The 56,745-nt window shown below is 70.7% G+C and carries 51 protein-coding genes and 1 pseudogene; 30 read left to right on the top strand and 22 right to left on the bottom strand.

Translation table 11 applies throughout. The annotated features are described in order from the left end of the window. The 6 genes and pseudogenes from LSF15_RS05250 to LSF15_RS05275 form a co-directional block, all read left to right on the top strand. Positions 1–1,012, top strand: a 1,012-nt coding sequence (locus LSF15_RS05250; protein WP_232497482.1) for an HNH endonuclease signature motif containing protein, incomplete at its 5' end; no start/stop codon positions are given. Positions 1,013–1,160: 148 nt separating this feature from the next. Continuing rightward, the gene (gene cofD / locus LSF15_RS05255; protein WP_232497483.1) at positions 1,161–2,177 is read left to right on the top strand and encodes a 2-phospho-L-lactate transferase; all 1,017 of its coding nucleotides are present in this window, start codon (positions 1,161–1,163) and stop codon (positions 2,175–2,177) included. Positions 2,178–2,349: 172 nt separating this feature from the next. Further along, positions 2,350–3,435 carry a putative F420-0 ABC transporter substrate-binding protein gene (locus tag LSF15_RS05260; protein ID WP_232497484.1) on the top strand — a complete coding sequence of 362 codons (1,086 nt, stop codon included), beginning with the start codon at positions 2,350–2,352 and terminating at the stop codon, positions 3,433–3,435. Continuing rightward, positions 3,435–4,595, top strand: a complete 1,161-nt coding sequence (locus LSF15_RS05265) for a putative F420-0 ABC transporter permease subunit (protein ID WP_232497485.1) — start codon at positions 3,435–3,437, stop codon at positions 4,593–4,595. The genes LSF15_RS05260 and LSF15_RS05265 overlap by 1 nt, the downstream gene beginning before the upstream one ends. Then, positions 4,592–5,218 (top strand): annotated as a pseudogene (locus LSF15_RS05270) (ABC transporter ATP-binding protein); the annotation flags it as partial. The gene LSF15_RS05265 and the pseudogene LSF15_RS05270, both read left to right, overlap by 4 nt. 243 nt (positions 5,219–5,461) lie before the next feature. Next, entirely contained in the window at positions 5,462–5,956 is a 495-nt protein-coding gene (locus tag LSF15_RS05275) for a nucleoside/nucleotide kinase family protein (protein WP_232497487.1), read from the top strand. 3 nt (positions 5,957–5,959) lie between these two features. Here the strand turns inward: LSF15_RS05275 and LSF15_RS05280 are convergent, their stop codons facing one another. The 3 genes from LSF15_RS05280 to LSF15_RS05290 all read right to left on the bottom strand — a co-directional run bounded on the left by LSF15_RS05280 (position 5,960) and on the right by LSF15_RS05290 (position 9,199). Continuing rightward, positions 5,960–6,778 carry an ABC transporter permease gene (locus tag LSF15_RS05280; RefSeq protein WP_232497915.1) on the bottom strand — a complete coding sequence of 273 codons (819 nt, stop codon included), beginning with the start codon at positions 6,776–6,778 and terminating at the stop codon, positions 5,960–5,962. 106 nt (positions 6,779–6,884) lie between these two features. Continuing rightward, complete coding sequence (locus tag LSF15_RS05285; protein WP_232497916.1) at positions 6,885–7,877, bottom strand: ABC transporter ATP-binding protein; 993 nt, start codon at positions 7,875–7,877, stop codon at positions 6,885–6,887. Positions 7,878–7,903: 26 nt separating this feature from the next. Further along, the gene (locus tag LSF15_RS05290) at positions 7,904–9,199 is read right to left on the bottom strand and encodes a LolA family protein (RefSeq protein ID WP_232497488.1); all 1,296 of its coding nucleotides are present in this window, start codon (positions 9,197–9,199) and stop codon (positions 7,904–7,906) included. A gap of 158 nt (positions 9,200–9,357) precedes the next feature. Between LSF15_RS05290 and ggt the strand changes: the two genes are divergently transcribed. Next, positions 9,358–11,166, top strand: a complete 1,809-nt coding sequence (gene ggt, locus LSF15_RS05295; protein WP_232497489.1) for a gamma-glutamyltransferase — start codon at positions 9,358–9,360, stop codon at positions 11,164–11,166. Positions 11,167–11,282: 116 nt separating this feature from the next. Here ggt and fgd read toward each other — a convergent pair whose 3' ends face one another. From fgd to cofE, 4 genes are all read right to left on the bottom strand, one after another. After that, positions 11,283–12,305: a glucose-6-phosphate dehydrogenase (coenzyme-F420) gene (gene fgd / locus LSF15_RS05300; protein WP_232497490.1), complete on the bottom strand. Its 1,023-nt coding sequence runs from the start codon at positions 12,303–12,305 to the stop codon at positions 11,283–11,285. Next, a complete protein-coding gene (locus LSF15_RS05305) occupies positions 12,305–13,138 on the bottom strand; it encodes a CofC family guanylyltransferase (RefSeq protein WP_232497491.1) in 834 nt (277 codons plus the stop codon). The genes fgd and LSF15_RS05305 overlap by 1 nt, the downstream gene beginning before the upstream one ends. Then, entirely contained in the window at positions 13,135–14,133 is a 999-nt protein-coding gene (locus LSF15_RS05310) for a TIGR03557 family F420-dependent LLM class oxidoreductase (RefSeq protein ID WP_308188429.1), read from the bottom strand. The genes LSF15_RS05305 and LSF15_RS05310 overlap by 4 nt, the downstream gene beginning before the upstream one ends. Before the next feature lie 114 nt (positions 14,134–14,247). Then, positions 14,248–15,021 (bottom strand): coenzyme F420-0:L-glutamate ligase, encoded by a 774-nt coding sequence (gene cofE, locus LSF15_RS05315; RefSeq protein WP_232497492.1) that lies wholly within the window; start codon positions 15,019–15,021, stop codon positions 14,248–14,250. 119 nt (positions 15,022–15,140) lie between these two features. On the opposite strand from cofE, the gene LSF15_RS05320 reads away from it, so the two are divergent. The 6 genes from LSF15_RS05320 (at position 15,141) to LSF15_RS05345 (ending at position 20,494) form a co-directional block, all read left to right on the top strand. Next, positions 15,141–15,536 carry a DUF6264 family protein gene (locus tag LSF15_RS05320; protein WP_232497493.1) on the top strand — a complete coding sequence of 132 codons (396 nt, stop codon included), beginning with the start codon at positions 15,141–15,143 and terminating at the stop codon, positions 15,534–15,536. Continuing rightward, complete coding sequence (locus LSF15_RS05325; RefSeq protein WP_232497494.1) at positions 15,533–16,069, top strand: DUF6328 family protein; 537 nt, start codon at positions 15,533–15,535, stop codon at positions 16,067–16,069. The genes LSF15_RS05320 and LSF15_RS05325 overlap by 4 nt, the downstream gene beginning before the upstream one ends. 153 nt (positions 16,070–16,222) lie before the next feature. Beyond that, positions 16,223–17,731, top strand: a complete 1,509-nt coding sequence (locus LSF15_RS05330; RefSeq protein WP_232497495.1) for a cell wall-binding repeat-containing protein — start codon at positions 16,223–16,225, stop codon at positions 17,729–17,731. A 93-nt stretch (positions 17,732–17,824) separates the two neighbouring features. Continuing rightward, on the top strand, positions 17,825–18,667 hold the full coding sequence (locus LSF15_RS05335) for an exodeoxyribonuclease III (RefSeq protein ID WP_232497496.1): 843 nt from the start codon (positions 17,825–17,827) through the stop codon (positions 18,665–18,667). A gap of 67 nt (positions 18,668–18,734) precedes the next feature. Then, a complete protein-coding gene (locus LSF15_RS05340) occupies positions 18,735–20,057 on the top strand; it encodes a serine/threonine-protein kinase (protein ID WP_232497497.1) in 1,323 nt (440 codons plus the stop codon). After that, the gene (locus LSF15_RS05345) at positions 20,054–20,494 is read left to right on the top strand and encodes a hypothetical protein (RefSeq protein WP_232497498.1); all 441 of its coding nucleotides are present in this window, start codon (positions 20,054–20,056) and stop codon (positions 20,492–20,494) included. Before LSF15_RS05340 ends, LSF15_RS05345 begins: the two co-directional genes overlap by 4 nt. 24 nt (positions 20,495–20,518) lie before the next feature. On the opposite strand, the gene LSF15_RS05350 is transcribed toward LSF15_RS05345, so the two are convergent. Then, entirely contained in the window at positions 20,519–21,358 is an 840-nt protein-coding gene (locus LSF15_RS05350) for an SDR family oxidoreductase (protein ID WP_232497499.1), read from the bottom strand. Positions 21,359–21,405: 47 nt separating this feature from the next. Here LSF15_RS05350 and LSF15_RS05355 point away from each other — a divergent pair, with 47 nt between their 5' ends. From LSF15_RS05355 to acs, 5 genes are all read left to right on the top strand, one after another. Then, positions 21,406–21,900 carry a GNAT family N-acetyltransferase gene (locus LSF15_RS05355; RefSeq protein WP_232497500.1) on the top strand — a complete coding sequence of 165 codons (495 nt, stop codon included), beginning with the start codon at positions 21,406–21,408 and terminating at the stop codon, positions 21,898–21,900. 194 nt (positions 21,901–22,094) lie between these two features. Next, a complete protein-coding gene (locus tag LSF15_RS05360) occupies positions 22,095–22,940 on the top strand; it encodes an ABC transporter ATP-binding protein (protein WP_372459942.1) in 846 nt (281 codons plus the stop codon). A gap of 48 nt (positions 22,941–22,988) precedes the next feature. Then, positions 22,989–24,023 carry an aliphatic sulfonate ABC transporter substrate-binding protein gene (locus LSF15_RS05365; RefSeq protein ID WP_232497501.1) on the top strand — a complete coding sequence of 345 codons (1,035 nt, stop codon included), beginning with the start codon at positions 22,989–22,991 and terminating at the stop codon, positions 24,021–24,023. Positions 24,024–24,129: 106 nt separating this feature from the next. Further along, positions 24,130–25,128 carry an ABC transporter permease gene (locus LSF15_RS05370; RefSeq protein ID WP_232497502.1) on the top strand — a complete coding sequence of 333 codons (999 nt, stop codon included), beginning with the start codon at positions 24,130–24,132 and terminating at the stop codon, positions 25,126–25,128. Next, positions 25,119–27,152 carry an acetate--CoA ligase gene (gene acs / locus LSF15_RS05375; protein ID WP_232497503.1) on the top strand — a complete coding sequence of 678 codons (2,034 nt, stop codon included), beginning with the start codon at positions 25,119–25,121 and terminating at the stop codon, positions 27,150–27,152. Before LSF15_RS05370 ends, acs begins: the two co-directional genes overlap by 10 nt. Before the next feature lie 16 nt (positions 27,153–27,168). Here acs and LSF15_RS05380 read toward each other — a convergent pair whose 3' ends face one another. After that, a complete protein-coding gene (locus tag LSF15_RS05380; protein ID WP_232497504.1) occupies positions 27,169–27,516 on the bottom strand; it encodes a GntR family transcriptional regulator in 348 nt (115 codons plus the stop codon). Positions 27,517–27,799: 283 nt separating this feature from the next. On the opposite strand from LSF15_RS05380, the gene LSF15_RS05385 reads away from it, so the two are divergent. Then, positions 27,800–28,762: a hypothetical protein gene (locus tag LSF15_RS05385; protein WP_232497505.1), complete on the top strand. Its 963-nt coding sequence runs from the start codon at positions 27,800–27,802 to the stop codon at positions 28,760–28,762. Positions 28,763–28,820: 58 nt separating this feature from the next. Further along, positions 28,821–28,964, top strand: a complete 144-nt coding sequence (locus LSF15_RS05390) for a hypothetical protein (RefSeq protein ID WP_232497506.1) — start codon at positions 28,821–28,823, stop codon at positions 28,962–28,964. 10 nt (positions 28,965–28,974) lie between these two features. Here the strand turns inward: LSF15_RS05390 and LSF15_RS05395 are convergent, their stop codons facing one another. From LSF15_RS05395 to LSF15_RS05410, 4 genes are all read right to left on the bottom strand, one after another. Next, on the bottom strand, positions 28,975–30,666 hold the full coding sequence (locus LSF15_RS05395; RefSeq protein ID WP_232497507.1) for a DUF5671 domain-containing protein: 1,692 nt from the start codon (positions 30,664–30,666) through the stop codon (positions 28,975–28,977). After that, a complete protein-coding gene (locus LSF15_RS05400) occupies positions 30,666–31,130 on the bottom strand; it encodes an LpqB family beta-propeller domain-containing protein (protein WP_232497508.1) in 465 nt (154 codons plus the stop codon). Before LSF15_RS05400 ends, LSF15_RS05395 begins: the two co-directional genes overlap by 1 nt. A 23-nt stretch (positions 31,131–31,153) precedes the next feature. Next, positions 31,154–32,752: a polysaccharide deacetylase family protein gene (locus tag LSF15_RS05405; RefSeq protein ID WP_232497509.1), complete on the bottom strand. Its 1,599-nt coding sequence runs from the start codon at positions 32,750–32,752 to the stop codon at positions 31,154–31,156. Between the two features lie 106 nt (positions 32,753–32,858). Next, a complete protein-coding gene (locus tag LSF15_RS05410) occupies positions 32,859–33,470 on the bottom strand; it encodes a TetR/AcrR family transcriptional regulator (protein WP_232497510.1) in 612 nt (203 codons plus the stop codon). A gap of 66 nt (positions 33,471–33,536) precedes the next feature. On the opposite strand from LSF15_RS05410, the gene LSF15_RS05415 reads away from it, so the two are divergent. Further along, positions 33,537–35,069 carry a DHA2 family efflux MFS transporter permease subunit gene (locus LSF15_RS05415; protein ID WP_232497511.1) on the top strand — a complete coding sequence of 511 codons (1,533 nt, stop codon included), beginning with the start codon at positions 33,537–33,539 and terminating at the stop codon, positions 35,067–35,069. A gap of 3 nt (positions 35,070–35,072) precedes the next feature. Here the strand turns inward: LSF15_RS05415 and LSF15_RS05420 are convergent, their stop codons facing one another. Together LSF15_RS05420 and LSF15_RS05425 are read right to left on the bottom strand one after the other, a co-directional pair. Further along, positions 35,073–35,837: a DNA alkylation repair protein gene (locus LSF15_RS05420; protein WP_232497512.1), complete on the bottom strand. Its 765-nt coding sequence runs from the start codon at positions 35,835–35,837 to the stop codon at positions 35,073–35,075. Between the two features lie 108 nt (positions 35,838–35,945). Beyond that, positions 35,946–36,410 (bottom strand): hypothetical protein, encoded by a 465-nt coding sequence (locus LSF15_RS05425; RefSeq protein ID WP_232497513.1) that lies wholly within the window; start codon positions 36,408–36,410, stop codon positions 35,946–35,948. 353 nt (positions 36,411–36,763) lie between these two features. On the opposite strand from LSF15_RS05425, the gene LSF15_RS05430 reads away from it, so the two are divergent. Both LSF15_RS05430 and LSF15_RS05435 read left to right on the top strand, forming a co-directional pair. Then, on the top strand, positions 36,764–38,230 hold the full coding sequence (locus LSF15_RS05430) for a DUF6421 family protein (RefSeq protein ID WP_232497514.1): 1,467 nt from the start codon (positions 36,764–36,766) through the stop codon (positions 38,228–38,230). Next, positions 38,223–38,921 (top strand): SDR family NAD(P)-dependent oxidoreductase, encoded by a 699-nt coding sequence (locus LSF15_RS05435; protein ID WP_232497515.1) that lies wholly within the window; start codon positions 38,223–38,225, stop codon positions 38,919–38,921. Before LSF15_RS05430 ends, LSF15_RS05435 begins: the two co-directional genes overlap by 8 nt. Positions 38,922–39,048: 127 nt before the next feature. Here LSF15_RS05435 and LSF15_RS05440 read toward each other — a convergent pair whose 3' ends face one another. Beyond that, a complete protein-coding gene (locus tag LSF15_RS05440) occupies positions 39,049–39,756 on the bottom strand; it encodes a hypothetical protein (RefSeq protein ID WP_232497516.1) in 708 nt (235 codons plus the stop codon). A gap of 50 nt (positions 39,757–39,806) precedes the next feature. Further along, positions 39,807–41,123, bottom strand: coding sequence for an MFS transporter (locus tag LSF15_RS05445; RefSeq protein WP_372459923.1), 1,317 nt, complete (start codon positions 41,121–41,123; stop codon positions 39,807–39,809). A 243-nt stretch (positions 41,124–41,366) separates the two neighbouring features. On the opposite strand from LSF15_RS05445, the gene LSF15_RS05450 reads away from it, so the two are divergent. The 3 genes from LSF15_RS05450 to LSF15_RS05460 all read left to right on the top strand — a co-directional run bounded on the left by LSF15_RS05450 (position 41,367) and on the right by LSF15_RS05460 (position 44,486). Next, a complete protein-coding gene (locus LSF15_RS05450; protein WP_232497517.1) occupies positions 41,367–42,827 on the top strand; it encodes a Gfo/Idh/MocA family protein in 1,461 nt (486 codons plus the stop codon). 19 nt (positions 42,828–42,846) lie between these two features. Next, a complete protein-coding gene (locus LSF15_RS05455) occupies positions 42,847–43,896 on the top strand; it encodes a beta-sandwich domain-containing protein (protein WP_232497518.1) in 1,050 nt (349 codons plus the stop codon). A gap of 197 nt (positions 43,897–44,093) precedes the next feature. Then, complete coding sequence (locus LSF15_RS05460; protein WP_232497519.1) at positions 44,094–44,486, top strand: phage holin family protein; 393 nt, start codon at positions 44,094–44,096, stop codon at positions 44,484–44,486. A 14-nt stretch (positions 44,487–44,500) separates the two neighbouring features. Here LSF15_RS05460 and LSF15_RS05465 read toward each other — a convergent pair whose 3' ends face one another. The 4 genes from LSF15_RS05465 to LSF15_RS05480 form a co-directional block, all read right to left on the bottom strand. Continuing rightward, on the bottom strand, positions 44,501–45,367 hold the full coding sequence (locus tag LSF15_RS05465; RefSeq protein WP_232497520.1) for a hypothetical protein: 867 nt from the start codon (positions 45,365–45,367) through the stop codon (positions 44,501–44,503). Further along, positions 45,364–45,765 carry a hypothetical protein gene (locus LSF15_RS05470; RefSeq protein WP_232497521.1) on the bottom strand — a complete coding sequence of 134 codons (402 nt, stop codon included), beginning with the start codon at positions 45,763–45,765 and terminating at the stop codon, positions 45,364–45,366. The genes LSF15_RS05465 and LSF15_RS05470 overlap by 4 nt, the downstream gene beginning before the upstream one ends. Before the next feature lie 367 nt (positions 45,766–46,132). Then, complete coding sequence (locus tag LSF15_RS05475; protein WP_232497522.1) at positions 46,133–46,489, bottom strand: PadR family transcriptional regulator; 357 nt, start codon at positions 46,487–46,489, stop codon at positions 46,133–46,135. Between the two features lie 58 nt (positions 46,490–46,547). Beyond that, positions 46,548–48,233: a SulP family inorganic anion transporter gene (locus tag LSF15_RS05480; protein ID WP_232497523.1), complete on the bottom strand. Its 1,686-nt coding sequence runs from the start codon at positions 48,231–48,233 to the stop codon at positions 46,548–46,550. A gap of 125 nt (positions 48,234–48,358) precedes the next feature. Here LSF15_RS05480 and LSF15_RS05485 point away from each other — a divergent pair, with 125 nt between their 5' ends. From LSF15_RS05485 to LSF15_RS05495, 3 genes are all read left to right on the top strand, one after another. After that, positions 48,359–49,747 (top strand): sensor histidine kinase, encoded by a 1,389-nt coding sequence (locus tag LSF15_RS05485; RefSeq protein WP_232497524.1) that lies wholly within the window; start codon positions 48,359–48,361, stop codon positions 49,745–49,747. Continuing rightward, positions 49,744–50,493: a response regulator gene (locus tag LSF15_RS05490; RefSeq protein WP_232497525.1), complete on the top strand. Its 750-nt coding sequence runs from the start codon at positions 49,744–49,746 to the stop codon at positions 50,491–50,493. The genes LSF15_RS05485 and LSF15_RS05490 overlap by 4 nt, the downstream gene beginning before the upstream one ends. 185 nt (positions 50,494–50,678) lie before the next feature. Continuing rightward, positions 50,679–51,923: an HNH endonuclease signature motif containing protein gene (locus LSF15_RS05495; RefSeq protein ID WP_232497526.1), complete on the top strand. Its 1,245-nt coding sequence runs from the start codon at positions 50,679–50,681 to the stop codon at positions 51,921–51,923. A gap of 223 nt (positions 51,924–52,146) precedes the next feature. Here LSF15_RS05495 and LSF15_RS05500 read toward each other — a convergent pair whose 3' ends face one another. Beyond that, positions 52,147–54,888, bottom strand: coding sequence for an alpha-N-acetylglucosaminidase TIM-barrel domain-containing protein (locus LSF15_RS05500; RefSeq protein ID WP_232497527.1), 2,742 nt, complete (start codon positions 54,886–54,888; stop codon positions 52,147–52,149). 147 nt (positions 54,889–55,035) lie between these two features. Between LSF15_RS05500 and LSF15_RS05505 the strand changes: the two genes are divergently transcribed. Then, positions 55,036–56,229 (top strand): ROK family transcriptional regulator, encoded by a 1,194-nt coding sequence (locus LSF15_RS05505; protein WP_232497528.1) that lies wholly within the window; start codon positions 55,036–55,038, stop codon positions 56,227–56,229. The last annotated feature ends 516 nt before the right edge of the window (positions 56,230–56,745 follow it).

The raw sequence follows: 56,745 nt of genomic DNA on the forward strand, positions 1-56,745 counted from the left end.
GCACGTCGCCGACGCCCTCGAACACGCAACGATCAGCGTCGACGCCGCCGCCGCGATCACGACGATGCTCGACCGGGTCGTGCTGCGCGCCGACCCAGAACTCGCCCGTGTGACCGAGGCCGCGCTGGTCGGTCTGGCCGCTCAGGTGCCCCTCGAGACCCTGCAGCGCGGGGTGCGTGAAGCCGAAGCCAGACTCGACGCCGACGGCGTAGAACCCCGCGACGAACTGCTCCGCCAAGAACGCTCCCTCACCATCCGCGAACAGGGCAACGGCATGGTGCACCTGCACGCCCGACTCGACCCCGAAAGCGCCGCCCCCATCAAGGCCGCGATCGAAGCCCTCGTCACCGATGTGCTGCGCCGCCGCGACCCCGCGGGCGAACGCGATGCTCGTGATCCGGGTGCCGCGCCCGTGGTCGAAGATCTGCGCACCATCCCGCAGATCCAGGCCGACGCGCTCGCGATGCTCGCCCAGCACACCCTCGGCTGCCGCACCACCCTGCCACCCCTGGCCAAGACCACCGTGGTCGTGCGCATCAACCTCGACACCCTGCTCGACGGGCTCGGGCACGCGAGCATCGACGGGCTCGACCAACCCATCCCAGCGAGCACGGCACGCCGCATGGCCGCCGACGCCGACCTCATCCCAGCCGTCCTCGGCGGCGACAGCCTCCCGCTCGACCTCGGCCGCGCCGCACGCTACTTCACCAAAGCGCAACGCCTCGCCCTCACCGAACGCGACGGCGGCTGCGCCTCCTGCAACCAGAACATCGGCTACGTCGACGCCCACCACATCCACTGGTGGCATCGCGACACGGGCCCCACCGACCTCAGCAACGGCGTCATGCTCTGCTCGTTCTGCCACCACCGAATACACCGCGAAGGCTGGCACATCCGCGCCACCGCGATAGAGGTCTGGTTCATCCCGCCTCCGCACATCGATCCCAGCCGAACCCCACGACTCGGCGGCAAGGCCCGATTCACGCTGCCCGAGACTGCCACCGCCGCGTGAATGCGCGAGCTACTCGCACTGTTCCGACGTGCGTGGGCAGGCGAGCGAGGCGACGTGCGACGGGGACTCAACGGCGACGGCGACGGCGACGGCGACCGAAGGTGACGCATGGCGACGTGCGGCAACACCGCGCCGGTAGCGTGGCAGGGTGAAGATCACGGTGCTCGCGGGCGGTGTCGGGGGCGCGCGCTTCGTGCGCGGCGTACGCGAGGAGGTGCGACGGCGCTGGCCCGACGGGAATGGCGGGAGTGCGGCATCCGTCACCGTCGTCGTGAATACCGGCGACGACCTCTGGCTCGCGGGTGTACGCCTGATGCCCGATTTCGACTCGCTGCTCTACTCGCTCGCGGGTGTGAACGACACCGAGCGCGGCTGGGGCAGGGCCGGCGAGACCGAGCGTGTCGCCGCGGAACTTCGCGAGTGGGGCGTCGGCTGGCCGTGGTTCACGCTCGGCGATCTCGACCTCGGCACCCACCTCGCCCGAACGTCGTGGCTGCGCGACGGCGCGACCCCCTCGCAGGTCGCCGAACGGCTGCAGCGTCGCTGGCCGCTCGGCGTGCGACTGATCCCCGCCACCGACACCGAGGTCGACACGCACGTGCTCGTCGCCGACCCCGATGCGCCCGGCGGCGAGCGCGAGCTGCACTTCCAGGAGTGGTGGACCCGGTATCGGGCGACGCTCCCCGCACTCGCATTCCGGCAGCAGCACATCGATGCGGCCCGCCCGGCACCCGGCGTCGTCGAGGCGATCGCCACCGCCGACGTCGTGCTCTTCGCACCGTCGAACCCGGTCGTCTCGATCGGCACGATCCTTGCGATCCCGGGCATCCGCGACGCCCTCGTCGAGACCCGTGCCCCGGTCGTCGGCGTCTCACCCATCATCAGCGGCAAGGTCGTCCGCGGCATGGCCGACGCATGCCTTCCCGTGATCGGCGTCGAGACGACAGCTGAGGCGGTCGGCCGCCACTACGGCTCTCGCGCGGCGGGCGGCCTTCTCGACGGCTGGCTCGTCGACGAGACGGATGCCCCGGGAGTCGCGTCACTCGAAGCGGCCGGCCTCGTCGCGACATCCGTGCCGCTCTGGATGCGCGATCTCGACACGTCGGCCGCGCTCGCGGGCGCCGCCATCGATCTCGGCGCGACGCTCGGGCCCCTCGGTTCGTAGGCGACGGCGTGTGAGCAGGGCGGCGTGAACCGGGGCCGGCACGCAACCTGCGCGACGGGTCTACGATGGAGACGACCGCCGGTCTGGATCTGACCGGTGTGAGTGGCCCGGGATTGGGCCGCGAGTCGCCGACACCGTCGGAATGTCACTTGCACACCGTCCCGGAGGCCACATGCCCGCTCGTTCGCTCCGTTCCTCGAACACCGCCCGTTCCTCGAACACCGCCCGTTCCTCGAACGCCGCCCGCTCATCGACCCGCGCCACCCGGCTTCGCGCGTTCGCCGCGACGTCGATTCCGCTCGCCGCCCTGCTCCTCGCGGGATGCGCGGGCAACTCCACCGCGTCGACCGAGAACGCGCCGACCAGCACCGACACCGGGTCATCCGGTTACCCGCTCACGATCGACAACTGCGGCACCGAGGTGACGTTCGAGTCGGCACCCGAGCGCGTCGTCACCGTGAAGTCGTCGACGCTCGAGCTCATGCTCGCGCTCGGCCTCGAAGACCGCATCGTCGGCAGCGCGTTCAGCGACGGCCCGGTTCCCGAGGAACTCGCCGACGCGGCATCCGGCGTCGAGGTGCTCTCCGACAACGTGCCATCGCAGGAGGCGACGCTCGCCACCGAACCCGACCTCGTCTTCGTCGGCTGGGAGTCGAACCTGTCGGCCGAGGGTGCCGGCGACCGCGACACGCTCGCGAAGCTCGGCGTCGCGAGCTACGTGGCTCCCGCCGCGTGCAAGGGCGAGGGCTACATGCCGAACCCGCTCACCTTCGACGAAGTCTTCCGCGAGTTCGATGAGGCCGGTGCGATCTTCGGCGTTCCGGATGCCGCGACCGAGCTCGTCGCCCAGCAGCGAGCAGAGCTCGACGCGATCGACCCGAACGCCGACGGCCTCACGGCGCTCTGGTACAGCTCGGGCGACGACACGCCGTATGTGGGCGCCGGCATCGGGGCGCCGCAGATGATCATGCAGGCCGCCGGACTCGAGAACGTCGCCGCCGACGTCGAGGACACCTGGACGGCAATGGGGTGGGAGGCGATCGTTGCGGCGAACCCCGACGTGATCGTGCTGGTCGACGCCGCGTGGAACACCGCGCGACAGAAGATCGAACACCTCGAGGCGAACGCCGCGACGGCGGCGCTGCCCGCCGTGCAGCAGCAGCGGTATCTGGTCGTCGACTTCCCGGCCACCGAGGCCGGCGTGCGCAACGTCGGCGCGGTGGCGTCGCTCGTCGACCAGTTGGAGGCGCTCGGCTGATGACTCACCCACCGCGGGTTGAGGAGCGCCCGACGAAGGAGGACGCGTCTCGAAACCGCCGCGAGCGCCCGCGGTTCCGCGACGGCGCCGGCGCGCCTCCTCAACTCGCTCATCCCGCACGTCGAGGCCTGCGCACGGGCGCGTGGGCCGTGGGTCTCGTGGCCCTGCTCGGGGCATCCGTCATCGTCGCGGTCGCGATCGGACCCGCCGGACTCGCCCCCGCAGACGTGTTCGCCAGCATCGCCGCGCATCTCGGCATCGGCGAGCCGACGCTCAGCCCCCTGCGCGACGGCATCGTGTGGGAGCTGCGCATGCCTCGCGTGCTCACCGCGGCGGCGGTCGGCGCAGGCCTCGCGCTGTGCGGCGCGGTGATGCAGGCGCTCACGCGCAATCCCCTCGCCGACCCGTACCTGCTCGGCCTCTCGTCGGGCGCATCGGTCGGCGCGGTCATCGTGATCGTGCTCGGTGTCGGCCTGCTGCTGCCGTTCGCGGCGTTCGTCGGCGCGCTCGTCGCACTCGCGGCGACGCTCGCCCTGGCAGCCGGCGCCGGCGGGGCCGGTGGCCGGGGCGGCACGGGGGGTTCGCTCACCCCCACGCGAACGGTGCTCGCGGGCCTCGCCGTCGCGTCCGTCTTCGGCGCCGTGACCAGCCTCATCATCTTCTGGAGCGCGACCGGCGACAGCTACCGCGAGATCCTCAACTGGCTGCTCGGCTCGCTCTCGGGCGCCGACTGGACGTCGGTCGCGATCGCGGGCGGAGCCGTCATCGTCATCGGCATGCCGCTGCTCACGAGCGCGAAGACCCTCGACGCCTTCGCCTTCGGCGACACGGCCGCCGCGGCCCTCGGGGTGCACGTCGGCCGCAGTCGGGCGCTGCTGCTCACCGCGACCGCGTTGCTCACCGGCGCGCTCGTCGCCGTCAGCGGGTCGATCGGGTTCGTGGGCCTCATCCTGCCGCACGGCGTGCGACTCATCGTCGGCTCGCGACACCGTGCCCTGCTGCCGCTGTCGGCGCTGGCCGGCGCGATCTTCCTGGTGTGGGTCGACACCGGCGCGCGCACCCTCTTCGACCCGCGCGAGCTGCCCGTCGGCATCCTGACCGCACTCATCGGCGGGCCGGTGTTCGCCCTGCTCCTGTTGCGGAACCGGGGGCTGCGATGACGGAACCTCGCAGCGTCGACGGCCGCAGCGCCGACGGCCTTTGGGTCGACCGGGTGCACTTCACACGGGGCAACCGGCTCATCATCGACGACCTCGACTGCACCGTGCCGGCCGGCGCGGTCGGCGCGCTGCTCGGCCCGAACGGCGCGGGCAAGAGCACGCTGCTGCACCTCATCGCCGGAATCGAACGGGCCGATGCCGGTGCCGCGCGCTTCGGCGAGCGCGACCTGGCCACGATGCGCCGCCGTGAGCGGGCGCGCCTGGTCGCGCTCGCCGAGCAGGAAGTCGCGGATGCCCCGGGCCTCACGGTCGCCGAAGTCGTCGCCCTCGGGCGCACGCCGCATCTCGGCGCCTTCGCCGGGCCGAGCGAGCGCGACCGGGCGATCGTCGCCCGCGGGCTCGAGGACGCCGGGCTGCTCGACCTCGCCGATCGCGACTACGGCTCGCTGTCGGGCGGCGAACGCCAGCGGGTCAACCTCGCGCGGGCACTCGCGCAGGAGCCCGAGCTGCTGCTGCTCGACGAGCCGACGAACCATCTCGACATCCGCGCGCAGCTCACGATGCTCGGGCTCGTGCGCGAGCTCGCCCGGGGCGGGCTCACCGTGCTCGCCGCGCTGCACGACCTCTCGCTCGCGGCCGCGCATGCCGACCACGTCGTCGTGCTCGCCGAGGGACGGGTGGTCGCCGCAGGCGACCCGCATGCGGTGCTGACACCCGAGCTCATTCGCGACGTGTGGGGCGTCGAGGCATCCGTCATCGGACACCCGGCGACTGGGCGACCGCTCATCGCGTACGCCGGCATCGCGGACTCACCGGTCGCGAGCCTGCCCGTCATGGGCCCGCGCGTGCAGGCGTAACCTGAAGGCATGCCCCGCCCGCTCACCATCCTGAACCGCACCGAGATGCTCGACGGCATCGTCGCCGAGTTCCTGCACAACTCACCGCGCGGCAGACGCCTGATCGCCGTCGACGGAGCCGATGACACCCGTGCCGCCCGATTCGCCGACGGTCTCGCCGAACGACTCGAGGTCGCGGGCCAGCAGGCACTTCGCGTGTCGGTCGGCGATGTCGACGAGGCCACCCTGCGCGCGACCACGGTCGACCCGTTCCGCGCGGGCACCCTGCCCGGTGAAGAGCACGACACGGTGCTCGTCGTCGACGGCCGCAACCTGCTCACGGTGTCGGCGCGGGGCATGTGGCACTTCTCGCTGTGGACCCTCGCGGGCGACGAACTGCCGCACTCCGGGGCATCCGTCATCGTCGACGTCACCGACGACGACGCGCCGCTGCGCTACTTCTACGACTACTGTGCGATTCCCCCGAGCGCCGGCGACCGCGCCGCCCCATCGCACACGTCGTAGTGCTTACGACAGCACGTCCTTCGTGACCATGCGGCTCACCGCGAGCGCGCCGAACACGACGAGGTAGCCCGCCTGCAGCAGTGCGTTGTCGGCGAACGAATCCCACACCGGCGGTTGGCGCAGCAGGTCGGCGAATCCGAGCCAGTATTCCGTGAAGAGCCACGGATGCAGCCACTCGAGCTGCGGCAGGGCGCCCATGATCTGCGCGACCACGGCCAAGATGGCCGTCGCGGCCATCGCCCCCACCGGCACCGTCGTGAGCGTCGAGAGGAACAGGCCGATCGCCGACATGCCGAGCATCGATACGGTGACGTAGGCGGCGATGGCGAGGAAGCGCACCAACCCCTCGCCGACGCTCACCGTCGCTCCCGACAGCAGCGTGACGGGGCCGACCGGGAACAGCGCCCAGCCGATCAGCGTGCCCACGACGACGACCGTGAGCGTCGCCGCGGCACAGAACACGGCCGTGGCCGCGTACTTCACGGCGAGCAGGCGGATGCGACCCGCCGGCGCGATGAGCAGGTAGCGCAGGGTGCCGTGACTCGCCTCGCCGGCGATGGTGTCACCCGCGACCACGCCGATCGTGAGCGGCAGGAACAGCGGAGTCGCCACGACCATCGCCGTGATGCCGACGAAGAGGCCGTTCTCGGTGATCTGCCCGAGGAAGGCGGGGCCGCGCCCGCTCGGGGCATCGCCCGCGATGCGGATCGCCACCGCGATCAGGATCGGGATGAGTGCGAGCGCACCGAGCAGGGCCCACGTGCGGCGACGCCGGAACAGCGTGAGCAGCTCGGAGGCGAAGAGCGAGAGGGTGCCGCCGATGACCCGGGCACGGGCGGTCGAGGCGGGTCTCGATACGCCGGCTTCGCCGTCGACTCGACCCGCGGGTGCGCCGGCTTCGCCGTCTACTCGACCCGCGGAGGTCACGTCACTGGACAACGTCGAACCCCTCACCCGTGAGTTCGACGAACCGCTGCTCGAGGCTCGCACGCTCGACTTCGAACCCGCGCACCCGCACCCCGTCGGCGACGAGCGCCGCGACGATGGCCTCGGGTGCGACATCCGTCGAGGCGAAGTGAGCGGCGACGACGGCACCGCCGCCGTCGCCGTCGACGTCGAGGCCGAACCGGGCCAGCACGTGCCGGGCCGCCGCGGCATCGGGTGTCTGCACCAGCACGCGCGCCTCGCCTGCGGCGCGGAACTCCTCGAGCGTGCCCTGCGCGACGAGGCGGCCCGCGCTCATGACACCCACGTGCGAGCACACCTGCTCGACCTCGGCGAGCAGGTGACTCGACACGAACACGGTCGTGCCATCGTCGGCGAGCGAGCGGATGAGGGCGCGAACCTCGCGAGTGCCCTGCGGGTCGAGCCCGTTCGTGGGCTCGTCGAGCACGAGCAGCTCACGACGCATGAGCAGCGCGTTGGCGATGCCCAGCCGCTGCTTCATACCGAGCGAGTAGGCGTGCACCTTCTTGCGTCCGGCGTGCGAGAGCCCGACCCGGTCGAGCGCCTCGTCGACCCGCGCCGACCGCGTGCGATGGGGCGCGTGGCGGTCGGCGGCGTCGAACCGCCGCAGGTTCGCGACGCCCGAGAGGTAGGGCGAGAAGGCCGGCCCCTCGACGAGCGCGCCCACGCGCGGCAGCACCGAGTCGACGTGGCGCGGCATGTCGGCGCCGAGCACCCGTGCGCCGCCGGCGCTCGCCGCGACGAGGCCGAGCAGCAAGCGGATGGTCGTCGTCTTGCCCGACCCGTTCGGGCCGAGGAATCCGAAGACGGCACCGCGGGGCACGGCGAGGTCGACGCCGTCGACGGCGACCTGCGAGCGGAACCGCTTGGTGAGGCCGTACGTCTCGATCGCGAGATCGGTGGCGGGCGCGGTGGAGATGGTGGTGGCGTCACCGACCGCAGCGTCGCCGGCCATACCGGTGCCCGCGGGCGACCCGTCGGTCAACGCCCGCTCGCGGCGGCATCGAGAAGTCGTTCGGCGGTGACGGCTCCGGCGAGCAGACGACCGTCGTCGGTGACGAGCACGGTCACGAGCGAGGTCTGCAGGATGCGCCCGCCATCGACCGGCTGGGTGAGCGTGCCGAGGAGGGCGGCGGCCTCGGGGTCGAGGCCTTCCGTCGCACCCGCACCTGCACCCGCCATCGGAAGCACGACCACGGTCGACCAGCCCTCGCCGATGACCTCGGGCTGCGGCATCCGATCGCTCGGCTCGCCCGTGCCGGCGGCGTGCTCGGCCTTGCGCTGCTCGAGTTCGGCGAGCGTCGGGACCGGCACCTCGTGCTCGGTCACGGCCGTGCCCTCGGGGGGAGTGAACGCGAACACCGACGCGTCGGGCGCTTCGAAGGTCACCTCGGTGAACGCGACGCTGAACGCGGGCTCGCTCGCCCCGCTCGCCGTCACCGATGCGGCGAGCGCGACGCCCGTGTCACCGTCGATCGACACCGAGATCTCGCCGACGAGGGTGTCGGCGTCGCGCGGTTCGAGCACGAGCTCGTAGACCTCGCGACCCGCGATGCGCGCGTCGGTGCCGACGCTCACCTCGGTGGACTCGTCGAGCTTCGCGAGCGCCTGGTCGAGCACCTCTTCGGGTGTCGGCAGCGGGGTGCCGAACTCGGCCTCGAGCCGGTCGCGCGCCTCATCGGCGTGGGCTTCGGCCTGAGCCGAGGCCTCGGCCTTGAGCGCGTCGAGCGCGGCCCGGTCGACCGTGACGTGCGTGGCCGCCTGCTCGCGCGAATCGTAGATCCACGCTCCCTCATCGGTGAGGTAGACGTTGCGTTCGGCGAGGTCGTCGAGCACCTGCAGACGCGCGTTCGTGCCGTCGAGGTAGACGCGAGCCGTGTGCGTGCCGGTCGCGAGCGAGATGAGGTCGTCGAGATCGGTGGCGGATGCCGCGTCTCGGGCGGTGCCGTCACCGCTCGAGTCGCCCTGGCCGCTGCCCGAGCCGAACCCGCCGCTGCTCGCGTCGCCGCCGGCACCGCCGCCCATCGTGCCGGTGAGGCCCGAGAGGTCGGGGAGCCCGAGTTCGGAGGTCTGCTCGATCGTGCCCGACAGGGCGTCGACCTCGCTCGCCGACGCGAACTCGAGCAACTCGGCGGGCGTGAGATCGGGCAGGTCGACGGCCGCGCTCGCCTGCATCGGCACGACCACGACGGCCACCCCGATCGCGATCGGCGCGGCAATGGCGGGGATCCAGCGGCTCAGCCGTCGGGACGCCCCGGAGCCATGTTGGGCGCGCATGCGTTCAGGCTACGCCGCGCCGCGACATCCGTCATCGATCAGCGGTGAACACTCAGGATCCCGGGCGGTCTCGACGCGGCGACCATTGCCACTTGGGCGGCCCTCGGGCTACGGTGAGGGGCATCGTCGCCGTTGTACCCAGTTCGGGGGGGTTCTTCATGGTCCACGTCATTCATCACTCCGCGTTCCGCGGCCTGAGCCTCGTGCTGGGCGCCACGCTGGCCGTCGGGGCCGTCGCCGTCGGCGCACCGGCATCCGCGGCCGGGCGGCCCGCGCCGCCTGCCCCATCGACGTCGACGGGGTACGGCGGGGCCGTGTCCTCCGTCGACGCCGAAGCGAGTGCCGTCGGCCTCGAGGTGCTTCGCAAGGGCGGCAACGCCGCCGACGCCGCCGTGGCGACCGCCGCGGCGCTCGGCGTCACCGAGCCCTACAGTGCGGGCATCGGCGGCGGCGGGTACTTCGTGTACTTCGATGCCGCGACCGGCGAGGTCACGACGATCGACGGACGCGAGACGGCGCCGGCCGCCATGCCGACTGACGCGTTCATCGACCCGGCCACCGGAACGCCCTATCCGTTCGCCGCCGCCGTGTCGTCGGGCCTGTCGGTCGGCGTCCCGGGCACGGTCGCGACGTGGGAGGCGGCGCTCGACCACTTCGGCACCGAGTCGCTGAAAGAGATGCTGAAGCCGTCGATCCTGCTCGCCACCCGCGGATTCCGGGTCGACGAGACCTTCGCGCAGCAGACGGCCGCCAACCAGGCGCGGTTCGCCGCATTCCCCGCCACGGCCGAGCTGTTCCTCCCGAACGACGCCCCGCCGGTGGTCGGCACGACGTTCACGAACCCCGACCTCGCCACGACGCTCCGCGAGATCGCGTTGCGCGGCACCGACGCGTTCTACGAGGGCGCGATCGCCGACGAGATCGCCGCCATCGCGCAGGACCCGCAGGTCGATCCCGCATCGACGCTGCCCGCGTTCCCCGGCTACCTGACGGCCGACGACCTCGCCGACTACACCGTGCTCGAGCAGGATCCGACGCACATCGAGTATCGCGGGCTCGATGTCTACGGCATGGCGCCGTCGTCATCGGGCGGCACCACGGTCGGCGAGTCGCTGAACATCCTCGAGAACTACGACCTCGCAGGCGAGGCAGTGCCGAAGGCCCTGCACCTCTACCTCGAGGCCACCGCGCACGCCTTCGCCGACCGCGGCGCCTACGTGGGCGATCCGGCGTTCGTCGACGTGCCGACCGAGACCCTGCTCAGCCAGGACTTCGCCGATGCGCGCGCCTGCGTGATCGACCCCGACGCCGCATCGGTCAAGCCCGTCGCCCCCGCACCGCTCGACGCGAGCGGCTGCGATGTCGCGGCGCTCGAGGAGCAGGCCGACACCGAGAACATCTCGACCACGCACCTCTCGGTCGTCGACCAGTGGGGCAACGCGGTCGCCTACACCCTCACGATCGAGCAGACCGGCGGCTCGGGCATGACGGTGCCGGGGCGCGGATTCCTGCTGAACAACGAGCTGACGGACTTCAACTTCGCCCCCGCATTCCCGGGCGACCCGAACACCGTCGAGCCCGGCAAGCGTCCGCGGTCGTCGATGTCGCCCACGATCGTGCTCGACGACGGCGACGTGCGGTTCGTGGTCGGCTCGCCCGGCGGGTCGATGATCATCACCACCGTCACGCAGGTGCTCATGAACCGCATCGACCTCGGCATGTCCCTGCCCGAGGCGGTGGCGGCGCCCCGCGCGTCGCAGCGGAACACCGCGGCAGTCTCGGCCGAGCAGGCGTTCCGCGACGTGTTCGAGGCCCAGCTGACCCCCTATGGTCACCAATTCGCGACCGCGGCCGAGATCGGCGCTGTGGCCGCCATCGAGGTCGACGCAGACGGCCTCATGACCGCCGCCGCAGAACCCGTGCGACGGGGCGGCGGCACCGGGCTGGTCGTGCGACCGGCCCCCTGACCCGAATCCGGGCTCGCTGAGCCTGTATCCGGTTCGCTGAGCCCGGAACGTCGCTCAGCGATCAGCAGGGCGGCCGGTCGGCCGGGACACCGACCCGCCGCCCTGCAGACTCGGGATCAGAGCGCCCGCAGCCGCGGCTCGAGGTCGCGTGCGAAGAGCTCTTGGAATCGCCGCTGGTCGTGCCCGGGCGCGTGGAACACCAGGTGGTTGAAGCCCCAGTCGACGTACTGCCTGATGCCCGCGACGACCTCGTCGGGGTCGCTGCCCACGATCCAGCGCTTGGCGATCTGCTCGATCGGCAGGGCATCGGCGGCCGCCTCCATCTCGACGGGATCGGTGATCGAGTGCTTCTGCTCGGCCGAGAGCGACAGCGGCGACCAGAACCGCGTGTTCTCGAGCGCCGCCGTGGCGTCGGTGTCGTACGAGAGCTTGATCTCGATCATGCGGTCGAGCGCGTCGAACGAGCGGTCGTCGCCGCGCGCGGCGAGCCCCTCCTTCACGGCGGGGACCAACTGGTCGACGTAGAGCTCGGCACCCTTGCCCGACGTGCAGATGAACCCGTCACCGGCACGGCCGGCGTACTTCGCCACGGTCGGGCCGCCGGCGGCGATGTACACCGGCACCGGGACATCCGGCCGGTCGTAGATCGACGCGTCATGCGTCGAGTAGTAGTCGCCCTCGAAATTGACCCGGTCGTCCTTCCACAACGCGCGCATCAGGCGCACCGATTCGCGCAGCCGCGCGAACCGCTCCTTGAACTCGGGCCAGTCCTGCTCGCCCGCGCCGCGGAATCCGGTGGCGATCTCGTTGAGCGCCTCGCCCGTGCCGAAGCCCGCGATGATGCGCCCCGGATACAGCACGCCGAGCGAGGCGAACGCCTGCGCGAGCACCGCCGGGTTGTACCGGAACGTGGGCGTCATCACGCTCGTGCCGATCTTGATCGTCGACGTGCGCTCGCCCACGGCGGCCATCCACGCCAGCGAGAACGGGGCGTGGCCGCCCGCATGCCGCCACGGCTGGAAGTGATCGCTCGTGAACACCGACTCGAAGCCGTTGGCCTCAGCGGCGACCGCGATCTCGACCAGCTCGCGCGGCGCGAACTGCTCGGCCGAGGCCTTGTATCCGAGGGTGAGCGTCATCAGGTTCCCTTTCGATCGGCGAGGTGCGCGACGACTTCGGCGGTGTGGTCGCCGACTCCATGGTTCAGCACGGCTTCGAGCGCGTCGACCGTGTCGACGTCGCGAGTGAGTCCGGTGAGGTCGGATGCCGCGAGCTCGACGAACCCCGCCGCGAGGTGCCGCGCTGCGGAGTCGGGACCGAACTGCGGCTCGAACACGCTGACCGCGCCGCGCGTCGCGGTCGCGAGCGTCGTTCCGGTTCCGTCGGCGTCGCGTGCGAAGGCGAGCGGATGCCGCGACGCGGCCTCGAGCGCGGCATCGAGCTCGTCGGGGCGAAGGGCGGGCAGGTCTCCCAGCAGCACCGCGACCCCCCACCGCCGGTCGATGAGCGAAGCGTCTCGAGACTCCACCGAGGCTCGCGCACCGGCCGGGTTTCGAGACGGGCGCTGCGCGCCCTCCTCAACCGGCAGATGCCTCGCGTGCGCGATGCCGTGCGCGATGGCGCGGGTGAGGTTGCGCGGCCCGTCGACGGGCTCCGCGAGGAACTCGGCCTCGCCGGCGAGCGCAGGGTCGTCGCCGACCACGACGACGTGCCCGACCGACTCCGCCGCGAGCGCGGCCGCGATCGTGTCGAGCGCGAATGCCCGCGCGAGCATCGCCCTGGCATCGTCGGCGACGGCCGGTGCGAGACGCGACTTGGCCGCCGGAGCCCCCTTGACCGGGATCACCACGGTCCACGAGGTCGCCTCCGCTGGTCGAGGAGGCCGCGCAGCGGCCGTCTCGAGACCGTCCCGGCGACCCGGGTTTCGAGACGCGTCCTGCGGGCGCTCCTCAACCCGCGAATGTCGCGTCACGAACGCAACCCCGGCAGCACCTCGCGGCCGAACACCTCGAGGAACTCGCGCTGGTCGCGACCCGCGTTGTGCAGGTAGATGCGGTCGAAGCCGAGATCGAGGTGGCGTTGGATGGCCGCGCGGTGCACGTCGGGGTCGGCCGAGACGACCATGCGGTCGGTGAAGTCCTCGGGTCGCACGGTGCGGGCGAACTGCTCGAATTCGAAGGGCGAGCGGATGTCGCTTCTCGGGAACCGCATGCCGCCGTTCGGCCACTCGGTGAGCGCGTTGCGCATCGCCTGCTCGTCGGTCTCGGCCCACGACAGGTGCAGTTGCAGCACCTTCGGCATCGCGTCGGCGTCGCGGCCCCCTTCGCGGGCCCCATCGTGGAAGCGGGCGAGCAGTGTTGCGAGCTTCTCGATCGGAGCACCCGTCGTGATCATGCCGTCGACCGTGCGGCCGGCGCGGCGCGCGGTGATCGGGCCCGACGCGGCGACGAGGATCGGCGGGGCGACGCTCGGCATCGTCCAGAGCCGAGCCGCCTCGAGGGTGAAATGCGGGCCCGAGTGGCGAACATCGCGGCCGGCGATCGACCCCGAGAAGAGCTTCCTGATGAGGTCGACGGCCTCGAACATGCGGTTGATGCGCTCGGGCGCCTCGGGCCAGTACGCGCCGACGATGTGCTCGTTGAGCGCGTCGCCCGAACCGATGCCGAGCCAGGTTCGCCCGGGATAGAGCGCAGCCTGGGTCGCCGCCGCCTGCGCGACGACGGCCGGATGCATGCGGAACGTCGGCGTCGTCACGCCCGGGCCGAGGTCGCCTGTCGTGCGCGAACCGATCGCCGCGAGCACACTCCAGACGAACGAGGATTCGCCCTGCGACGGCACCCACGGCTGGAAGTGGTCGCTCGCCATCGTGCCCCGGAACCCGTGCGCCTCGGCGAGGGCCGCGTACTCGACCGCCTCGGCAGGTGGGAAGCGCTCGAGCATCGCGGCGTATCCGATGTGGGCTGGCACCCCTCCATCCTCTCGCGGATCAGGATGCTCGTGGGTTGAGGAGGCGCGCCAGCGCCGTCTCGAAACCCGCCCACCCGAACAACGGGGTTTCGAGACGCTGGTCGCGAGGCGGCGCTACTCGGCGAGCGGGCCCTCGGCCTGCGCCTCGTCGAAGCCGGCGCGGTAGCCCTCGTCGTAGGCCTCATCGGCACCCTGCCGGAACAGGTCGCGCTCGGGCGGCCGCTGGATCGACCGCGCTCCGGGCAGGTCGAGGTCGCCGACGTACCGGCCGAGGCCGCGCACGACCGCCACGGGCACCCCGGCGGACTTGCCCTTGACGAGTTCGGCCGCACCCGCGAGCTGGTCGGCGACGCACGGCATCGTGACGGCGAGGGCCTTGCCCGAGGCATCCGCCTGCCCGCGGAGGTCGTCGAAGACGTGCACTCCGGCGGCACCGATCGCGATGTCGGTCTGGCCCTCGCGCCACGGCCGACCGAGCGTGTCCGAGAGGATCACGCCGACGCGCGCGCCCGTGAGCGCGCGCAGGCCGGTCGCGAGCGCCCGCGCGGATGCGTCGGGGTCGACCGGCAACAGCAGCACCGTGCCCTCGGGCGAGTTCGAGGCGTCGACGCCCGCCGCCGCGCCGATGATGCCCTGGCGGTTCTCGACGATGCGCGTGACGCCGCCCTCGTGCTGGCGGGTCGCGACGACCCGCACGGTCTCGCCGGTGATCGCCTGCTCGCGGTCGGCGGCCCGCACGATGCGTCCTTCGGCCTTCGAGACGATCTTCGACGTCACGACGAGGATGTCGCCGTCGTCGAGCGTCGTCGCGCCGGCGATGACCGCGGCGAGGTCATCGCCCGGTGCGATCTCGGGAATGCCCTCGACACCCTCGATGCGGTATTCCACTGCCGACCGCCCTCCGCTCGTGCTGCCTCGATCCTTGCAGCACCTGGCACGCCGATGCCAGAATTCGGCTGGTGGGGCGTTTCTCCGCGGCCGGACGGCCCGGGGAGAGGGGAGCCGGCATGACCGAGGCAGTCCAGCCGTACGACCCGAACCCCGCCCCCCCGCCGCTGAAGCGGCCCGTCGTCGTGTGGGACCTCGTGCTCACCATCGTGCTGCTGGTGCTGATGGTCGGCGCGGCGCTCGTCGCGTCGTTCCTCTCGTTCTTCCTCGCGTTCGCGAGCGACTCGTGCGGCGCGAGTTCGGTCTGCGACTACGACCGCATCGCAACCGGAATGCTCGTCGCGATGATCGGGCCGCTCATCGTGGGGCTGTTCGCACTCGTCGCCGCCGTCATCGTGCTGGTGCTCAAGCGCATCGCGTTCTGGATCCCGATCGTCGGGATCGTGCTGATCGCCGCGGTCTTCGTCGGGGCCGTCGCCCTGACCGCGTCGGGCGTGCAACCGGTGAGCTCATGAACCCCCGTCACGCCGGCCCGATCGCACCGGAGCCGGCCCCCGAGGACGGACGTGACGAGACGCCGAACGAGCGCAGCGACCGCAACTGGAACGACATCCTCCAAGAGCTGCGGGTCGCACTCAACGGCACGCAGCTCATCGGCGGATTCCTGCTCGCGGTCGCATTCCAGCCCCGATTCGACGAGCTCGACGCCTACCAGCTCACCCTGTACCTCGTGCTGGTGACGCTGGCCGGCCTCGCGACGGTCGTCGGCCTCGCCCCGGTGACGCTGCACCGCACACTCTTCCGACGACAGGTGAAGGAACGCGTCGTGCGCATCGGCAACCGGCTCCTCATCGGGCACCTCGTCGTCGTCGCGCTCCTCGTGATCGGGGTGGCCAGCCTGATCTTCGACTGGACACTCTCGCGCACCGCCGGGATCATCGCACTGGTCGTCGGCGTGATCGTGCTCGTCGCGCTCTGGGTCGTGCTGCCGCGCCTCGAGCTCGTGACGGGCGGAGAAGACGACCGCGCGGACATCGCGGCGGAGTAGGGGTGGAGCCGATCTGCGGCGGGGTTGCCCGTGCCGCGCGTCGGTTCGGAAACGATTCCCGTTCGGGGGGTGGCGCGGGGGACTCAGGAGTCCTTACGATGCCGCCTATGTGCGTCTGAAATCGGCGCCCGAACCCCTACGAAGGACGATTCAATGACCCGAACCCCCTCCGGCGTGCGCTGGCGCGCTGCGACTGCTGCGCTCGCGCTCTGCGGTCTGCTCGCCGCCGGCACGACCCCGGCATTCGCCGCCGACGATGACGTGGCCCAGCTGCGCGTGCCGGCCGCCTCCGACGAGTCGAGCGCACCGGCCGATGCGACCGACGACCCGATGGACGTGTTCCGTGCGGATCCGCGCGAGGACAGCGCGCCCGTGCGCCTGGACACGGGTGACGGCGGCTTCGTCGCCCGATCCGCGGGGGCCACCGGCACGATCTCCGGCAAGGTCACCTACACCGACATGACGACCAAGCCCGTGTGGCCGCTCGCCACCGGTCACGTCGAGGTCATCGCCTGGAATGAAGCCGAACAGAAGTACGTCCTGGTGGCCAGCGCAGAAACCGCGAGCAACGGCACCTACACCGTGAGCGGTGTTCCGGCGGGCACCTACCTGGTGGTGTTCTGGGACAACGCGGGGTCAAACCTCATGGCCGAGTTCTGGCAGGACGCTCCGCTCACGGGCTGGGCGACCTCGGTCGTCCTCGCCGACGGCGAGGCACGCACCGGAATCGACGAGACGCTCGAGCCGATGCTCACCGGTTACATCGCAGGCAGCGACCGCTACGCCACCTCGGCGGCGATCTCCCACTCCAGCTTCGACCCCGGCGTCGCCTGCGTCTACGTCGCGTCGGGCGCGAACTTCCCCGATGCGCTGAGCGCGGGACCCGCCGCGGCCAACTGCGAGGGCCCGCTGCTGCTCGTCGCCCCGACCGCGATCCCGGCCGTCGTCGCCGCCGAACTCGACCGCCTGAACCCGGTCGAGATCGTCATCGCCGGCGGCATCGGCGCCGTCTCGAGCGCCGTGCAGACGAAGCTCAAGGCCTATTCGCCGACCGTGCGACGCGTCGCGGGCGCCGACCGTTACGACACCTCGCGCAAGATCGTGGCCGACGCCTTCGGCACCTCGACCCAGGTGTGGGTGGCCACGGGCGCGAACTATCCCGACGCCCTCGCCGCGAGCGCGGCCGGCGCTGTCGAACGCATCCCCGTGCTGATCGTGCCCGGCAAGGCATCGGGCCTCGATGCCGCGTCGAAGGCGGCACTCAACGCCCTCGGCCCGCAGCAGGTAGCCATCGCGGGCGGCACCGGCGTCGTCACGAACGGAGTGCGGGCGTCGATCGCCGCGCTCCCCTCGGTGGAGGCGACCGGCCGCTTCGGAGGAGCCGATCGCTACCAGACCGCCTATGCGATCAACTCGTTCGTGTGGGATCCCACGCGGTGGTCTTCGGTGTACGCCTTCCTCGTGAACGGCACGAAGTTCCCCGACGCGCTCGCCGGCGCACCGCTCGCCGGCCTCGTGGGCGGCCCGGTGCATGTCGTGCCCCCGACCTGCACGCCGGCCAACGTCGCACAGCACATCACCGACCTCGGCGTGTACGAGACGTACCTGCTCGGGTACTTCGGGCAGCTTTCGTTCAACGGCAAGCCGTTCAAGATCTGCTGATCGAGCACTCCGGCTGACCGAATACGGGCGCCGCACGACCGGGAGGTCGGGCGGCGCCCGTTGCCGTCGGAGGGCTGCCATACGCTTGAGTCCATGCGCATCGCCACCTGGAACGTCAACTCGATCCGCACCCGAGTCGACCGCGTCGTCGACTGGATGGTGCGCGAAGACGTCGACGTGCTGGCCATGCAAGAGATCAAGTGCAAGCCCGAGCAGTTCCCCGCCGAGGCGTTCGAAGCGGCAGGCTACGAGCTCGCCATCCACGGGCTCAACCAGTGGAACGGCGTGGCCATCGCGAGCCGGGCACCCATCGCCGACGTCGAGACGACGTTCCCGGGCATGCCGGGGTTCCTGAAGGGGCACGAGGGCCCCGAACTGCCCAAAGAGGCGCGCGCGATGGGCGCGACCGTCAACGGCGTTCGGCTGTGGAGCCTCTACGTGCCCAACGGGCGCTCACTCGGCGATCCGCACTACACCTACAAGCTCGACTGGCTCGCCGCGCTCACCGAGTACACGCGAGCCGAGACATCCGCCCGACCCGACCTGCCGTTCACGCTCATGGGCGATTTCAACATCGCGCCGTTCGACGTCGACAACGGCGACCCGACCGTGATCGTCGGGCAGACGACCCACGTCTCGCCCGCCGAACGCGAGGCGTTCTTCGCACTCGAGCAGGCCGGGGTCACCGACGTCGCGCGCGCCCGGGTGCCCGAGGGCCTGTTCACCTACTGGGACTACAAGCAGCTGCGGTTCCCGCGCAACGAGGGCATGCGCATCGACTTCATCCTCGGATCCGCGGCGTTCGCCGACGCAGTGACCGACGCGTCGATCCACCGCAACGAGCGCAAAGGCAACGCTCCGAGCGATCACGTACCCGTGCTCGTCGACCTCGCACTCGGCGACGACGAGGCCGACCTGCCGATGATCTTCGGCTGATTCGGCGATCTTCGGCTGATTCGGCTGATTCGGCGGACGTTCATCGAGTCCGGTTACCCTCGAAAGGGTGACGACCACTCCAGAGCCCACGACCGTCGACGCCTTCACGGGCGTCGTGTTCGGTGGACGCTACCGCATCGACGGGCTCATCGGCCGCGGCGGCATGGCATCGGTGTACCGCGGCACCGACACCGCGCTCGGGCGTGCGGTCGCCGTGAAGGTGTTCGCCGAGGCGGCCGAGGGCATCGACGACGCCGCGCGCCGCCGTTCGGAGGTGGCGCTGCTCGCGAGCGTCGAGCACCGTGCGCTCGTGCGGCTCTACGATGCCGCCCACGACGACCCGACCGGCCGCGAGTACCTCGTCATGGAACTCGTCGACGGGCACGACCTGCGCGAGACCCTGCGATCGGGGCCGGTGGGCGACGCCGATGCCGCGGGGCTCGCGGCCGACGTCGGCGAGGCGCTGCACGTGATCCACTCGCGCGGCATCGTGCACCGCGACGTGAAGCCGGCGAACGTGCTGCTCGAACCGGCGCACCTTCCCACGCGCTCGTGGAATGCGAAGCTCGCCGACTTCGGCATCGCGCGACTCATCGACGACGCGCGCATCACTCGCACGGGCCTGCTCATCGGAACGCCCGGTTTCCTCAGCCCCGAGCAGGTGAGCGGCGAGGACGCGGGCAGCGCGACCGACGTCTACGCCCTCGGGCTGCTGCTGCTCGAAGCCCGTACCGGCCGCCCGGCGTTCCCGGGGTCTGCCGGTGAGGCGGCGAGCGCGCGACTGGTGCGCGACCCCGACGTCCCCGACGCGCTCGGGCGCCGGTGGGTCGACCTGCTGCGCGCGATGACCGCGCGTGACCCCGGTGCCCGGCCGACGGCGCTCGAGGTCGCGGTCGCGGCCGCAGAGCTCGGCCACGGGTCATCCGCACCTGCCGCGATCGCCGACAGCGGCTCGCGCGGCGGCGTCGGCGCCGTTCCCGACGATCCCGCGATCGCCGACGCCGCGACGGTCGCCGTCGGCGCTCCAGACGATGGAACGGCGACGACCCGGCTGCTTGCGACGCCCACCTCGGCCCCCGCGACACCAGCGGTCGACGCCGACCCGATTCCGACCGCGCAGACCCGGGTCATGACCGCCCGCGACGTCTCACCCCCGAAGCAACCCGAGTCGGATCGGCCCAGGCGCCGGCGTCAGCGGCGCCGGGCTCCGCTCGTCGCGACCCTCGTCATCGTCGCGGCCGTTGCGATCGCGGGCGCGCTGTTCCTGCCTGGGCTCATCGCCGCGCAGAACCCCGAGCCCGCAGCTCCTGAACCCCTGCCGACACTCCCCGCGGAGCTCAGCGAACTCGGCGGGCACCTGCAACAACTCGATGAGGCGGTGACTCCATGACACGACTGCGAACCACCGTGACGGCGGTGGCGATGGCGGGCGCGCTCGCCCTCGGTCTCGGAGGCTGCGCGTCGGCGCAGCCCTCGGCGTCGGAAGGCCTGCGCGACTCGGTCGTGCAGATCGCCCAGCGCGCGAGCGTCGAGGACTTCACCGGCGCGATGGCCGAACTGCTGCTGCTCGAGCGCGCGGTCGATGCCGCGGCCGCCGCCGGAGAGCTCGACGACGCCCGCGAGGCTGAGATCCGAACGGCGATCGAACTCGTTCGCGCCGACCTCGACGCCGCGGCGGCGCCCACGCCGACGCCGACGCCGACGCCGACTCCGACCGATGGCGACAACGACGGCGACGGTGACGGTGACAACAGCGGCCCGGGCAACAGCGGCGACAACCGCAACGACGGCAAGAAGGACAAGGGCGGCGACGGAGACGACGACTGAACGTCGGTCGATCGTCGAGATGCGTCAGCCGCGGCCGGTGAACCGCTCCATCGTGCGGTAGACACCGAACCCGTCGCCGACGATGCGGTCGAACGCGCGCGTCGGCAGCAGGCCGCGCAGCGCGCGGGACAGCCCCACGCTCCACGGCAACTGCACGAGGGGGCGCCCCGCGAGCATGGCGCGCCACACCCGATCGACGACGTACTCGGGCTCGAGCACCGGCGCGAGCACGGGCCCGCGAGCACCCGCGAACATGCCCGTGGAGATGTAGCTCGGAGTCACGGTCGTGACCTTCACGTTGCCGTGGTCGGCCTGCTCGAGTTCGAGGCGCAACGAGTCGCTCCACCCGATGAGCGCGGCCTTCGACGCGGCGTACACCGCCATGCGCGGGTTGGCGAGGGTGCCCGCCGCCGAGGCGATGTTCACGATGCGTGCCTCGCGATAGGCGTTCGCGATCATGCCGGGCAGGAACTCGCGTGTGATGTACATCGGCGCGAGCGCGTTGACCTGCATCGTGGGTCGGGTGTCGTCACCGTTGTCGGTCGCCCAGAAGTAGCGGTTGCCGCGCACGATGCCGGCGTTGTTGATGAGCACGTCGGGGTTTCCGACGTCTTTGCGCACCTTCTGCGCGGTCTTCGCGATGGCGCCGAGGTCGCCGACGTCGACGACGTACGACGAGATGCGGGTGCGGCCCTGCGATACCGCACCCAGCGCGTCGACGGTGCGTGCGAGGGCGGTCGAGTCACGATCCCAGAGCGTGACGGATGCCGCACGCTCGGCCACGGCCCGTTCGGCGTACATGCGCCCCATGCCGCCGGCCGCACCCGTGATGAGCACCCTCGCGCCACGCACCGTTCTCGTCATCCCTCCATCTTCGCGCACGCTCCGAGGGCACGTGGCACGATGGGGCCATGGCCGCGGAACCCGCTTGGATCACCCTCGCCCCGAAGACCGATGAGCAACTCGAGCGCTGGCTCGTCGAGTCGATGGCCGAATACGAGACGGCCCGCATCGCGGCGGGCGACACCCCCGAGCAGGCGGTCGCGGCCCGCAAGGAGTCCGAGGCCCGGTTCTTCCCCGACCGACGGCCGGCCGCGGGCCAGCTCATCTTCACCGTGCTCGCCGACGGCGACGATGCGGGCTGGCTGTGGATCGGCCCCTGGAAGGACACCGACGGTGACGGCGGTGATGGCGACCCGTGGTGGGTCTGGGACATCCGCGTGCACGATGCCTTCCAGCGGCGCGGTATCGGCCGCGCGACGATGCTCGAGGCCGAGCGGATCGCCCGCGAGCACGGGGCAGCGTCGCTCGGGCTCAACGTGTTCGCCTACAACGTGCCGGCGATCAGGCTCTACGAGAGCCTGGGGTACCTCACGACGTCGCTGCACATGTTCAAGGACGTCTGACCCTCGGTCGGTCTCCGCCCCTCGGTCGGCCTCCGCCCCTCGAACGCCGCGACCCGCCGGCGCGTCTGTTACGTCGCGGGTCATCCTCGCTTACCGCTGCCGAGCCCCTCGGTTAGTTTCGGGACATCCCCCAGTCCCGTCCGCGAGGAGCATTGGTGACCCCGTCATCCGCAGGCAATGAGCCGACCGACCCGGTGGTCGCACGCGCGGCAGGTGACGTCGTGACGGCGGCGCCGATCTCGTTTCACGGGGTCGGGCGCGCCTTCGGCACGGGCGACGCCGCGCGGCTGGTGCTGCGCGACATCGACCTCGAGGTTGCGGCCGGCGAGATCGTCGCGATCCTCGGGCCGAGCGGCTGCGGCAAGTCGACCCTGCTGCGCATCGCGGGCGGTCTCGACACGCCATCCGACGGCGTCGTCGCGATCGACGGCACCGTGGTCGCGCCCTTCGACGCCCGCTCGGCGGTGGGGTTCCAGGAGCCGCGACTGCTGCCGTGGCGCACGATCGCCGGCAACGTCGCCCTCGGCCTGCCCCGGGGTACGGCGCGCGGCGCCGGCCGCACGCACGTCTCCCGCCTGCTCGAACTCGTGGGGCTCGCCGACTTCGCCGGGCACCGGCCGCGCGAGGTCTCGGGCGGCATGGCGCAGCGCGCGTCCCTGGCCCGTGCACTCGCCCGCAACCCTGCGGTGCTGCTGCTCGACGAACCGTTCGGCGCGCTCGACGCCCTCACCCGGCTGAAGATGCAGGACCTGCTGCTCGACGTGCACGCGGCGGAGCCCACCACCGTGCTGCTCGTCACGCATGACGTCGATGAGGCGCTGCAACTCGCCGACCGGGTCATCCTGCTCGGAAACGACGAAGATCGGCCGGGCGCGCGCATCCAGCAGACCATCGTGGTGCCGGGCACCCGCCCGCGCGATCGCGGCTCGGCCGAACTGGCCGAACTCCGCGGGCGCCTGCTCGACGGGCTCGGCATCGATCGCCACGGCGCCGCGCGCGGCGTGCCCACCACGACCACCATCCCGCACTACCCGTACTGACGGCGCCCACACAGCATCCGCGCCGTACCGCACCCAGAAGGAGTCTCCATGTCCCGCACCCCGTTCCTCCGATCCGCGCTCGTCGCGGCTGCCGCCGCCGCAGCGTTGCTGCTCTCGGGCTGCGTCGCCGGCGAGGGGCAGGCCGCCGAGCCCGCGCCCGCCGAGTCGGGTGAGGCCGTCTCGCTCGAGGGCCAGACGCTCAACATCGATTTCGCGACCTACAACCCGCTGAGCCTCGTCATCAAAGACCAGGGCTGGCTCGAAGACGCCGGGCTCGAGGTCACCTGGGTGCAGTCGGCGGGCTCGAACAAGGCCAACGAGGCGCTGCGCGCCGGCGCGATCGATGTCGGCTCGACTGCCGGCTCGGCCGCGCTGCTCGCCCGTTCGAACGGCTCGCCGATCCAGGTCATCGACATTTACTCGCAGCCCGAGTGGGCGGCGCTCGTGGCTCCCGACGGCTCGGCGATCGCATCGGTCGACGACCTGAAGGGCAAGCAGGTCGCGGTGACGAAGGGCACCGACCCCTACTTCTTCCTGCTGCAGTCGCTCGAGGCCGAGGGTCTCGCGCCCGAAGACATCACGGTGCAGAACCTGCAGCACGCCGACGGCTGGGCGGCCCTGCAGAACGGGTCGGTCGACGCGTGGTCGGGCCTCGACCCGATCATGGCCGGCGCCGAAGAGGCCGGTGCGACGCTGTTCTACCGCAACGTCGACTTCAACAGCTACGGCTTCCTGAACGCGACCGAGTCGTTCATCGCCGAGAAGCCCGAGGTCGCGCAGGCCGTCGTCGACGCCTACGAGACCGCTCGCGCGTGGGCCACCGAGAACCCCGAGGAGACCGCCGCGATCCTCGCCGAGGTCGCCGGCCTCGACGCCGCCATCGCGACGAAGGTCATCGACGAGCGCACCAACCTCGACGTCGATCACGTCCCCGGTGACGCGCAGGTCGCGGTGCTCGAGAAGATCGGGCCGATCTTCGTCGAGCTCGGCGATGTCGCAAACCAGCAGCAGGTCGACGAGGCGCTCGCGAGCCTCATCGACGACACCTTCGCCACGCAGGCCGACGCGGCCCGCTTCGAGTAGCACCCGACGCACTTCCGGGGGTGCCTTCGCGCCAGTTCACCCGCGATGCACCGCAGGATGTGGCGCGAAAGCACCCCCGGAACGGCGCAGAGAGGAAGCAGGAGCCATGAGCAAGGCGGATGCACAGCAGCGATCGGATGCCCCGCGCACGGCCACGACGCCCCACACGGCATCGGTCGACCGTGAGTTCGCCGCGCCCGTGACGCACGACGGCCTTGCCATCGCCGCGGCCGGCCCGCTCGGGCCGTCGGGTGTCGACCGGCCCGAACGACTGCCCGGCTCGGGCATCGGCCGGCAGCCCGTCGAGGCATCAGTCCCGCCTGCGTCATCCGGTGGCCGGCGCCGCCTCGTCGACCGCCGCTGGTTCCGCGTGGTCGGCGGCGCGCTCATCCCGGTCGTGCTGCTCATCACCTGGCAGCTCGTCTCGACGAGCGGGCTCGTGCCGGTGTCGATGCTGCCGACGCCCGAGATGGTCTGGCTCGCCGCGGTCGATCTCGCCGAGCGCGGCCTGCTCGGACTCTACATCGCGATCTCGACCCAGCGTGTGTTCCTCGGGTTCGCGTTCGGCGCGGCGCTCGGCCTCGCGTTCGGTGCCGTCGTGGGGCTCTCGAAGCTCGGCGACATCCTGCTCTCGCCGACACTCGGTGCGGTGCGCGCGGTGCCGTCGCTCGCGTGGGTGCCGCTGCTCATCCTCTGGTTCGGCATCGCCGAGGACTCGAAGATCATCCTCATCGCGATCGGCGCCTTCTTCCCCGTCTACACGATCGTGGCCGCCGCGCTGCGGCACGTCGACCGTCAGCTGCTCGAGGCGGGCCGCGCGTTCGGGCTGCGCGGGTTCGCCCTGTTCACGGCGGTGCAGCTGCCGGCGGTCGTGCCGTCGGTGATCTCGGCGCTGCGGCTCGCCCTGGCGCAGGCCTGGCTCTTCCTCGTGGCCGCCGAGCTCATCGCGAGCTCGATGGGTCTCGGGTTCCTACTGGTCGACTCGGGCAACAACGGGCGCATCGACCGCATCTTCCTCGCGATCATCGTGCTCGCACTGCTCGGCAAGCTCACCGACTCGCTCGTCGGGCTCTTCGAGCGCTGGGCCGTCAAGCGATGGGCGTGAACGCCGCGCCGCCGACGACCTCCGGCACCGGCCCCGCGATCACGACCCTCGCGCACGAATCGCACGCCTACCCGCCCGACCCCGCCTTCGCGGCCGCCGCCAACGCCGACGCCGCGTTCGTCGCCGCGGCCGAGGCCGACCCGCTCGCGTTCTGGGCGCTCGAGTCCGAGCGTCTCGATTGGGCCGACCCCTGGCACACCCTGCACGAGTGGCAGCCGACGGATGCTTCGGCCACGACGATCCCCCGGGCCACGTGGTTCACGGGCGGGCGGCTGAACGTCGCCGTCAACTGCGTCGACCGGCACGTCGCGGCCGGCCACGGCGAGCGTGTGGCGTTCCACTTCGAGGGCGAACGCGGCGACCGCCGCTCGCTCACCTACGCCGAGCTCGAGCGCGAGGTGGCGCGCGCCGCGAACGCCCTCGCCGCCCTCGGCATCGGTCGCGGCGACCGGGTCGTCGTCTACCTGCCCGTGCTGCTCGAGACCGTCGTCGCGACGCTCGCGATCGCGCGGCTCGGAGCGATCCACTCGCTCGTCTTCGGCGGGTTCTCGGCCGAGGCGCTTCGGTTCCGTGTGGCCGACACGGGTGCGAAGCTGCTCATCACGAGCGACGGTCAGTTCCGCCGGGGCACGGCGGTCGCGGTGAAGGCCGCGGCCGACGAGGCCGTGGCGGGGCTCGACCACGTCGAGCATGTGCTCGTCGTGCGCCGCACCGGCGACGAGACGCCCGGCATCCCCTGGACCCCGGGCCGCGACGTGTGGTGGCACGAGGCCGTCGGCGGGGCATCCGATCATCACGACGCCGAGTTCTTCGACGCCGAGACGCCGCTCTTCATCATCTACACGTCGGGCACGACCGGCCGGCCGAAGGGGCTCGTGCACACGACCGGGGGCTACCTCGCGCACGCCGCGAGCACCTTCTGGTCGGTGTTCGACGCGAAACCCGACACCGACGTGTACTGGTGCACCGCCGACCTCGCGTGGGTGACCGCGCACACGTACGTGCTCTACGGCCCGCTCATCAACGGCGTGACGAGCGTCATCTACGAGGGCACGCCGAACACGCCGCATCCCGGCCGGCACTTCGAGGTCATCGAGCGATACGGGGTGACGACGTACTACACGGCGCCGACGCTCATCCGCTCGTTCATGAGCTGGTTCCCCGACGGCGTGCCGGCCGAGTACGACCGCTCGACGATCCGCTTGCTCGGGTCGGTCGGCGAGGCGATCAACCCGGCCGCGTGGGAGTGGTTCCGCAACGAGCTCGGCGCCGGCCGTTCACCGATCGTCGACACCTGGTGGCAGTCCGAGACGGGCGCCGCGGTCATGGCGCCGCTGCCCGGGCTCTCGACGCTGAAGCCGGGCTCGTCGCTGCGTGCCCTGCCCGGCCTCACGACCCGCGTCGTCGACCAGCACGGCGACGACGTCGGCCGCGGCGAGGGCGGCTACCTCGTGATCGACGGCACGTGGCCCGGCATGGCCCGCACCGTGTGGGGCGACCCCGAGCGGTACCGCGACTCGTACTGGGCGCGGTTCGCGCACCGCGGATACTTCTTCTCGGGCGACGGCGCGAAGGTCGACGCCGACGGCGACATCTGGCTGCTCGGACGCGTCGACGATGTCATCAACGTGTCGGGCCACCGGCTCTCGACGATCGAGATCGAATCGGCGCTCGTCGCCCACCCCGGGGTCGCCGAAGCCGGCGTCGTCGGCGTGACCGATGCCACGACGGGCGAGGCGATCGCCGCGTTCGTGGTCACCGGCGACGGCGTCGAAGGGCGAGCGGACGCCTCGGCCGAGGCCACCGCTCGCGCGCTGGCGCTGCGCGCCCACGTGACGACCGCGATCGGGCCGATCGCGAAGCCCCGCGACATCCTGTTCGTCGCCGAACTGCCGAAGACCCGCTCGGGCAAGATCATGCGGCGCCTGCTGGTCGACCTCGCCGAGGGGCGTGCGCTCGGTGACACGACGTCGCTGCAGGACGGCGAGGTGCCGGCGCGCATCGCCGCGGTACTCGCCGGCTGACGCGAGGTCGAGCGGGTCAGGCGAGTTCGTTGATGATCTCGACGAGTTCGTCGACGCGGTAGCCGTGGTGACGAGCGAACTCGACCAGTTCTCGCGCCCTCTGGACGACGGCGCCCTTGCCCGGCGTGCCCGCCACCGAGATGCCGCGGCCGCGGCGGAACTCGAGCAGGCCCTCCTGCCGCAGCTGCCGCAGGGCCCGCAGCACGGTGTTCGTGTTGACCTCGAGCACGGCGGCGATGTCTTTGGCCGGTGGGAGCCGCTCACCCGGCTCGGCCTCGCCGTCGGCGATCGCTCGGCGGATCTCGGCTGCGACCTGCTCGTGGAGGTCGGTTGGTTCGGCTCTATCGACCTTGACAGGGATCATGGTGCTAGTCATAATAGCACTACGGAATAAGAAGAAGGTGACCACGATGGTCGTCGACGCTCCGATTCGAGAACCCGTCTCCGCCCCGTCCGTGCTGGACGATTCCGTACTCGACGATGCCCCTACGCGCCCGCTCGTCGAGGTGCTCATCAAAGAGGCGAGAAGCCGCGCCCGACGACGGCGCCTCGTGATCGGCGCCGTCGCTGCCTCGACCGTGGCCATCGCAGCGATCTCGGTGACGGCCTCGCTCGGCGGCGGGGCGACGCCCGACGACCGAGGCGCGGTGCTCGGCGCCCCGGCCGGTGCGACGTCCCTCGGGGTCTTCGAGCCGCTGCGCGGCCGGATCGTCTACGTGGCGGGCGACGAATTGCGGGCCATCGACCCGGCCGACCCTTCCTCGGTCGCCTCGGTGGCGGTCCCGGATGAACTCCGGGACAAGGGACCCGTCGTAGCGGGCTGGTCGGCCGATGGTACGCGGCTGGCTCTGACGACCGAGGGCAGCGACGGGAAGGGATACGTGATGAATGCCGAAGGCGGAATCACGCAGGCCCGGAGCGAGCTCGGCTGCTGCACGTTCGTGCGGGAGCCCTGGCTCGCCCCCGATGGCACCACCGTCCTCGATCTCATCACGGCCGAGCAGATCTCACTCCGAGATCTCGAAAGAGGTGGCCCATCCCGCATCGTCGAACTCGACCCGCCTGTGGCAGAAGGTCTGCAATCCTGGTTCATACCGATCCATGCGTGGTCCCCCGACGGGACCAGGATCGCCTACACGGTGGACCAGCAGTTCGGGGTGCACGTCGAGCCATCCGTATACCTGGTCGACCTCGACACCGGCGCCACACGCGAACTGGTCGGCCCCGGGTTCGGCCACATCAGGCACATGACCTGGTCTCCCGACGGCTCCCGGCTCTTGGTCGTCGCCGGTCCATGGCGAGCATCGACCATCCCCACGGAGCTGAACCCGCTCACGCTGCCCCAGGAGACCGCCCTTTACCCGATAAGCACCGACAGCTCCACCCCGGCGGCGTCGCCCTCGACGCTTTCTCCTCTCACGTCGGGCCACTACATCGCCGCGACGTGGTCGCCCGATGGCGACCAGATCGCCGCCATCGATTTCGGACCGTCGGGCCGCCACTTGGTGGTGATGAGGGCCGACGGTTCGGCGTCACGAGTCCTCGTCACTGGCATGGGGTGGAACCTCTTCACCGGATTGGCCTGGCATCCGATCCCGAGCGACCGATGACGACCGGGGCGACCCACGCCTGAGGCGGTCGCGAGGGTCAAGAGCACCAAGGAAGAAGGTGACCGAGATGCGCGTCGAGACTCCGATCCGCGAGCCCGCTTCCGCCCGTTCCACGGTCGACGATTCCGCGTTCGATGAATCCGCGACGCGCGCGCCCGTCGAGGTGCTCATCAAGGAGCATCCGGCCCCGATCGGCCGGTAGCCGACGCCGGTCACTCGACGAGCGGCAGCACCTCGATGCGCGCGCCCGGCCCCGCGAGCACGAGGACGCGCTTCCCCGCGACGCCCTCGAGTGCACCAGCAACTGCTGCGGCGTCGGGGTTCGCCGGGGCTTCGGCCGCGGCATCCCCACCGCCCGCGGTCTCGGAGCCCGGCGGTCTGACGCCGGGCTCAGCGCGCTTCCAGACGGTGACGGCGGCGTGCGTGGCCGCACGGATCGCCTGTTCGATCGCCGCGGTCTCGCCGGCGGACACGAGGATGACCCGGCCGATGCGCCGCTCGACGCTCAGCCCCTCGGCTGCGATGACCGCCCGGTCGCGACGCCAGACGGTGAAGTGGTAGCCGAACACGAGCGCGGTCGCCACGAGCAGGCCGAGCGGTGCCCGCACGCGGTCGACGAGGCTTGCACCGCTGGCCGCGTCGAGCCCGAACTCGAACAGCCGGAAGCCGACCACGAGCAGGGCGATGAGCGCGACCACGGCACTGACGCCGAACACGGCCACGAGGTAGACGCGACGAGCCGGGGTCGCGACCTCGGCCGGGTCCACTCGGCGCGTGGGCTTCCAGCTCAGCCACCACGCCGGCCCGCCGACGACGAGCGCGCTGACGCCGCCGAGGAGCAGCGCACGCGTATCGGATGCCGCGAGCGGGCTGACGGCGGCCGCGAGTGTCGCGTTCAGCACGACGCCGATGCCCGACGCGGCCGCGGCGAGGCCGACCGCAGACATGCCCAGCGCGCTCGCACGGCGCGTGCCGACGGAGCGCGCCGCCGCGATGCGACGGTGGTGCAGCCAGACGACGGCTCCGACGAGGAACGCGGCCAAGGCCATTCCCAGCGGCCGGAGGATCTCGGCGGCGGGATCGGAGGGATCGAAGGCAAGCCGCAGCCCCACGTCGAGTGCGAACGCGAGTCCGCCGAGCATCAGGATGCCCGCCCCCATCACGCCGACGACGATGAGCGCGACCGCAGCGAGGCCCGTGGTCAGGCGCTTCGCGCCGTCGCGGTACCAGTGCCACCACCAGATCGCCCCGCCGGCCACCGCCCAGATGAGCCCCTCGAGCATGCCCTGCCACCATGGGGTTCCCGCGATCGCCTGCGCGGAGGCCCCGCGGATGGCGGCGTCGAACAGCGATCCGAGTGCGTTCACGGCACCGCCGACCCCGATGACGAGACCGTAGACGGAACCGGCGACCGCGGGCACGGTGGCCAGCCGCACCGGACTCTTGAGTGGGTGGTGCCACATCCACCGATGCCAGATCCAGACCATGGTCCAGGCGACGCCGGTCGCGGCGGCGGCGGGCTCCCAGCGCCCGTTCACGCCCCCCGTCGCTGCGCCGAGCAGCGCCGACGCGGCCGCGATGAGCGACACCGTGTACATGGCGGCCAGGTACAGGCCCCATGCGAGCGACGCCCGTTCGGAATCCTCACGCAGCCGGCGCCACACCACCCACCAGAGCAGCGCGGCGAGCGGTCCGCCGATGAGCGCGAACGCGAGCGAGAGCGCCAGGTCGGTGACCCCGCCGCCCGCGACCGGGTCACCGGGCTCGAACAGCCGCTCGAGCAGTCCCGCGACGCCGATCGCGGCGATCGTGACGAGCGCGAAGAGGATCGTGTAGACGATGAGGCGGCGCACGGTGCCCTGCGCCGAACCTGCCGCCGGCGGAGCCGCCACTGGTGCGGTCATCACTTCACCGCCGCCTCGGCGCAGATGGTGAGCGGCCACGGTGTCGACTCGATGAGCCACCCGCCCCCGTCGGCGACGAGGTCGAACGTGCCCTGCTCCTCGTATCCCGACGAACCGAACAGTCCGCCGTCGTACGAGAAGGCGATGAGCACCCGCACGTCGGCGGAGTCCTCTCGCTCGGTCGTCGACTCGAGCGTGACCCGCATGTCCTGCACCGGTCCGGGTTCGATGCGCTCGCACGAGTCGGCGAGTTCCGGTACGAGATACCCTCGTGCGGCCTCCTCATCGCCGGCGATCACGGCCGCGGTGTAGCGCTGCACCACGCCCTCCGGCGTGGATTCGTCGAGCTGTGCCGGCTCGCCGCGCGTGAAGACGACGATGAGCGCGATCGCCACCAGCGCGCCGATGACGGCGAGGATCACGATGAGCGTGCGGTCGCGTTTCGGTGCCGGAGAGTCGGTCATGCCTTCATCATGGCTCGCGCCGCTCACCGTGGCCCGCGCGACACGGTCTGCCCGGCCGGCGGCAGCGATCCGCCGAACTGCTCGGCGACGGTTGCGAGCGTGAAGCCGCGGTCGCGCAGCCCGTCGACGACATCGGGGACGGCGGCGACGGTCGCGGAATGCGTGTCGTGCATGAGCACGATGCTGCCGCGCGACGATTCCCCCACCGCGCGCTCGGCGACCACCTCGCTGCCGGGCTCGGTCCAGTCGAGCGTGTCGACGTCCCACACCACGATCGGCAGGCCGACCACCCCTCGAACCCGCTTGTCGACGTCGCCGTAGGGCGGGCGCAGCGACCGGGCGGTGATACCGGTGGCGGCCGCGATCGCGGCCTGCGTGCGCTTGACTTGAGCGCGCACCTCGGGGTCGGGCAGCTTGGTGAGGGCAGGGTGGTTCCAGGTGTGGTTGCCGAGCTCGTGCCCCTCGTCCATGAGTCGCTTCGCGACCTCGGGTCGCTTCTCGACATTCACCCCCTGCAGGAAGAACGTCGCCGGCGCGCGCCACTCGTGCAGCAGATCGATGAGGCCGTCGGTGAGCGAGGTCGGGCCGTCGTCGAACGTGATCGACGCGCACGCGACGAGCGTGCAGTCGATCGGGTCGGCCGCGGCCGGCGCGTCGGCGACGCGGAACGGCGCACCCCCGGCGACGACGCCGTGCACGGCCGCACCGAACGGGCTCAGGAACGGCACGAGCAGCCGCACCGGCACCAGCACCGACACCAGCTGCCGACCGCGTCCGTCGGCGCTCGGCACGAGCGGCACCTGCACGACGAAGTCGTCGGCCGTGACCACGGTGTCGGCGAGCAGCGTCCGGACCGCATCGGGTGCGAGTGCCGCGACCGCGACGGATGCCGCGGACGTGGACCCGCCTTCGCGCAGTCCCTCGGCGAGCAGCCTGAGCACGCGGTGCTCGACGCCCGGGAGGTATAGGGCCGAGCCATCGCCGATCTCGCCGGTCGCGACATCCGCGTACCAGACGGTGCGCTCGAGCGGCGCGGCGGTTCGCCCGTCGCGCCGCAGCACGATGATCCGCTGCCCGACGACCGAGCCGGCCGCGGCGACGATCTGGCAGTCGACGGTGAGGCTCACGCCGGTCGGCGCGGTGAGCGGATGCCGCGCGCACGCCGATCCCACGCCACCCGGGGCGATGTCGACGCCGGGCATCCAGGGCACGCCGTGCGCGGAGGCCGCGTCGCGCGCGAGTTCGGCGAACCGCGCGTCGAGCGCGTCGCCGAACGCGGTGACGCCCGCCGGGGTCGCCCAGCGCACCACGGCCGCGAAATCGGGCGTCGCCATCGCGGCGAGGCGTGCCACGAGCCCCGGGGCATCGCCGGGGCCCAGCCGCGGAAGGCGGTAGCCGAGGTCGGCACGCGGCTGCGATGGCGCCGACGTCGTCGACCCGTCAGCCGAGCCCGACGCGCCGGGGGTCGGCGGCACGGTGGGCTGGTCGGACGTCGAGGTCGGTGCAGGCGTGCGGCCTGTCGAGTCGTCGACTCCCGGTGGAACGATGCCGCACCCGGCGAGCGCGAGCAGGGCGACGAGTCCGATCCCCGTCCGCCACCGGCTACGCCGACCGCGCCCCATGCCGCCCACCCTAGGCGACGATCCCTCATGACTCGACCGACTCGACCGACTCGACCGACTCGAGGGAATCAGCCGGCCGACGGAATCAGCGGGCCGAGAATCGGGATCACCAGGGCTCGCCGGCCTCGGGCATCAGGTTGCGTGCCTTCTCGACCGAGTCGACGAAGCACGTGTCGAGCACCTCGGTGGCCGCCGTCTCGGTGCCGTAGTCGCCCGTGAGTCGAAGGCCGACGATCGTGTTGATGAGCATGCCCTGGGCCATGAAGGCTCGCGTCTCTTCGGCTGAGAAGCCGGCGTCCTCGCGCACGAACCGCCAGATCTCGCTGAAGCCCGCGCGCGCGACCCGGCCGATCTCGGGTTCGCCGCCGAGGGCGGTCGAGTTCGCGATCACCGAGAGCATGCCGCGCTCGACGAGCAGGCCGGTGTAGGCGGTGCCCATGCGCTCGGAGCGGCCCTCGGCGTCACCCGGCAGCGCGCGCCGGAACTCGTCGAGCAGCCGGCCGTAGGCGCGCTCGATCACGGAGATGAAGAGCTTCTCTTTCGTGCCGAAGAGCCGCACGACGTAGGGCTGGCTCACCCCCGCGGCGCGGGCGACCTCGTCGGTGGTCGTGCCCACGTAGGTCTTGGCGCCGAACACCGCGGTGGCGGCCTCGAGGATCAGCTCGCGGCGATCGGCGGCCCGCATGCGAGGGGCCGTGGAGACTTCTTCGATCGTCATGCTTGACATGTTATCAGTCGATTACTACTCTGCAAGTAATCATCCGATTACAACTCAGGAGCAACCATGTCCACCGTCCTCGATGCTTCGCCGGCGACACCCGCTCGACCGTCGTCCACGCGGCGACCGACCGCCCTCTGGCTCGTGCTCGTCGCCACCGCCGTCCCGACCTTCATGGCCACCCTCGACAACCTCGTGATGACGAACGCCCTGCCGGTGCTGCACGCCGAGTTCGGGGCATCCGTCGAAGAGCTGCAGTGGTTCATGAACGCCTACACGCTCGCGTTCGCGAGCACGATCCTCATGGCGGTCGCACTCGGCGATCGCTACGGTCGTCGAACGCTCTTCGTCATCGGCATCGTCGTCTTCACACTGAGCTCGGCGTTCGCGGCGCTCTCGACCGACTCCGGGCAGCTCATCGCCGCCCGCGCGCTGCAGGGCTTCGGCGCCGCGGCGATCATGCCGCTGTCGCTCACACTGCTCGTGGGCGCGGTGCCGCTCGCACGCCGTGCGCTCGCCATCGGCATCTGGGGCGGCGTCACGGGCCTCGGCGTCGCCACCGGCCCGCTCATCGGCGGCGCCGTGCTCGAGGGCTGGGCGTGGCAGGCGATCTTCTGGATCAACGTGCCCGTCGGCGTCATCTCGGTCGCACTCGCGCTCATCGCGCTGCCCAACAGCTTCGGCGCCCGCCTGCGCGCCGACATCGTCGGACTCGTGCTCTCGGGCGTCGGACTGCTCGCGCTCGTCTACGGCATCGTGCGCGGCAACGACGCCGGATGGGACAGCCTCGAGGTCATGGGCAGCCTGGTCGCCGGGGGCATCCTGCTCGCCGCGTTCATCGCCTGGGAGGCACGCGCCGGCGCGCCGCTGCTGCCCCTGCGGCTCTTCCGCAACCGTAGCTTCACCGTGGCGAACCTCGCAGGGTTCGGCTTCAGCTTCGGCGCGTTCGGCTCGATCTTCATCCTCATCCAGTTCCTGCAGGTCGTGCAGGGCGCGACCCCCCTCGAGGCCGCGCTGCAGACCTCGCCGTGGACGCTCGCGCCCATGGTCGTGGCGCCCCTCGCCGGGCTCGTCGCCCCGCGGGTCGGTACTCGCGCCCTCATCGTCACCGGCCTCGCGGTACTCGGCGGCGCCCTGTTCTGGCTGAGCGGCCTGCTCGACGCCGACCTCTCGTACGCGAACTACGTGGCGCCGTTCCTCCTCGCCGGCATCGGCATGGGGCTGGTGTTCGCGCCGTCGGCGACGGCGGTGCTGGCGGGCATGGCGTCGAACGACCACGCCAAGGCGAGCGGCACGAACTCGATGCTGCGCGAGGTCGGTGTCGCGCTCGGCATCGCCGTGTCGACCGCGGTGTTCATGGGAGCCGGCGGTGCGCTCACGCCCGTCGACTACTCGATCGGCGCCCAGCCCGCAGTGATCGTCGGCGCGGCGGTGCTCATCGCGTCGGCACTGGTCGCGCTGCTGCTGCCGGTCGGCCGCGGGTCGGGGCACTCCGAGCAGGAAGATCAGCCCGAGCAGCCCGAGCGGACCGAGCACGCCGAGGCTGCCGACCGCCCCGAGCGCGCGACAACCGAAGCCGAACTCGCCGCGGTGCGCTGAGCGTCACCGCATCGCGCGATACGCCGCGCGCGCTTCAGGCGTGAGGTGCTCGGTCGCATAGCTCAACATCGTGCGGGGCATGCGCGGGGCGTACTCGTCGAGGAATTCGATGAGTACGCCCCGCGCAACGCGTTTGCCGAGCTCGCGGAGCATCCAGCCGACGGCCTTGTGGATGAGGTCTTCGCGGTCGTCGAGCATGCGGGGCGCGAGCCGGAGAATGGGCGCGCCGTCGCCGGCCCGGGTGAAGGCGAACGTCGCGAGCACGGCCACGCGCCGCTCCCAGAGCGAATCGGATGCCGCGAGCTCGTCGAGGAGCGCATCGTCGCAGCGCCCCGACTCACGCAGGAACTCACCGACGAGCGAGTCGGCCGAGGCGTCGACGAGATCCCAGTTGTTCACGCGGCCCCGCCGCACCGCGTCGAGATATGCCAGGTGCAGGGCCTCCCGCGCCGCCTCGTCATGGGTGCGCGAAGCGCTCGCAACCCGGAACCGGCGCACCATGACGAGCAGTGCGGCCAGTCGATGCTCGTGCACGGGGCTGTCGAGCAGGGCGGATGCCTCGGCGAGGGGCATCCGATCGAATCGACGAACGATCGCACGCGTTGCGGGCACACGCACACCGACGAACACATCGCCCTCGCCGTACTGGCCGGGGCCGGTCTTGAAGAAGCGCTGCAGGAACGCGGCGTCGTCGGCATCGCCCTCAGCGTCGATCGCCGCGGCGAGCGCGACGGCCGTCGGTTCGGGCGATTCGGATGCGACTGCCACATGCCGCACTCTAGCGACGCCCACCGACGGGGGCAGCGACGGCAGACGAGAAGCGGGACCGGGCCATCGGCTCGATCCCGCTTCTCGTGGTGGGGGCTTGCAGTGGGGTCACCACTGCTGTTCGGGGTGCTGGGCACGGCGCTCTTCGTCGGCGACGCGCTTCAGTGCGTCCTCTTCGACCTGCGCGCGGTACGCTTCGGCCTGCTTGGCGAGACGGTCGCCCTGTGCTTCGGCGGCAGACACGTTGGGGGTCACGCTCTGCTGCTTGTCGAGGCGGATGGCCTCGGCTGCGGCTGCGGCCGCGGCCGCGGCGCTGACGCTGCTCTGCACCGACGCCTGCTTGTCGCTGCGGATCGCCTCGTTGGCGGCGAGCTTGCCGGCGTCGAGCGGCACGGAGTGCAGACGAGCGCGAAGCTCGGCCATCTCCTGGCGCTGGGTGTCGGCCTGGTTCTGCAGCGAGGTGATGCTCGACTGCCCGGAACCTGCATCGACCCGCGACCCGGCGCAACCGCTGACCAGCACGATGAGTGCCACGGCGCTGAGTGCAACTGCGCCGGTCTTCTTGGTGTTCATGGCTCTCTCCTGTTCTTGTTGGGGGTGTTGAGAACTGAACAAGTCTCAAGTTATGGGCGCAGGAATCGTGCGTCATCGGGACTCCCCCCGGGATCGGGGTAGGGAAAGCCACCACCCCCGTACTGGTGGTGGCATGGACACCCATCCGTGCCAGCGCTGAGCGAAACGGCGCCGCATGGAGCGTCCGGTCATCCGCGGGCATGGCGATCTGCGGCGCGGAATCTTGCGCCCACGCAGGATTCCCGCGTGGCACCGCAAGCAATCGCACAGGGATCGCTCGTAGCCTTGAGGTGTGCGGCGAATCGCGCCGCGACCAACCAACACAGATCCCCTCACGAGGAACGGAGGTTCACATGTCGAACACCACCATCGACGCCGTCGTCGGCGAACCCGAGGTCCTCGAAGACGAGGTCACCGCCGGCCAGATCGGGCTCGCGGCAGGTGTCGAGACCGACCCTGCATGGCTCGCGCTCAAGCAGGCGGCCACGACGCTGCAGTCGCTGCAGGTGAAGGACGGCTCGGTTCCCGACGAGGGCGACGCTGTGCCCGATGCGAAGGCGAAGGCGTCCGCGCTCGTCGACACCATCGTCGCGTCGGTCGCCGCGCTCGCACCGCGGTTCCCGCACGAGGCGGCGTACCTCGAGGCGCTCCAGGCCGACTTCCGCAAGTGGCAGGGCGAGGGGCTCGGCGTGCCCGACTTCCTCGACTCGCTTGTCGAGTTCCAGCCGCAGCGGCACCGCGTCGACGGCATCCGCCATCTGGTCGTGTTCCCGATGTACACGCAGAACGGCTCGACCGACCGGCACGTCGAGGCCCTCGTGGTCGAGACGATCTGGCCCGAGTTCATCGGCGCGCTCGAGTCGGGCGACTACTCGAACAAGCTGTTCGTCTCGCTGCGGCTCGTGGACTTCACCCCCGGGTACGACACGAACTCGGCGGTGCTGTTCCCCGAAACGGTCGCGATGCGCGAGATCCCGACGTTCACGTGGGGCGCGATCTTCCAGGACCGCGAGGCGGCGCGCTACCGCAGAGTCGTGCGGGCGGCATCCGAGATCACCAAGCTCGACCTGCCCGACGACGCGGCGGCGCTGCTCGACGACCAAGAGCTCGCCGAGCGCACGTTCGTGATGTGGGACATCATCCACGATCGCACCCACATGCGCGGCGACCTGCCGTTCGACCCGTTCATGATCAAGCAGCGCATGCCGTTCTTCCTGTACTCGCTCGAGGAGCTGCGGTGCGACCTCACCGCATTCCGCGAGTCGGTCAAGATCGAGCGCGGCCTGAACGCGCGCGTCGCCGCAGGCGAGGAACTCACCGAAGTCGAAGAGCAGATGCGCTCGACCGGCAAGCTCGTGCAGTACGCGGTGATCTTCGACCGCATCTTCCGGTTCGCCATCACGGGCTCGCGAGTGCGCAACTACGACGGGCTCGGCGGCCAGCTGCTGTTCGCGTGGCTGCACCAGAAGCACGTGCTCGAGTGGACCGACGTGTCGCTCAGCTTCGACTGGGCGGCGGTGCCCGACGCGGTCGTCGAACTCGGCGACGCGATCGACGAGCTGTACTGGAAGTCGATCGACCGGCCCAAGACGGCGCACTGGCTCGCCGCGTACGAACTCGTGCGCAGCGTGCTGACGCCGAACCCGGCGTCGATGTGGGCCGAGGGCCTGCCGCGCGACGTGCTCGCCGGCCCGCCCAAGGGCTACACCGACCTCGTGATGGACGACGAGTTCCCGCTGTCGATGTTCTTCGAGGCCCTCGACAAGAAGATGAAGCCCGTCATCGAGTCGACCGTCGGCATCACGGCAGCCGATGCCTGAGCACGTTGACCTGTCCGGCCGGACCGCGCTCATCGCGGGAGCGACGAGCGCGTCCGGCCGGGCAGTCGCCCGCGCCCTGCTCGGCGCGGGGGCGCGGGTGGTCGCCGTCGGCAGCGACGAGGGCCGAATCCGCGAACTCGAAGCCGAGCTGCCCGGTATCGTCGGCGAACACGCCGACCTCACCGACGGTGATGACGTGCTCGAACTCTCGATGCGAGTGCGCGCGCGCGTCGGAGACGTCGACGGCGTCATCCACCTCGTGGGCGGCTGGCGCGGCGGCGGCGGCATCATGGACCAGACCGAGGAGGACTACCGCGTGCTCGAGCGGTCGTTCACGGCATTGCGGTACGTGAGCCGGGCGTTCTGGCAGGACATGATCACCTCGACCGCCGGCCGCATCGCGATCGTATCCTCCATCACCGTCGAGTCACCGACGCCGGGCAACGCCAACTACACGGCGGTGAAGGCGGCGAGCGAATCGTGGATGCGCTCGCTCGCCAAGGGCTTCGCACCGCGACCGGTCGATCCGGTGGGGGCGCTGCAGCCCCTCGAACCAGGAGGCGGGGCCGCCGTCATCTTCCGCGTGCGCTCGCTCGCCGGCCTCGAAGACCGGCTCGGGACATCCGTCGTCGATCTCTGGAATGCGGATGCCGCGGAGCTGAACGGTTCCGTCATCGAACTGCGCCCCTGACCGCCGCGCGGCGAACGGGCCCCTGCGATCCGTGCTTGAGAGCGGCATCGAGCCGCCGTAGATCGTCGCCGAAGCCGCTCGGCGCCGCGATCTCGGAGCGCAACACGACGGCACGTGCCCGACCGTGTCAGTTCGTACCGCCGGTGAGGTGCACCGCGTAGCCCCAGCAGCCCGCCTTCTCCCAGTCGTAGTCGGCGCCGAGCCCGGAATCGCCGTAGAGCGCGAACTCCCACGCGGCGTATTCGTCGGCGGTCAGGTCGGCCGGCATCGGCGGGAACCGGTTCGACTGCGCCGACTTCGGGTTCCACCACTCCCAATAGAGGTACTCGTGCCCGGCGGCGACCATGCAGTCGCGAACGATCTGCTGGAACGCGAGCCACTGCCTGCGCTGCTCGGGCGGAGGCGGCGGCGTACTGCCATCGGGGTTCCGCTCGACCGAGTCGGGGCCGCCGGGCGCTGCGTGGCCGTCGGCCGGATCGTCGGGAATGGGCGTGGGGGTCGGCGCGTCGCCCGCGGGCGGCGGAGTCGACGGCGGGGTCGCTGGCTCGGTGGGCTGCGGCGCCGGGGCGGGCGCCGGCCCGACCGGTGGCGCGGCCGACTCGGGTGGGTCGATCGGCTCGGCGACACGGTCACCGCCGGTCGCGCCGTCAGGCGGCGATGCGGGGGCCTCGCCCTGGCTCACCCCGAACTCACCTGCGGAGTTCGGCGCAGGCTGCGGCAACCGGGCGTCGTAGAAGACGGGCGCACCGGTCGTGGCGGCGGCCGCGCCGGCGAAGACCGCCGCGATCAGGGCGAGTGCGACCCCTGCACTCAGCACCAGCACCTTCTTGCGCATGTCACACCCCCCATATCGGTGTCATCGCGTAACCGGCTTATCCGGACATGCTAACCGCGATCGCCCTCGCCGGAAAGCGGGATGTCGGCCGGCGGCTCACCGGACGGGTGGAGGTCGGTCGCGACATCGGCTGCGGGTTGCTGCCGCCGGCTCAGCCACAGGAACGGGGCCGCGAGGATCTGGATGCCGCCACTCAGGATCAACGAGCCCGGGTACCCCCAGATATCGGCCGAGCGGCCGAGCACGGGCTGGATCAGGGCGCCGCCGGTGCTGCCGAGCAGGGAGTCGAACGACAGCACCGTGGCGCGCTGTGCCGACGGGATCATGTCGTTGAGGTAGGCGCGCTGCACCGGCCCCGAGGCCGCGTCGACGAGCCCCCAGATGATCAGCAACGCGAACGCGACCCAGAAGTTGCGGTTCACCCCCAGCGCGACGAGCATCAGGCTGCTCACGACGACGCTGAGGATGATCGTCGTCGTGCGACGACGGAACCGGCTGCGCACCCACGGCGCCATCCAGCCGCCGATGACCTGCGAACCGGACAGGATCGCCGCCGCAAGCCCCGCGATCGTATAGGCGTTCGGGTCGCCCCACAGTTCGACGAGATAGGGCTGCAGCGCGTAGAAGACGTAGAACCCGACGCCGGTCGTGAAGAACGACGCGAACATCACGAAGCGCACCGCGGGTCGCCGCACCCCGTATTTCACCGACTCGCGCATCACCCGCTTGGTGGCCTGCCAGGGATGCGCCCGGCCCGCCGGCGTGAAGCCCAGGTCGCGCATCACGAACGCCGCGACGATGAACATGAGCACGAGGATCACCGCCCGCAGCACGAACGGCACCCCCAGGTCGGTGAGCTGCGCGACGGCGCCGCCGGCGAGCGACCCGACGAACATGGCCGCCCCCGACACCGCTGTGCCGCGGCCGAACACCCGCTCGAGGCTGCCCGTGTATCCGGTTGCGGTGAGCGCGTCGACAAGCCACGCCTCGACCGCACCCGAGAAGAATGTGAACCCCAGGCCGAGCAGCACCGACACGACCGCCCAAGCCCAGAACGGCGAGTGCATGACCCACAGCAGGTAGTAGAGCGCCGTCGTCACCGCGAGCGTGACCGTGCCGAGCAGGTACGACATGCGTCGCCCGAGCGTGTCGGCGACGACACCGGTGGGCACCTCGAAGATGACCATGCCGACCGAGAAGAACGCGTTGGCCGCGAACGCCTCGAGGTTCGTCAGGCCCGCGTCGAGCAGGAACAGCGTGTTGACACCCCAGATCAGCGAGGCCGCGAGCGTGTTGCCGATGAGCAGCGTGAAGTACACGCCCTGCACCCGCCGTGCTGCGTGGTTCACCGTCGCCGCATCGCTCACACCCGAGCTCCCCGATCAGACACGACCCCCATCTTCCTCCTGCGCACCGACACCGGAAAGGGGAACGCCGTTATCCGACCGCGCGGGTGCAGCGAGTTCCGCTTACCCTCGACGTCGGCACGGAGCATCCGGAATTCTGCGCATTCATGATTGAAATACGCAATTTACAATCAACTATTGACAGTGATCGCTCACTTGCGTCAGTGTGCTCAGCAATACCCGCACCGATCTCAAGGGAGTGCAATGACGCGTCTGTTCACCAGTCCGCGCGAGAAGGTCGGCTCGACGAGCGACCTCCAGTCCGCGGCATCCGGATTCACCCGCCGTAACCTCATCGGAGGTGCACTGGCCGGGGTCGCACTCGCGACCACCATGACATCGGGGGCGGCGACCGCAGCCGCGCCGATGCGGAAGAGCGGCTCGACATCGATGGCGAACGAGCCGTTCCAACCGGTCGACGTCGTGAAGATCGGCTTGATCGGCATGGGCAACCGCGGCATGGGAATGCTCGGCAGCTGGGTCGGTGTGCCCGGCGCACAGGTCGTCGCGGTCTGCGACGTCCGAGCCGATCGGGCGACGCGTGCCGCCGACCGCGTCGCGAACGCCGGTATGTCGCGGCCGCGCGAGTACAGCGGATCCGACGAGTCGTTCCAGAAGATGCTCGACACCGAAGAACTCGACCTCGTCTACATCGCCACGCCGTGGGAGTTTCACCACGCGCAGGGCAAGGCGGCGCTGCTCGCCGGCGCCCACGTCGGCGTCGAGCTACCGATCGCGACCGAGCTCGACGAGCTCTGGGACCTCGTCGACACGAGTGAACAGACGCGCAAGCACCTGTTCCTGATGGAGAACTGCTCCTACGGACGCAACGAGCTCGCGATGCTCAAGATGGCCCACGACGGCGTCTTCGGCGACGTCACGAGCGGCCACGGCGGATACCTGCACGACCTGCGCGCCCTGCTCTTCAACGACGGCTACTACACCGACGACTGGCGCCGGCTCTGGCACACCCGAAGCACCGCGAGCTTCTACGCGATGCACGGGCTCGCCCCGATCGCGGCGGCGATGGACATCAACCGCGGCGACCGGTTCACGACCCTCTCGGCGACGGCGACCGCGGCGAAGGGGCTCGCCGACTATCGCGAGCGTTTCATCCCGCGCGATCATCGCTCGTGGAACGAGGAGTACATCAACGGCGACCTCGTCACCTGCATGCTCAGCACCGCGAAGGGGCGGGTGGTCCGCGCGGAACACAACGTGAGCCAGCCTCGTCCCTACAGCCGGATCAACACGATCGAGGGCAGTCGCGGCATCTTCGAGGACTATGTCGGCGGCGACGGGACGGGGGCGCGGATCTACTCGGAGCCGCGCCACAGCGGCGACACCTGGCGAGGCGCCAGCGCGTTGCGCGCCGAGTTCGACCACTGGCTCTGGAAGGACCTCGAGGGGCCGGCAGCGGGGGGTGGCCACGGCGGAATGGACTACATCCTGCAGTGGCGCATCGTCCAGCAGATGCGAACCGGCCAGGTACCCGACATCGACGTCTACGACTCTGCGGCCTGGTGCGCGCCGGTGCCGCTCAGCGTGATGTCGCTCGAGAAGAACGGGCGCCCGGTCGAGGTGCCCGACTTCACCCGTGGCGAGTGGAAGAAGCTCCGCCTCGGCCTCGACTCCGTCCGCAGCACGATGCCCGCCGTCGCCTGAGCAGCGCAGGAAGGAAACCATGAACACGAAACTCATTCGTCGCGGCGCCATCGCCGGGCTCGTCCTCGCATCGGCACTCACCCTGTCGGCGCAGGCGGCATTCGGGGCGACCCCCGGCGAACCGGTCGTCACCGGCCCTCAGGTCGTCACCGAGACTCCGGCCCCGGCCCCGGCCCCGGCCCCGGCCCCGGAGGTCACCCTCGATGTCAGCGAGATCAGCCTCGACGGGCCCGCCATCGCCGAGGTCGACGTCACGGTGGTCAACGAATCGGATTCCGCGATGCGGTCGGTCTCGGTGACCTTCGAGGGTCCCGTCGGCTGGCAGGTCGCCGTCGTCGAGAACGACCTCGGGAACATCAAGCCGGGCACGAGCGAGACGGCGACGTTCCAGGTGCGCATCCCAGAAAAGCGGTCGGGCTTCGCGCTGCGCGTCTTCACCGCCGAGGCGACCTACAAGGGCGGCGACGGCGCGGGGAGCGCGGCCGCGACGCGGGCAATGCCCACGGCGGCTCCGCTCGAGAACTTGGCCGCCGCCTTCAACAGCAAGGGGATCACGAGCGAGTCCGCGCCGACGGCGGGTGACTTCGATGGTGAGGGCAACACCTTCTCGGCCGAGAAGCTCGCCGCAGCAGGTGCCGGCAAGGGCGCGGAGCTCGACGTGCTCGGCGCGACGCTGCACATGCCGTCGGTCGAACCGGGAACTCCCGACAATGTCGCCACCGCAGGTCAGGCGGTTCGCGTGCAGGGTGAGGGCGAGCGTCTCGTGCTCCTCGGTTCGGGCTCGGGCACCGCGGCGACGGGCACCGTGACGGTGTACTACAGCGATGGAACGGCCGGCACAGGCAGCGTTGGGTTCCCGAACTGGTCGTTCCAGGCGGCCGACGCGCACGGTGCACAGCTCGTCGTGTCGACCGACGGCCGCAACCGCCCGAACGGCTACGGCGATGCCGCTTACCAGTACCGGCTGTTCGCGCACTCGGTGCCGCTCGAGGCGGGCAAGACGGTCGAGTTCGTCGTGCTGCCCGGTAATGCGGCGATGCACGTGTTCGCCATGGGCATCGCGCCCTGATCGAACGCCGATGAGCGGCAGGGCGGTGCGGGAGCGGATCCCGCACCGCCGTCTGCTCACCCGGCCGAGGCACCCGGCCGAGGCACCCGACCGCCGACCGCCGACCGCCGACCGCCGACACGATCGACCCTCGCGCGTCGGGCAGACACGGCCCCGTATTCCACTACCCCCGACAGCGGAAGGGCTAGCCTCGACCCATGGTGCGCTTCCTGATCCGCGCGGCGATCTTCCTGGTCACCGCGGCCCTCGGCCTGCTCGTCGCGTCATGGATCCTGCCCGACTTCAACATCGAGTGGGGCGGATTCCTCGTCGCGACGCTCGTGTTCGCCATCGCGCAGAGCGTGCTGTCGCCGTTCATCTTCAAGATGGCGCACCGGTACGCGCCCGCGATCATCGGCGGCATCGGCCTCGTCTCGACCTTCGTCGCGCTGCTCATCGCCAGCCTGTTCCCGAGCGGCATCCAGATCACCGGCGGCGTCGTCACGTGGGTGCTGGCGACCCTCATCGTCTGGCTCGTCACGGCGCTCGGCGCATGGTTGCTGCCGCTCATCTTCCTGAAGCGCAAGGCCGGCGCCCGCGACGAAGGCTGAGGGTCCATCGCTGCTCAATGCATGTTGTCGTTCCCGGTGACATGCGTCGCGTACCCCGAGCAGCCGGCGTCCTCCCATCGGTAGGCCGCAGCCGAACCGGCGTCGCCCCACATCGCCGCCGTCCACGCGGCCTGCTCATCGGCGCCGAGGTTCTCGGGCATTCGAGCGTCGACTCTGGGGTCCCCCGGCTGATGCTCGGGGTTCCACCATTCGAAGTAGCGCACCTCGAAGCCGGCATCGGCCATGCACTCGCGAACGGCGTCCTCGAACACGAGCGACTGCTGCCGCGGCGTCGGCTTCGACGGGTCGTCGGGTGGCACGGGAGCGGTGAGGGGTGTGCCCGCCGCGCGGGCGGCGTCGGCCGCGGCGACGCCGGCGTCGGCGCATCCGCCGCCCGGGTTGTAGATGTCTGGTCCGTAGAGCGCCTGCGTCCAGAGCACGGAGCTCTCGAAGTCGAGCCCGCTGGGCTGCGGGCCCTCGTTGATCCACCAGAGGTTCGGCAGGTACTCGAAACCGGCGTCGTTCATGCACTGGCGAACGACGGCGTCCTGACCGAGGTACTCGGCCCGTTCCTCGAGGCTGACGTATTCGGGGTCGCCGGGTTCGAGGTACGGGTTGTAGTCGGCTGCCATCGCGCCGGCGCCGGGGCTGCGCTCGTCACTCGCATCGGCCACCTCGGGTTGCGGCACGCCGGTCGGCGGCGTGGGGGGCTCGGTCGGAGCCGGCTCGACGCCGGCCGAGGTCGCGGGTTCGGCCGACGCGGCGGGCACGGGCTCGGGCTGGCCGGCCGCGTATGCGGCCACCCCGAGTGCGATGACGGATGCTCCGCCGAGGGCGGCACCCGAGATCGCGACGATCGCAGCGATGCGTTGCAGGTTCACGCGGCGGCTCCTTCCGTGACGGGTTCGGTGGCGGCATCCGATCGCCGACCTTTCGACCCCCAGAGCGATCTCGCCGCGGGCAGCCACCACGCGGCCATCGCAACGAAGAACAGCACACCCGCAGCGGCGAGGCTGCGATTCACGAGGATCGCCTGGGAGAGCGACGAGATGTAGAACTCACCGAGGGTGACGCTCGAGGCGATGAGCGTGTACATGCCGAACCGGATGAGCACGTAGCTCGCGGCAGCGAGCCAGAGTGCGCCGAGCCAGCGCAGTCGGGGGATCGCCGTGAGCACGGCCCCGAGGAGTGCCATCGCGAGGCCGACGACTCCGGCCGCCACGAGATCCCAGGCGCCCGCCCAATCGCCCGATGCCATGCTCGCGGAGGTGCGCACCACGATGAGCACGCCCCACGCGATGAGCAGGGCGGTCGCCAGATGCGCGAGCGCGGGAAGCGCGAGCGGGAAGGTGCCACGCGGCGCGGTGAGCGCCGCAGGCGCGCATGCCGCCAGGTGAGATCGGCCGGGATCCCGCGAACGGCTCGGCCGACGATGCTGCGCGAAACCGAGTGCGCGCCGGCACGGTCGCCGGACTCGGCGCCGTCGGCGCGTTGCTCGGAGAGGTCGGAGGCGAGCTCGGCGACCCGGGCGGTGGCGACCGGCTCGGGGAGGTCGCGGGTGTACCAGCGGCACCACCCGAGCACGGCGGCATCGATGCGGTCGGCCGTCGTGCGCGGCACGATGGTCTGCGCGATCAGCTCGTCGCTCATGCGAAGGCCGCCTTCGGCTGCGGCGCGACGGCCGCGGCACGCGCGCCGAGCTCGGCGCGGTGGGCGAGTTCGCCGGCACCGGTCACCCGGTACAGCCGTCGTCGCGGTCGGCCCTCGGCCTCGGCGATCGCGGCGTCTTCCCACGTGGGCTCGAGCAGGCCGGAGTCGGTGAGCCGCGCGAGCGCCTTGTAGAGCGTGCCGTGCGCGGTGAGGGTGCCGGCGTCACGGTGCTCGGCGATGCGCTTCGCGAGCGCGAACCCGTAGAAGTCGCCGTCTTCGCCCTGCAGCTGCATGCCGGCGCCGAGGATGTGCATCTCGAGGTCGAGCAGTCGACCTTCACGTCTGCGTGCCATCTGGAAAGAATAGGAAGATATCTTCCCAATCGCAAGGGGCCCTTTCGCCGGGCAGCGCTCACCGCCGCTGACCGACCCATTCCTCGGCATCGGCGTGCGCGCGATGCACGGCTTCGCCGACCCACTCGGAGCTCTCGTAGACGCGATCGGGTCCGAGCCGGTCGAGCAGGCCGCCCGCCTCGAGCTGCCCTCGGATGCGCTCGCCGGCGATCACGAACCACAGCGTGGAACCGTTCTGCTCGAGATCGTTGAGGTAGCGGTCGAACACCGCGACGAACGACAGGCCGAGCTCGTCGATGCCGCGCAGGCGGAGGATCACGACCGTGCCCTGCGAGGTCGGCACCACCTTCGGCAACTGCGCCTCGAGCACCGGAGCACTCGCGTACGCCATGTTGCCGTAGGGCTGCAGCACCACGACCTCGTGCGGCGGCAGGAGCGGCACCGGGTCGATCTCGCGGATCCGACCTCCGGAGTGGATCTCGAGCTGGCGCACGCGGAGCCGGTTCGACTGCTGCGCGACGAACAGGATGATGCCGAGGCCCACGCCCACGAGCACCGCGAACTGCAGCGGGATGATGAGCGTGAGCACGAAGGTGACCACCATGACGGCGGCCTGCAGCGGGCCGGTCTTCACGACCGAGAAGATGCGGGCGGGCTTGATCGCCTTCACCCCGACGACGATGAGCAGTCCGGCGAGCGCGGGCATCGCGACGAGCGAGACGACGCCCGACGCCAGGAGGATGACCAGCGCCATCACCCCGGCCGCGATGAACAGCGCGAGGCGAGTGCGCGCGCCTGCCGCGACGGCGAGCGCCGACGCCGACATCGAGCCGCCGACCGGCATGCCCCGGAACACCCCCGAGACGATGCTGCCGACCCCCTGGCCGATGAAGTTGCGCGAGTCGTCGGCCGGCTTGCCGTCGGCATTCGGCACGCCGGCGGCGACGGCAGCACCCTGCACGAGGCCGACGAACGCGAGCGAGAGCGCCGGCACCGCCACGTAAGCCAGGTCGTCGAGGCTCGGGAGCACCGGGAGGGGGAGCCCTGTCGGCACGTCCGCGACGTCGCCGACGGTCAGCACGGGCTGATCGAAGACGAAGGTGAAGAGCGCGGCGAGCGCCGAACCCGCGACGATGGCGACCACCAGGCCGAGCGAGCGCAGCGGCGTTCGCGTGAGCACGACGATGAGCACGATCGTCACGAGCCCGACGATCAGGGTCGGCAGGTCGAACAGCCAGAAGTGCGCGAACGTGTCGATGGCCCTGAAGAGGCGGTTCGCGCCCCGGCCTGCGTATCCGGTCAGGTTCGTCAGCTGTCCGAGCACGATGTTGACCCCGACCGCGGTCACGAAGCCCACCATCACGGCGGTGGGCACGAACCGCAGCATCCGACCACCCTTGAGCAGTCCCGCGATGATCATGAACACGCCCGTGAGCATCGCGAGCGTGAACAGTGCACGATCGGGGTCGGGCCGGGTGCCGAGGTCCGTGTCCGAGACGATGAGCGCCATCGCCCCGGTCGCCTGCACCGCCATGAACGAACTGCTCGTGGCGAGCGCGCCGCCCGCCAGCCCGAACAGGAAGGCGTAGAGGCCCGCGACGGGATTGACCCCCGCGAGCAGCCCGATGGCGAGCCCGTCGGGAACGCTCTCGACGCCGAGGATGGTGCCGGCCAGGGCGTCCTTGCCGAGCGTCTCGCGCCGGAACACGCTGCGGACGCGGCGCCAGAGCACGGCGAGCTTCATAGGGCAGAGCCTAGAACCTGCGCGAGCCTGACGTCACGGTCGGATCGCCGCCAGGAGTCGTGCACGGCCGCTTTCTCCGCCGCACGACGGATGACCCTCCCCGACCCGCTCGCTAGCGTTGAGGGATGACCGCAACTCCGGCACCGCCCGTGATCGACGGCGTCGAGTGGGTACGCCCTCGCCCGGGTCGAAGCGGGCTGCGCAACGACATCGTGCTCGCCCTCGTGCTGCTCGTCGGACTCGCGGCGAGCGTCGTGCTGTACCGCATCACGGGCTGGGGTGAAGACACGCCGTGGTGGGCCTCGGTCATCTGGGTCCCTGCCATGTCGCTTCCCCTCGCCGCGCGGCGCCTGCAGCCCGAGATCGTTGCGCTCGTGGCATCCGTCGCCTTCGTCGTCGGCTCGGTCACGATGGCCGGCGAGGCGCTCATCAGCAACATCTGCCTGTTCATCGCGATCTACACCGTCGGCGCCTGGGGTCGCAGCCGGCGGCGCGCGACGATCGTGCGCGGCGTGATCGTCGCCGGCATGTTCGCCTGGCTGTTCTGGGCGCTCATCTTCTACTCGGCCGTGCAGGACTACCTGCCCGACCTGCCGCGTGATGGCGACGGCGGGCTCTCGCCGTACATCGCGTACGGGCTCATCAACCTGCTCACGAACGTGCTGTACTTCGGCGGCGCATGGTACTTCGGCGACAACGCCTACCGCTCGGCGCGCTCACGGGCCGAGCTCGAGCAGCGCACCGCCGAGCTCGCCGCCGAGCGCGAGCGCACGCGCGTGCAGGCGGTCGCGATCGAGCGGCTGCGCATCGCCCGCGAACTGCACGACGTGGTCGCCCACCACGTGTCGGTGATCGGCGTGCAGGCGGGTGCGGCGCGACGGGTGCTCGCGAAGGATCCCGATGCGGCGACGGCGTCGCTCTCGGCGATCGAGACGAGCGCGCGCGACGCCGTCGATGAATTGCACCGGTTGCTCGGCACGCTGCGCGGCACGGCAGACACGGGCGAAGTCGCGGTCGCGGTCACGCCGGCGCTCGCGGCGATCGCTGAGATCGACGAGCCCGCGATCACGAGCACGTCGACCCGCGGCATCGACCGCATCGACGAACTCGTCGCCGAATCGATCGTGAGCGGGCTGCCGACGACCCTCGCGATCGTGGGCGAGCCGCTCCCGGTGTCGCCGGTCGTCGGGCTCAGCGCGTTCCGTATCGTGCAAGAGGCGCTCACCAACGTGCGCAAGCACGCAGGCGCGGCGGCCACCGCTGACGTGCGCGTGCGATGGACCGACGAGACGCTCGAGATCGAGGTGACGAACACGGGCACCGTGACGCGCGCGATCGCAGGCGCGGTCGCACGAGAAGCGACGGATGTCCCGGACACGGGTCTCGGGCAGCTCGGAATGCGCGAGCGCGTGGCCGCGGCCGGCGGCACCATCGAGCTCGGGCCGCGCGCTCGCGGCGGGTACCTCGTGCGCGCGCGATTCCCGCTGCGGCGCGTCGAGGAGGTGCTCGGATGAGTATTCGCGTACTCGTGGTCGACGACCAGAGCCTCGTGCGCGCCGGGTTCCGCACGATCCTCGACTCGGAGGACGGCATCGAAGTCGTCGGTGAGGCCGCCGACGGTTCCGCCGCGATCTCCGCCGTCGCGAGGCTCTCCCCCGACGTCGTGTGCATGGACGTGCAGATGCCCGGCATGGACGGACTCGAGGCCACGCGCCGCATCACCGCGGATGCGACATCCGCCGCCGCCGTGCTCGTGCTGACGACGTTCAACCGCGAGGACTACCTGTTCGCCGCACTCGAAGCCGGGGCGAGCGGGTTCCTGCTGAAGAACTCGAGCCCCGAGCAGTTGATCGAGGCCGTGCAGGTCGTCGCCCGGGGCGACGCGCTGCTCTCGCCCGACGTCACGCGCCGGGTCATCGAGGCGGTCGCGTCGCGCTCGCAGGCACCGCTGGTTGAGGAGGCGCGACAGCGCCGTCTCGAAACCTCGACGTCCGTGCGGGTCGGATTCGAGACGGATGCTTCGCATCCTCCTCGACCAACGGGGCATGCCGCTCTCGCCACCCTCACCGACCGCGAGCGCGAGGTGCTCGTCCTGCTCGCCGAGGGGCTCTCGAACGCCGAGATCGCGCAGCGCATCTGGGTCGGTGAGGCCACCGTGAAGACCCACGTCTCGAAGGTGCTCATGAAGCTCGCGCTGCGCGACCGCGTGCATGCGGTGGTGTACGCCTATGAGCATGGGGTGGTGCGGCCGTCGGGCTGACGGCGATGCTCTGGCCTGACGCGTCTTCGCTGAGCGCCTGACTCAATCGAATGTATCTCTGATTTCTGACATTCTAATCGTTGACATCGTTCGAATCTGTTTGCTAGAATTGCACCACCTCGTGCCGAAGAGAGTGAACTGGAGACAGTCATGCACCCCTTCCCGCACGAAACCTCGCGCCCACGATGACGCCGGGCACGACGGTGGCGACCGGCCTCGACCTCATCCTCGATCGAATACATGACGTCGATGGCGCACAGACCGAGATCAACCGGGCTCATGCTCGCCAATGGGGCGCGCTGGCAGAACTGATGCGACTCGCTCGCGCGAATCCGCATGTCTACCTGCGCGCCGAGGGCATGGCCCGGGCCGACGCGCTGAGGTTCGCTGAAGACGCTGCGGCGTTCGACGTCGGGCTGCGACTGCGGCTCTCGACCAACCGGGTGCGCTCGATTGCGCACAGCGCGCAGGTGCTCGAAGACCGGTTGCCGACACTGCACGCCGCATTCGCAGCCGGTCACACCACGGTCGACCACGTCACCGCCGCAGTCGACCTCGTGATGGGATGGCACGACGATGCGGCGCTGCCCGAGTTCGATGAGAAGCTGGCGGCGGCCGCATCGAACTCGACGGCCTCGTCATTCCGTCTGCGGGCGCGCCGCCTGAAGCAGCGGCTGTTGCGAGAGCCCGCCGAGGTTCGTCACGCACGCGCCTTCGCCGACCGACGCGTGTGGGTCGAGCCGACCGATGACGGAATGACCTTCATCCACGCCCTTGTTGCCGCACCCGACGCCGTACGCATCATCCAGCGGCTGAACGCCACTGCACGCGCCGAACAGCAGAAGAGCCGGCGCGGTGAAGCCGGCTGGCGTTCGCGAGATCAGATCCGTGCCGACCTCGCCGTCGCCTGGCTCGCGGGTGACGGCACACCGACCGCCGCAAAGGTTCGTCCGATGTTGCTCATTCCGTTGCTGTCCCTGCTCGGCGAAGGCGACCAACCGATCGAGCTGCCCGGGTACGGCAGCATCGATCGTGTCTCCGCGGCGCGGTTGTTCGCGAAGGCCCCGTCATTCCGCCGCGTCGCCACCGACCCGTTCACCGGTGAGATCCTCGAGTACGACCGCACGCGGTATCGGCCCACGAAGGCTCAACGAGACTGGATCGCATTGCGATTCGAACAGTGCATCGATCCCAATTGCTCGCGGCCGGCCGACGACTCCGACGTCGACCACCTCGAAGAGTGGGTGCGCGATGTCGGCCCCACCAATGGCGACAACCTGTTCCCGCTCTGCGAAATCAGCAATCGCCGCAAGAACGTCAGCCGTGTCGCCTACCGACGACTGCCGAAGGGCCGAGTCTCGATCACCACGCCCACGGGATTCACGACCGTCTCAGAACCGACTGCGATTCCCGAAGCGGCGCCGTTCTGACAGCGTCCGCCGACATCGCGCGCCCCATGTAGGTCGGCGAGGCGACCGTGACGACCTACGTCGCGAACGTGCCCATGAAGCTCGGCGCGCGCGACCGAGTGCGCGCGATGGTGTACGCGTACGAGTACGGGGTCGTTCGGCAACGGTCCTGAGGGAGCACGCTGCGAACAGAACGAACAGAACCGACCGGCCGGATGGAGTCCGGCCGGTCGGTTCTGCCGAATCAGCCGCAGGTGACCTTTGCGTCAGCCCAGTCCGCACGGTCCCACCACTCGGCGCCGTGTCCCGGCAGCGACGCCGCCGCATTCGCGTCGACCTCGAGCGTGAGCGTCGAAACCCCCGTGACGTCGACCGACAGCGGCTTGGATACGCCGCCGGCCATCGCGCCCGAATCGAAGAGCTTTGTCCCGTCGCCGACGACCCGGAAGATCACGTTCGGGTAGGCATTCGGCTTGACCATGATGTCGTCGATGCCGACGACGGCGGCGAACACCGAGCACTTGGCGCCCAGGTTGAACGAGACGGACATCGGCGCCTGCACGCCCAGGCCCTTCGCGTACTGCACGCCGGCGATACGCAGGGGCCCGCCGTCACCGGCCCCGGCCTGGCCGACCTCGCGGTCCCGTTCGATCGGCCCGTAGCCGCCCGGGATCGTCTCCGCTGAGAACTCGAGATCCGAGAGGAAATGCGTTCCGACGGCCGGCGGAGCGGGGATCGGGACCTCCGCGTCGACGTGCCGGACGAGCGCCTCGGCTGCAAGCGCCTCGATATCGCCCGACGGCTCCGTCGCGAAGTCGCCCACGTCGGTCGACGTGGTGAATGCCGCACCGACGGTGTGCCAGTTGATGGCGACCGGGTTGCCGCCCTTCACCAACGCGGCGCGAAGCGAGTCGAAGTAATGCGACCACCGACCCTTGTAGTATGTGCCGACGAGGCCCTGGAACTCACGGTTCGCGTAGTCGTTCAGGCCCGCCTGCACCGCGGATGCCTCGCCCCACGTCGTGATCACGGATCGCGCGTCGTACTCGAGGGCGTCGGCCTCCGCGTCATTGCCGGCCATCGCGCGGGCGTCGGCGATCCACCGGCCGAGCAGGTTCTGCGGCTGCGTGCCGACGATTTCGTCCAGCAGGTCGATGTTCGAGAGCCATTCAGTCGTCAACGCGTCAAATTTCGCGAGATCCCGGCTCTGGTAGGCGCGTCGCACCTGCGGAAGCAGCGTTCGCGAGGTGTTCGAGACGACCTGCCGCGAGACATCCATCAGGTCGTATCGGAACGCCGCGTTGTCGATGCGGTCGGATGCCGCGACGAGGTGTTCGAGCGCGACCGCGAACTCCGCGAGGTCGTACGCCGCCGAACCGGGCGACCACGACGCAGCCGTCGTCTTCGTCAGCGACGGGGCGGCACCGAAGAGCCCATCGTGCGCCTCGCTGTAGCCGCTATTTTTCGGCAGCGTGTAGGCCGTCTCTGCAATCACGCGCCATGCCGCCTTCGCGTCGTCATCGGCGACGCCGTATCGGCGGAACGTCCAGTCGTCGAACCATGCGCCGACATCGACGGGACCGTCACGCCAGGCGAGACCGGCGAAGAAGTCGATCGCGGCGGGGTTGTTGAGCCCGCCCTCGGGCATCGCAGCAATGCCGTCGACGGCGCTGCCCTCCTGATCGCGCCACGCCCAGTACCGCTCGTTCCAGGTCGAGAGTTCCGCGCCGATGGTCGAGTGCCCGCCGAAGTTCCAGATGGTTCCGAAGGCGTAGGGAACGCCGCTCCATTGCTCCTCGAGGCCGCCTCGACCGTCATAGCGATCGGAGAGTCCGTCGACGATGAAGGTCGTCTCGGGGTTCACTGCTGCCGCGACGTCCTTCGGCGGGTTGTTCTGCCAACCGAGGAACACCCAGAGCGCTCCTGGATGCGCCGACTGCAGTGCGGACTCGATGGCGCGCGTCGCCGCGGGCACATCGACCGAGCCGCGGCGACCTCCCTCGTGGAGCACGTCCATCTTGTACATCGTCGAAGCGCCGAGCAGTTCTTCGGAAGTCGAGTAGAACGAATCGGCGAGCGCGCTGAACACACCTGAGTTCGGGTCGAGCCAGTCGGGCCGGGTGAAGCCGACCCAGCCGCCCTGCGGTTCGATCCTGGCGTCGGCGTTCCGCTCAGCGAACGCGGAGGGCACCGTGCCGAAGTAGCCCGGCAGCACGGGCACCATGTCGAGCTCACGGAGACGATCGGCGATCTTCCGCCCGAGCGCCGCCCGCTCTTCGAGCACGTGCTCGCTGATGCCCGAGGGGTACCCGGACATGTTCTGCAGCAGCCACCAGGGCTGGTGCGCGGGCAGCGGGATCCATGCCCGCATCTCCTCTGCCGTGTACCCGAACTCCTGGAACACCTCGTAGTAGACCGCCTCGGAGCCGACGGGCATGAAGACCTCGTTGAAGCCGAGCGCGGCGAGCTCGTCGATCTCGGCCTCCCACTGCTCCCAGCTGCGGTAGGCGCCCGTGTACCCGTCTTCCGTGTCGTTCCCGTAGAAGCGGTGCGTGACGTTCGCGGTTGACGTGATCGTCTCCTCGGGCAGTGGCAGCTCACCGCCTGGCTCGACGTTCCGAACGTTCCACGACACGGACTGCCCGATAGTGCCGAGGTAGGCGTTCAGGCCGGCGACGGCGGTCGCGGCGGTCGTCGCCGCGATGCGAATACGGCCGCCGACGGCACGAACCGTGTACGTGTCGGGCTGTACTTCGACGTCGTCGTCGACGTCGAACTCGACGAAGTCGAGCGCGTCGGCCGACGACCCGATCAGACGCTCGGCCGAGTCGCGTGCCGACTCGAAGCCGTGGTGGGTGAGAGCCTTGCGATCGGCCGCAGGAGTCGAACCCGGATCGGCCTCAGCGGCACCGACACCGACCGGGATCAAGAGGACGGAGGCGACAGCGGCGACGACGAGTCGCCGCGCCGACATGAGACGTGGCATGCGCGTACCTTTCCGCGAGGGGTGCCGCCCGGGCGGATCGCGACGGTGCGGTTCGGCCAGCAAACCAGATCCCACCACCATTTCGCAATGACAATACGTAAATACCGTTCGTAAACTACACTTGCGGCTGAGCACGACGGGAGCACGATGCACGATCAGGGCACGGCAGTCGGTACCGCACGGCTGAAGCAGTTGAACACCGACCGCGTCATGAACGAACTGCGCCGCCGCGAGGAGCCTGTGCGCATCGTCGAACTCGCTCACTCGATCGGGCTCGCCCGCCCGACCGTTGCCCAGATCGTCGAGGAGCTCACCGGTCGGGGCTGGTTGTCGCACCACGAGCCCATCGAATCACTCGGTCGCCCGGCGGTCCGCGTCGCGGTCAATCGCCGCCGCTTCCCCGTGATCGGCATCGATCTCGGCGCGCACCGGGTCGCCGTGCGGCTGTGCGATGCCGGCGGGGCACCCCTCGCCACAGCGGAGATCCGCCATTCGACGACCGACGGACGAGAGCTCCTGAAGATCGCCGGCGCCGCGATCTCGAAGGTCACGGCCGAAGCGCACGTCGACGCCGACGAGATCTCGGTGACCACCGCTGCGAGTGTCGGAATCGTCGACCATCGCAGCGGTCGAGTGCGTTACGTACGCGGAATCGACAAATGGTCCGAACTCGACCTCGTCGCCGAGCTCAGCGCACTGGTCGGCGGTGTCGTCGCGATCGACAACGACGCGAACCTCGCAGCACAGGCGATGCTCGCTGACGACCAGCCGTCCGCGTCGTTCCTCACGATCCAATGGGGGGCCCGCCTGGGTGCCGGACTCGTGCTCGATCGGCGGCTATACCACGGCGTGAGCTCTGCCGCCGGAGAGATCGGGGCACTGCGAGTGCGCGACGCCTGGAGCAGGGAGTGGTCGAGCCTCGAGGGCGCGGTCGGCGCGGCTCGGATCGCCGAGGTCGCCCGCCTCGAGGCGGCGCGCGACCCGAACGGAACGTTCGCGCGCGATATCGTCGACATCGACGCCACGGAGTACGTCTTCCGCCGGGCGAGCGAGGGCAACCGCACCGCCATCGATGTGGTCGAACGCATCGCGGGCGTCGCCGCCGAGGCACTGGCCCCGATCTGCCTCGCGCTCGACCTCGACCGGGTCTACATCACGGGCGGCATCGCACGGGCCGGCGCCGTGCTCACGAACGCGGTCGAGCGTGGGCTCAACGAGATCAGCCGGGTGCCCATCTCCGTGCTGGTCTCACCGTACGCCGAAGACACCGTCGTGCACGGCGCTGTCGCGGCCTCAGTCGAGCGCCTGTGGGACGAACTCGTCGACGTGAGGACCTGCTGATCCGGGCAGGAACGCCGCACTTCGAGAGGCGCGCGATCAGCTCGGCAGCGCACTCCCCACGGCGTGGAGTGCGCCGCGCGCCGCGGCGATCGCCGGGTTGTTCTCGCTTCCGCTGCGAAGCGCGAGTCGGATGGCACGACGGCCTCCGCTGGGCAGCAGGTTGCACGCCGCGGCGCCGGTCGCGATGAGCCCGGCAGAAACGCGACGGCCTGGCCCCGCGTGACGAGCTGCGCGTGGAGGAGCACGTCGACGGATTTCGAAGGCGACGTTCGGCTCGAAGCCCGCGGTGCGACAGGCCGCGACGGCCCAGTCCCTCGATCGCGTGCCGGGCGGCTCCATCGCCCAGCGTGCGCCGGCGAGCTCGGCCAGCGTGGTCGCCGGGCGTCGCGGGGTGCGGCGATCAGCATGGGGTCGTCGGCGAAGTGCTCGGTGCGGATGTTGGTGATCGGCGCGACGGGCGCTCCGGGGTACTCCTCGTAGGGCACCAGGTCGACGTCGCGTGCGAGCAGTGCCGGG

The sequence above is a fragment of the Agromyces humatus genome (assembly GCF_021228295.1).
In the GTDB taxonomy this organism is placed as follows: Bacteria; Actinomycetota; Actinomycetes; order Actinomycetales; family Microbacteriaceae; genus Agromyces; species Agromyces humatus.

Coding starts and splice junctions, on each gene's coding strand:
- LSF15_RS05260 (WP_232497484.1), top strand. CDS start 2,350: ATGCCCGCTCGTTCGCTCCGTTCCTCGAACACCGCCCGTTCCTCGAAC.
- LSF15_RS05265 (WP_232497485.1), top strand. CDS start 3,435: ATGACTCACCCACCGCGGGTTGAGGAGCGCCCGACGAAGGAGGACGCG.
- LSF15_RS05275 (WP_232497487.1), top strand. CDS start 5,462: ATGCCCCGCCCGCTCACCATCCTGAACCGCACCGAGATGCTCGACGGC.
- LSF15_RS05285 (WP_232497916.1), bottom strand. CDS start 7,877: ATGGCCGGCGACGCTGCGGTCGGTGACGCCACCACCATCTCCACCGCG.
- LSF15_RS05290 (WP_232497488.1), bottom strand. CDS start 9,199: ATGCGCGCCCAACATGGCTCCGGGGCGTCCCGACGGCTGAGCCGCTGG.
- ggt (WP_232497489.1), top strand. CDS start 9,358: ATGGTCCACGTCATTCATCACTCCGCGTTCCGCGGCCTGAGCCTCGTG.
- fgd (WP_232497490.1), bottom strand. CDS start 12,305: ATGACGCTCACCCTCGGATACAAGGCCTCGGCCGAGCAGTTCGCGCCG.
- LSF15_RS05320 (WP_232497493.1), top strand. CDS start 15,141: ATGACCGAGGCAGTCCAGCCGTACGACCCGAACCCCGCCCCCCCGCCG.
- LSF15_RS05325 (WP_232497494.1), top strand. CDS start 15,533: ATGAACCCCCGTCACGCCGGCCCGATCGCACCGGAGCCGGCCCCCGAG.
- LSF15_RS05330 (WP_232497495.1), top strand. CDS start 16,223: ATGACCCGAACCCCCTCCGGCGTGCGCTGGCGCGCTGCGACTGCTGCG.
- LSF15_RS05335 (WP_232497496.1), top strand. CDS start 17,825: ATGCGCATCGCCACCTGGAACGTCAACTCGATCCGCACCCGAGTCGAC.
- LSF15_RS05345 (WP_232497498.1), top strand. CDS start 20,054: ATGACACGACTGCGAACCACCGTGACGGCGGTGGCGATGGCGGGCGCG.
- LSF15_RS05350 (WP_232497499.1), bottom strand. CDS start 21,358: ATGACGAGAACGGTGCGTGGCGCGAGGGTGCTCATCACGGGTGCGGCC.
- LSF15_RS05355 (WP_232497500.1), top strand. CDS start 21,406: ATGGCCGCGGAACCCGCTTGGATCACCCTCGCCCCGAAGACCGATGAG.
- LSF15_RS05365 (WP_232497501.1), top strand. CDS start 22,989: ATGTCCCGCACCCCGTTCCTCCGATCCGCGCTCGTCGCGGCTGCCGCC.
- LSF15_RS05370 (WP_232497502.1), top strand. CDS start 24,130: ATGAGCAAGGCGGATGCACAGCAGCGATCGGATGCCCCGCGCACGGCC.
- acs (WP_232497503.1), top strand. CDS start 25,119: ATGGGCGTGAACGCCGCGCCGCCGACGACCTCCGGCACCGGCCCCGCG.
- LSF15_RS05380 (WP_232497504.1), bottom strand. CDS start 27,516: ATGATCCCTGTCAAGGTCGATAGAGCCGAACCAACCGACCTCCACGAG.
- LSF15_RS05395 (WP_232497507.1), bottom strand. CDS start 30,666: ATGACCGCACCAGTGGCGGCTCCGCCGGCGGCAGGTTCGGCGCAGGGC.
- LSF15_RS05400 (WP_232497508.1), bottom strand. CDS start 31,130: ATGACCGACTCTCCGGCACCGAAACGCGACCGCACGCTCATCGTGATC.
- LSF15_RS05405 (WP_232497509.1), bottom strand. CDS start 32,752: ATGGGGCGCGGTCGGCGTAGCCGGTGGCGGACGGGGATCGGACTCGTC.
- LSF15_RS05410 (WP_232497510.1), bottom strand. CDS start 33,470: ATGACGATCGAAGAAGTCTCCACGGCCCCTCGCATGCGGGCCGCCGAT.
- LSF15_RS05415 (WP_232497511.1), top strand. CDS start 33,537: ATGTCCACCGTCCTCGATGCTTCGCCGGCGACACCCGCTCGACCGTCG.
- LSF15_RS05425 (WP_232497513.1), bottom strand. CDS start 36,410: ATGAACACCAAGAAGACCGGCGCAGTTGCACTCAGCGCCGTGGCACTC.
- LSF15_RS05430 (WP_232497514.1), top strand. CDS start 36,764: ATGTCGAACACCACCATCGACGCCGTCGTCGGCGAACCCGAGGTCCTC.
- LSF15_RS05435 (WP_232497515.1), top strand. CDS start 38,223: ATGCCTGAGCACGTTGACCTGTCCGGCCGGACCGCGCTCATCGCGGGA.
- LSF15_RS05440 (WP_232497516.1), bottom strand. CDS start 39,756: ATGCGCAAGAAGGTGCTGGTGCTGAGTGCAGGGGTCGCACTCGCCCTG.
- LSF15_RS05450 (WP_232497517.1), top strand. CDS start 41,367: ATGACGCGTCTGTTCACCAGTCCGCGCGAGAAGGTCGGCTCGACGAGC.
- LSF15_RS05455 (WP_232497518.1), top strand. CDS start 42,847: ATGAACACGAAACTCATTCGTCGCGGCGCCATCGCCGGGCTCGTCCTC.
- LSF15_RS05460 (WP_232497519.1), top strand. CDS start 44,094: ATGGTGCGCTTCCTGATCCGCGCGGCGATCTTCCTGGTCACCGCGGCC.
- LSF15_RS05475 (WP_232497522.1), bottom strand. CDS start 46,489: ATGGCACGCAGACGTGAAGGTCGACTGCTCGACCTCGAGATGCACATC.
- LSF15_RS05480 (WP_232497523.1), bottom strand. CDS start 48,233: ATGAAGCTCGCCGTGCTCTGGCGCCGCGTCCGCAGCGTGTTCCGGCGC.
- LSF15_RS05485 (WP_232497524.1), top strand. CDS start 48,359: ATGACCGCAACTCCGGCACCGCCCGTGATCGACGGCGTCGAGTGGGTA.
- LSF15_RS05490 (WP_232497525.1), top strand. CDS start 49,744: ATGAGTATTCGCGTACTCGTGGTCGACGACCAGAGCCTCGTGCGCGCC.
- LSF15_RS05495 (WP_232497526.1), top strand. CDS start 50,679: ATGACGCCGGGCACGACGGTGGCGACCGGCCTCGACCTCATCCTCGAT.
- LSF15_RS05500 (WP_232497527.1), bottom strand. CDS start 54,888: ATGCCACGTCTCATGTCGGCGCGGCGACTCGTCGTCGCCGCTGTCGCC.
- LSF15_RS05505 (WP_232497528.1), top strand. CDS start 55,036: ATGCACGATCAGGGCACGGCAGTCGGTACCGCACGGCTGAAGCAGTTG.